General features: G+C 51.2%; 51 protein-coding genes and 3 pseudogenes (1 of these 54 running past the window's edge). 42 read left to right on the top strand and 12 right to left on the bottom strand.

The features are described 5' to 3' along the window. Both AYK82_RS07925 and AYK82_RS07920 read right to left on the bottom strand, forming a co-directional pair. A protein-coding gene (locus tag AYK82_RS07925) for a hypothetical protein (protein ID WP_068313780.1) crosses the window boundary here: on the bottom strand, positions 1 to 2,167 show its 5' end (the start). The gene continues 3,899 nt to the left of window position 1, outside the view; the window shows 2,167 of its 6,066 coding nt (coding positions 1-2,167); its start codon is at positions 2,165 to 2,167; its stop codon lies off the left edge, out of view. A gap of 396 nt (positions 2,168 to 2,563) precedes the next feature. Continuing rightward, positions 2,564 to 2,977 carry an ABC transporter permease gene (locus AYK82_RS07920; protein WP_068313777.1) on the bottom strand — a complete coding sequence of 138 codons (414 nt, stop codon included), beginning with the start codon at positions 2,975 to 2,977 and terminating at the stop codon, positions 2,564 to 2,566. Between the two features lie 91 nt (positions 2,978 to 3,068). On the opposite strand from AYK82_RS07920, the pseudogene AYK82_RS07915 reads away from it, so the two are divergent. From AYK82_RS07915 to AYK82_RS07835, 17 genes and pseudogenes are all read left to right on the top strand, one after another. Continuing rightward, a pseudogene (locus tag AYK82_RS07915) lies at positions 3,069 to 3,248 on the top strand (transposase); the annotation flags it as partial. A gap of 63 nt (positions 3,249 to 3,311) precedes the next feature. Next, a complete protein-coding gene (locus tag AYK82_RS07910) occupies positions 3,312 to 3,593 on the top strand; it encodes a TonB-dependent receptor (RefSeq protein ID WP_068313771.1) in 282 nt (93 codons plus the stop codon). 75 nt (positions 3,594 to 3,668) lie between these two features. Next, positions 3,669 to 4,223: a hypothetical protein gene (locus AYK82_RS07905; RefSeq protein WP_156453296.1), complete on the top strand. Its 555-nt coding sequence runs from the start codon at positions 3,669 to 3,671 to the stop codon at positions 4,221 to 4,223. Between the two features lie 98 nt (positions 4,224 to 4,321). Beyond that, the gene (locus AYK82_RS07900) at positions 4,322 to 5,566 is read left to right on the top strand and encodes an autotransporter domain-containing protein (protein WP_068313765.1); all 1,245 of its coding nucleotides are present in this window, start codon (positions 4,322 to 4,324) and stop codon (positions 5,564 to 5,566) included. Positions 5,567 to 5,902: 336 nt separating this feature from the next. Beyond that, positions 5,903 to 8,119 carry a TonB-dependent siderophore receptor gene (locus tag AYK82_RS07895; protein WP_068313762.1) on the top strand — a complete coding sequence of 739 codons (2,217 nt, stop codon included), beginning with the start codon at positions 5,903 to 5,905 and terminating at the stop codon, positions 8,117 to 8,119. 66 nt (positions 8,120 to 8,185) lie between these two features. Next, on the top strand, positions 8,186 to 9,247 hold the full coding sequence (locus tag AYK82_RS07890) for an ABC transporter substrate-binding protein (protein WP_208976437.1): 1,062 nt from the start codon (positions 8,186 to 8,188) through the stop codon (positions 9,245 to 9,247). Next, complete coding sequence (locus tag AYK82_RS07885) at positions 9,244 to 10,290, top strand: FecCD family ABC transporter permease (protein ID WP_068313760.1); 1,047 nt, start codon at positions 9,244 to 9,246, stop codon at positions 10,288 to 10,290. Before AYK82_RS07890 ends, AYK82_RS07885 begins: the two co-directional genes overlap by 4 nt. After that, complete coding sequence (locus tag AYK82_RS07880; RefSeq protein ID WP_068313757.1) at positions 10,287 to 11,327, top strand: FecCD family ABC transporter permease; 1,041 nt, start codon at positions 10,287 to 10,289, stop codon at positions 11,325 to 11,327. The genes AYK82_RS07885 and AYK82_RS07880 overlap by 4 nt, the downstream gene beginning before the upstream one ends. Continuing rightward, positions 11,327 to 12,121 (top strand): ABC transporter ATP-binding protein, encoded by a 795-nt coding sequence (locus tag AYK82_RS07875; protein WP_068313754.1) that lies wholly within the window; start codon positions 11,327 to 11,329, stop codon positions 12,119 to 12,121. The genes AYK82_RS07880 and AYK82_RS07875 overlap by 1 nt, the downstream gene beginning before the upstream one ends. A gap of 18 nt (positions 12,122 to 12,139) precedes the next feature. Continuing rightward, positions 12,140 to 13,210 (top strand): siderophore-interacting protein, encoded by a 1,071-nt coding sequence (locus AYK82_RS07870; RefSeq protein ID WP_068313751.1) that lies wholly within the window; start codon positions 12,140 to 12,142, stop codon positions 13,208 to 13,210. Between the two features lie 267 nt (positions 13,211 to 13,477). Beyond that, positions 13,478 to 15,088 (top strand): arylsulfatase, encoded by a 1,611-nt coding sequence (locus AYK82_RS07865; RefSeq protein ID WP_082733815.1) that lies wholly within the window; start codon positions 13,478 to 13,480, stop codon positions 15,086 to 15,088. An 88-nt stretch (positions 15,089 to 15,176) separates the two neighbouring features. Next, on the top strand, positions 15,177 to 16,175 hold the full coding sequence (locus tag AYK82_RS07860; protein ID WP_068313749.1) for an AAA family ATPase: 999 nt from the start codon (positions 15,177 to 15,179) through the stop codon (positions 16,173 to 16,175). A 10-nt stretch (positions 16,176 to 16,185) separates the two neighbouring features. After that, positions 16,186 to 17,190 carry a DUF58 domain-containing protein gene (locus AYK82_RS07855; RefSeq protein WP_068313746.1) on the top strand — a complete coding sequence of 335 codons (1,005 nt, stop codon included), beginning with the start codon at positions 16,186 to 16,188 and terminating at the stop codon, positions 17,188 to 17,190. Then, positions 17,183 to 17,665 carry a DUF4381 domain-containing protein gene (locus tag AYK82_RS07850; protein ID WP_068313743.1) on the top strand — a complete coding sequence of 161 codons (483 nt, stop codon included), beginning with the start codon at positions 17,183 to 17,185 and terminating at the stop codon, positions 17,663 to 17,665. Before AYK82_RS07855 ends, AYK82_RS07850 begins: the two co-directional genes overlap by 8 nt. Further along, positions 17,658 to 18,644: a VWA domain-containing protein gene (locus tag AYK82_RS07845; RefSeq protein WP_068313740.1), complete on the top strand. Its 987-nt coding sequence runs from the start codon at positions 17,658 to 17,660 to the stop codon at positions 18,642 to 18,644. The genes AYK82_RS07850 and AYK82_RS07845 overlap by 8 nt, the downstream gene beginning before the upstream one ends. After that, positions 18,641 to 20,173, top strand: a complete 1,533-nt coding sequence (locus AYK82_RS18330; protein ID WP_082733814.1) for a VWA domain-containing protein — start codon at positions 18,641 to 18,643, stop codon at positions 20,171 to 20,173. Before AYK82_RS07845 ends, AYK82_RS18330 begins: the two co-directional genes overlap by 4 nt. Continuing rightward, positions 20,170 to 21,456: a BatD family protein gene (locus AYK82_RS07835; RefSeq protein ID WP_068313738.1), complete on the top strand. Its 1,287-nt coding sequence runs from the start codon at positions 20,170 to 20,172 to the stop codon at positions 21,454 to 21,456. The genes AYK82_RS18330 and AYK82_RS07835 overlap by 4 nt, the downstream gene beginning before the upstream one ends. Before the next feature lie 85 nt (positions 21,457 to 21,541). On the opposite strand, the pseudogene AYK82_RS07830 reads toward AYK82_RS07835, so the two are convergent. The 3 genes and pseudogenes from AYK82_RS07830 to AYK82_RS18595 form a co-directional block, all read right to left on the bottom strand. After that, a pseudogene (locus AYK82_RS07830) lies at positions 21,542 to 22,018 on the bottom strand (IS3 family transposase); the annotation flags it as partial. 152 nt (positions 22,019 to 22,170) lie between these two features. Next, a complete protein-coding gene (locus AYK82_RS18600; protein ID WP_244265732.1) occupies positions 22,171 to 22,722 on the bottom strand; it encodes a group II intron maturase-specific domain-containing protein in 552 nt (183 codons plus the stop codon). Then, positions 22,668 to 23,108: a reverse transcriptase/maturase family protein gene (locus AYK82_RS18595; RefSeq protein WP_244265731.1), complete on the bottom strand. Its 441-nt coding sequence runs from the start codon at positions 23,106 to 23,108 to the stop codon at positions 22,668 to 22,670. Before AYK82_RS18595 ends, AYK82_RS18600 begins: the two co-directional genes overlap by 55 nt. Before the next feature lie 226 nt (positions 23,109 to 23,334). Between AYK82_RS18595 and AYK82_RS18590 the strand changes: the two genes are divergently transcribed. Then, positions 23,335 to 23,460, top strand: coding sequence for a hypothetical protein (locus tag AYK82_RS18590; RefSeq protein WP_279626422.1), 126 nt, complete (start codon positions 23,335 to 23,337; stop codon positions 23,458 to 23,460). A gap of 99 nt (positions 23,461 to 23,559) precedes the next feature. Here the strand turns inward: AYK82_RS18590 and AYK82_RS17960 are convergent, their stop codons facing one another. After that, on the bottom strand, positions 23,560 to 23,730 hold the full coding sequence (locus AYK82_RS17960; RefSeq protein ID WP_156453295.1) for a hypothetical protein: 171 nt from the start codon (positions 23,728 to 23,730) through the stop codon (positions 23,560 to 23,562). 472 nt (positions 23,731 to 24,202) lie between these two features. Further along, positions 24,203 to 24,439, bottom strand: a pseudogene (locus AYK82_RS07815) (IS6 family transposase); the annotation flags it as partial. 394 nt (positions 24,440 to 24,833) lie between these two features. On the opposite strand from AYK82_RS07815, the gene AYK82_RS07810 reads away from it, so the two are divergent. Then, a complete protein-coding gene (locus tag AYK82_RS07810; RefSeq protein WP_068313732.1) occupies positions 24,834 to 25,664 on the top strand; it encodes an aminoglycoside phosphotransferase family protein in 831 nt (276 codons plus the stop codon). Positions 25,665 to 25,801: 137 nt separating this feature from the next. Here the strand turns inward: AYK82_RS07810 and AYK82_RS07805 are convergent, their stop codons facing one another. After that, the gene (locus tag AYK82_RS07805; RefSeq protein ID WP_068313729.1) at positions 25,802 to 26,491 is read right to left on the bottom strand and encodes an IS6 family transposase; all 690 of its coding nucleotides are present in this window, start codon (positions 26,489 to 26,491) and stop codon (positions 25,802 to 25,804) included. 74 nt (positions 26,492 to 26,565) lie between these two features. Further along, a complete protein-coding gene (locus AYK82_RS07800) occupies positions 26,566 to 27,495 on the bottom strand; it encodes a LysR family transcriptional regulator (protein ID WP_068313726.1) in 930 nt (309 codons plus the stop codon). Positions 27,496 to 27,625: 130 nt separating this feature from the next. Between AYK82_RS07800 and AYK82_RS07795 the strand changes: the two genes are divergently transcribed. Then, entirely contained in the window at positions 27,626 to 28,522 is an 897-nt protein-coding gene (locus AYK82_RS07795) for an NAD-dependent epimerase/dehydratase family protein (RefSeq protein ID WP_068313723.1), read from the top strand. A 416-nt stretch (positions 28,523 to 28,938) separates the two neighbouring features. Here AYK82_RS07795 and AYK82_RS07790 read toward each other — a convergent pair whose 3' ends face one another. After that, positions 28,939 to 29,646, bottom strand: a complete 708-nt coding sequence (locus AYK82_RS07790) for a GntR family transcriptional regulator (RefSeq protein ID WP_068313720.1) — start codon at positions 29,644 to 29,646, stop codon at positions 28,939 to 28,941. A gap of 272 nt (positions 29,647 to 29,918) precedes the next feature. Here AYK82_RS07790 and AYK82_RS07785 point away from each other — a divergent pair, with 272 nt between their 5' ends. The 9 genes from AYK82_RS07785 (at position 29,919) to AYK82_RS07745 (ending at position 38,805) form a co-directional block, all read left to right on the top strand. Next, positions 29,919 to 30,884, top strand: coding sequence for a Bug family tripartite tricarboxylate transporter substrate binding protein (locus AYK82_RS07785; protein ID WP_068313718.1), 966 nt, complete (start codon positions 29,919 to 29,921; stop codon positions 30,882 to 30,884). Positions 30,885 to 30,968: 84 nt separating this feature from the next. Next, positions 30,969 to 31,466 carry a tripartite tricarboxylate transporter TctB family protein gene (locus AYK82_RS07780; RefSeq protein WP_068313715.1) on the top strand — a complete coding sequence of 166 codons (498 nt, stop codon included), beginning with the start codon at positions 30,969 to 30,971 and terminating at the stop codon, positions 31,464 to 31,466. 2 nt (positions 31,467 to 31,468) lie between these two features. Beyond that, positions 31,469 to 32,950: a tripartite tricarboxylate transporter permease gene (locus AYK82_RS07775; protein ID WP_068313713.1), complete on the top strand. Its 1,482-nt coding sequence runs from the start codon at positions 31,469 to 31,471 to the stop codon at positions 32,948 to 32,950. A 14-nt stretch (positions 32,951 to 32,964) separates the two neighbouring features. After that, positions 32,965 to 34,065 carry an enolase C-terminal domain-like protein gene (locus AYK82_RS07770; RefSeq protein ID WP_068313710.1) on the top strand — a complete coding sequence of 367 codons (1,101 nt, stop codon included), beginning with the start codon at positions 32,965 to 32,967 and terminating at the stop codon, positions 34,063 to 34,065. A 52-nt stretch (positions 34,066 to 34,117) separates the two neighbouring features. Further along, positions 34,118 to 35,068, top strand: a complete 951-nt coding sequence (locus AYK82_RS07765) for an amidohydrolase family protein (protein ID WP_068313707.1) — start codon at positions 34,118 to 34,120, stop codon at positions 35,066 to 35,068. Between the two features lie 18 nt (positions 35,069 to 35,086). Then, positions 35,087 to 36,253 (top strand): UxaA family hydrolase, encoded by a 1,167-nt coding sequence (locus tag AYK82_RS07760; RefSeq protein ID WP_068313704.1) that lies wholly within the window; start codon positions 35,087 to 35,089, stop codon positions 36,251 to 36,253. Next, positions 36,250 to 36,534, top strand: a complete 285-nt coding sequence (locus AYK82_RS07755; RefSeq protein ID WP_068313701.1) for an SAF domain-containing protein — start codon at positions 36,250 to 36,252, stop codon at positions 36,532 to 36,534. The genes AYK82_RS07760 and AYK82_RS07755 overlap by 4 nt, the downstream gene beginning before the upstream one ends. 10 nt (positions 36,535 to 36,544) lie before the next feature. Continuing rightward, on the top strand, positions 36,545 to 37,327 hold the full coding sequence (locus AYK82_RS07750) for an HpcH/HpaI aldolase family protein (RefSeq protein WP_068313699.1): 783 nt from the start codon (positions 36,545 to 36,547) through the stop codon (positions 37,325 to 37,327). Positions 37,328 to 37,347: 20 nt separating this feature from the next. After that, complete coding sequence (locus AYK82_RS07745; protein ID WP_082733812.1) at positions 37,348 to 38,805, top strand: aldehyde dehydrogenase family protein; 1,458 nt, start codon at positions 37,348 to 37,350, stop codon at positions 38,803 to 38,805. Here the strand turns inward: AYK82_RS07745 and AYK82_RS07740 are convergent. Continuing rightward, the gene (locus AYK82_RS07740; protein ID WP_068313693.1) at positions 38,802 to 39,512 is read right to left on the bottom strand and encodes an FCD domain-containing protein; all 711 of its coding nucleotides are present in this window, start codon (positions 39,510 to 39,512) and stop codon (positions 38,802 to 38,804) included. The genes AYK82_RS07745 and AYK82_RS07740 overlap by 4 nt on opposite strands. Positions 39,513 to 39,788: 276 nt before the next feature. Here AYK82_RS07740 and AYK82_RS07735 point away from each other — a divergent pair, with 276 nt between their 5' ends. The 12 genes from AYK82_RS07735 to AYK82_RS07680 all read left to right on the top strand — a co-directional run bounded on the left by AYK82_RS07735 (position 39,789) and on the right by AYK82_RS07680 (position 56,274). Beyond that, on the top strand, positions 39,789 to 40,688 hold the full coding sequence (locus AYK82_RS07735) for a dihydrodipicolinate synthase family protein (RefSeq protein ID WP_068313690.1): 900 nt from the start codon (positions 39,789 to 39,791) through the stop codon (positions 40,686 to 40,688). Positions 40,689 to 40,939: 251 nt separating this feature from the next. Then, positions 40,940 to 41,914 (top strand): TRAP transporter substrate-binding protein, encoded by a 975-nt coding sequence (locus tag AYK82_RS07730; protein WP_068313688.1) that lies wholly within the window; start codon positions 40,940 to 40,942, stop codon positions 41,912 to 41,914. A gap of 134 nt (positions 41,915 to 42,048) precedes the next feature. Continuing rightward, on the top strand, positions 42,049 to 42,507 hold the full coding sequence (locus AYK82_RS07725; protein ID WP_082733811.1) for a TRAP transporter small permease: 459 nt from the start codon (positions 42,049 to 42,051) through the stop codon (positions 42,505 to 42,507). Positions 42,508 to 42,519: 12 nt separating this feature from the next. Continuing rightward, the gene (locus tag AYK82_RS07720; RefSeq protein WP_068313683.1) at positions 42,520 to 43,809 is read left to right on the top strand and encodes a TRAP transporter large permease; all 1,290 of its coding nucleotides are present in this window, start codon (positions 42,520 to 42,522) and stop codon (positions 43,807 to 43,809) included. Positions 43,810 to 43,896: 87 nt separating this feature from the next. After that, positions 43,897 to 45,018 (top strand): glycoside hydrolase family 88 protein, encoded by a 1,122-nt coding sequence (locus AYK82_RS07715; protein ID WP_068313680.1) that lies wholly within the window; start codon positions 43,897 to 43,899, stop codon positions 45,016 to 45,018. A 452-nt stretch (positions 45,019 to 45,470) separates the two neighbouring features. Further along, on the top strand, positions 45,471 to 46,877 hold the full coding sequence (locus tag AYK82_RS07710; RefSeq protein WP_068313677.1) for a CmpA/NrtA family ABC transporter substrate-binding protein: 1,407 nt from the start codon (positions 45,471 to 45,473) through the stop codon (positions 46,875 to 46,877). 58 nt (positions 46,878 to 46,935) lie between these two features. Next, entirely contained in the window at positions 46,936 to 48,018 is a 1,083-nt protein-coding gene (locus AYK82_RS07705; RefSeq protein ID WP_068313674.1) for an ABC transporter permease, read from the top strand. Between the two features lie 9 nt (positions 48,019 to 48,027). Beyond that, positions 48,028 to 49,794 carry an ABC transporter ATP-binding protein gene (locus tag AYK82_RS07700; RefSeq protein ID WP_068313672.1) on the top strand — a complete coding sequence of 589 codons (1,767 nt, stop codon included), beginning with the start codon at positions 48,028 to 48,030 and terminating at the stop codon, positions 49,792 to 49,794. Then, entirely contained in the window at positions 49,791 to 52,253 is a 2,463-nt protein-coding gene (nirB, locus tag AYK82_RS07695) for a nitrite reductase large subunit NirB (protein ID WP_068313669.1), read from the top strand. The genes AYK82_RS07700 and nirB overlap by 4 nt, the downstream gene beginning before the upstream one ends. After that, positions 52,250 to 52,606 carry a nitrite reductase small subunit NirD gene (gene nirD / locus AYK82_RS07690; RefSeq protein ID WP_068313666.1) on the top strand — a complete coding sequence of 119 codons (357 nt, stop codon included), beginning with the start codon at positions 52,250 to 52,252 and terminating at the stop codon, positions 52,604 to 52,606. Before nirB ends, nirD begins: the two co-directional genes overlap by 4 nt. 13 nt (positions 52,607 to 52,619) lie before the next feature. Then, the gene (locus tag AYK82_RS07685) at positions 52,620 to 55,298 is read left to right on the top strand and encodes a nitrate reductase (protein WP_156453297.1); all 2,679 of its coding nucleotides are present in this window, start codon (positions 52,620 to 52,622) and stop codon (positions 55,296 to 55,298) included. Then, complete coding sequence (locus AYK82_RS07680; protein ID WP_068313659.1) at positions 55,276 to 56,274, top strand: precorrin-2 dehydrogenase/sirohydrochlorin ferrochelatase family protein; 999 nt, start codon at positions 55,276 to 55,278, stop codon at positions 56,272 to 56,274. The genes AYK82_RS07685 and AYK82_RS07680 overlap by 23 nt, the downstream gene beginning before the upstream one ends. Positions 56,275 to 56,387: 113 nt before the next feature. On the opposite strand, the gene AYK82_RS07675 is transcribed toward AYK82_RS07680, so the two are convergent. Continuing rightward, positions 56,388 to 57,092 (bottom strand): GntR family transcriptional regulator, encoded by a 705-nt coding sequence (locus tag AYK82_RS07675; RefSeq protein WP_068313656.1) that lies wholly within the window; start codon positions 57,090 to 57,092, stop codon positions 56,388 to 56,390. A 148-nt stretch (positions 57,093 to 57,240) separates the two neighbouring features. Between AYK82_RS07675 and AYK82_RS07670 the strand changes: the two genes are divergently transcribed. After that, complete coding sequence (locus tag AYK82_RS07670) at positions 57,241 to 57,555, top strand: thiamine pyrophosphate-binding protein (protein WP_068313652.1); 315 nt, start codon at positions 57,241 to 57,243, stop codon at positions 57,553 to 57,555. The last annotated feature ends 116 nt before the right edge of the window (positions 57,556 to 57,671 follow it).

Raw genomic sequence — 57,671 nt, 5'->3', positions numbered from 1 at the left:
CCGTTTTACCCAGTTCCCCATGGGTGTGGGACATCTGCGCCAGAGTTATATCTGTGGAGCTCAGGCGTTGGCTGCCAAGAGTGACGGCGTTTTCAAAGCCACCATCCTGTAGCATGTCCTTGAGAAACTCTTCGTAGGCTTCGCGAGAGCGCTGTTGCTGTTGTTCAAAGCTGCCTTCAAAGAAGTCTTCAATTGATTGCTCGCTGCCATCTGCAGCTGTGCGCATTTTCTCGGCGTATTTGTAAGCAACATTATCGATATGAACTTGTTGGAAAGCTTGGACAATGCCGGAAATGGCACTGCCGATTACGCCTACAAGCACACCAATACCAGCACCAATACCAGAGGCAACAAGAGCGGCACTGGTAACACCTACGATCGCATCAAACGCAGTAGTGGCGCCATAGAAGCCTTTTTCGGTGACGAGGTTTTCGTCCAGCAAGTCTGCCAACATGCTTGCGGAGTAGTCGTCAGATTCGCGCAATTGGTCAATCTGCGCTTGTTTTGCGTCAAATTCCGCCCATTTGGCAGGGTTGATGCAGGTTACAAGCGCAGCAAGACCACCAACCAGCGGAACAGCTTTGCCCAAAACGCTGGCCGCTTTACTACCGGTTGCAACAATTGTTTGTGCAATGCTGAGGCCGGCTTCCAACACGCCTAGTGCCATAGCGGCGCCCTGTAGGCCGATTTCTGCCTGAAGCAATTGCTTCTGCTGTGGGCTAAGGTTCGGGTCGTCAAGCTGTTTTGCCAGTGTTGCGAGGCTAACACCACCTGCGGCAACACCTGCGGCAGCACCAAGTACACCAAAGGCCGCGCCGACTTTTGGCGCCGCTTTACCACTAAGTAACTCCGTAAAGCTTGAGACACTGTCAAACACAGTGCTGCCCAGAGCAGTCGCGGAGCCAGCCACATCGTAGGTGGACCCACCGCCTTGAATGTCCTTGGCAAGTGTCGCTGCACCTCGTCCAATACCTATCAGGCTGCCAGCAAAGCCAACTTTCTTGGATACGTCGGAGAGAAATGCGTTTTTGCGCGCACTCATTTCTTCGTAGCTATCCATCACCTGCGCGATCTCGCTGTCGAGATTTGCACTTTCCTGACGTATTTGGTCTGAGGCGCTGTCTATCTTACCGATTTCAACTTCCAGCTCGCCGACCGTTGTTTTATGCTTCAGGATGTCTTGAAAGATTTCATCAGCGGCTTCTTTGCGTTCAATGCGTGACTTGCCACCAGCGTACTTTGTGTAAGTATCCAAGGCGTCGTCTAGCATCATCACCTTGTCGACTGAACGAGCGTGTTGGTTGCCAATCTCTTCCAGTTCGGCAGTGAGCTTGTCGACTTCGGTCTTTTTCACGAGGTCCGGTTGATCGGACTCTTCAATATCTTTGATACGCTGAGCAATTTGAGTTTCTTGGTTCAGCTGATCTTGAGCGCGCGCGCGCGTTTCCGTCAATTGCTTCTTAAGCAGTAGGTGCGTGTCGGCGTTCAGTGCGGCATCCAGAAGTTGTTGAACCTCAATGTAATCTTTGTTGTGGTTCAATTCCTGCTGTAAAGTTTCGGCACGACTGTCATTCTGCTGCAGTTTGGTGGCTAGAGCGTGATACTCTTCGCTAAGGGTCTCGTTTTTGCGTGCTAAAACTTTTTGGTGTGCTTCTAACAGCTTCTTAAAATCAGTCTGATTTTGCAGCGCTGTGAGTTCGCCATCTTCATAGCTGTACTTGCTGTTGCCGGAGGTGCCTGCATGAAATTTTTGGATTTCTGCCACCATAGATTCTGTCTGGTAATCTATGTAGGCTTTTACAAGTGTCGGAACGAGCCCGACACTACTTAGAACGGTGGCGCTCGTTAGCGCGTCTAAACTTTCTTCGTTCTTAGGCGTGAGGCCATTGGCAGCGAGTTTGATATTGGACTTGACGGCATCAGCGAGGAAGTGTGCCGCCCTGATATCGGCGCGAATTCGCCCTGCTGTTCCGCCTGAGCCTCCAGCTTCAAAATCTTCCTTGTACTTCTTATAGACAGAGAACGCATTCCAAACGAGGGCCTCTGGCTTATACGCAGTAATAAAGCCCGAGGCGTCGAGACCATTAAGTTCAGCTTCCGCTTTCTCTTCGCTGGTTATGAATAATTCTTTGATATTAGGTTCATTTGCTGTTTGTGCAGGCTTCATATTCCCTCCCCAAGATATATTTATATGCTGCACATATATGGATATACAATTATAAGACGTATGTAATTTAAAATTTTAATATTAATCGAATTGTATAGCGTTCATTTATACGTAAATATACGCTAAGGCATTGAACGGTATGCCATTTTTACTTTGTTGCGCAGAAAATATTTTTTTTATTGTCCACAAGATTAATTGATGTGATTTATTTGATGATTTCTCGCATGCACCAATAATGAATCGATCTTTACAAGTGCCTATGCTTATTGAATATAAGCAAGCAGCGATATATATGCATTCAAAGTTTAGAGAATACTCATTATTGGGCGAATGTAAGAATTAGAGAACTTGAATATGGCTGTTTTGAGTTCTTTTTTCTTCCTTTTGCAAGAAATTCTAAAATTTCTCGTGTGCGCTGATACCGTTGCGCAGGTGGTCGCCAAGTAGATTGAGCAGTAGAACAGAAAACAGCACTGCCATGCCCGGAAAAATCATGGTATGCGGCGCGGTTTCCATGTAGGGTTTGCCATCCATCAGCATAGCGCCCCATTCTGCGAGTGGCGGTTGGACGCCAAATCCAAGAAAGCTTAGGCCAGAGATTGACAGAATGGTTCGAGACCATATGCTCGTCCAAACTACCAAAAGATCTGGTCCAAGGTTTGGCAAGTAGTGCCGCCAAATAATGAGTAAAAATGGTAATCGAAATAGTTTGGCTTGGGTAATAAAATCTTTCTTGTATAGTTCAATAGTTAAAGATCGCGTTATCCTTGCAAAGCGCATCCAACTTACCAGAACCAACGCGAAAACCATGTTAGATGTGCTAGGTCCGAGGGTAATCCCCCCTTAGATTGATTGAGTTTAAAAGTAGAGATATTACTGCCTCATATTGAGGACTAGTTTTATGAAGAAATCTCGTTTCAGCGACGCGCAGATCATTTCAATATTGAAGCAAGGCGAAAACGGCATACCGGTGGCCCAACTTTGCCGTGAACATGGCATGAGCGCGGCAAGCTACTACAAATGGCGCGCCAAGTATGGTGGCTTGGATGCGCCGATGATCCAGTCGATGAAGTCTACGGAGGTGTCCGTCATCAAGGATATTTGGACATATTTTTCTTTCGAATAGTGAAGTGTTTGGCCCTTTTTGTTTGTTGATGACAAGCTGACGCTTGGGGGCCGCGTAAGCCATACAGCCGAGCGCGCAATTGGTCATGGCAAAACTACAGCTAATCCCTTTATTTCTCTTGTAAATTGGGATCGGCACACGCTGGTAGATTTGTTCTCGGAGTACAAACTTAATGAGAATGTCAGCCTCACTATGGGTGTCGATAACGTGACGGATCAGTACTATATCGACCCACTTGGCATGGTGAATATGCCCGGCCCCGGCCACCGCTTCCACGCATCCATGAAAGCCCAATTCTAACTCTCATCTGAGAGTGCCACGAAGCACCTCCAAATACCAACGCAAAGATCGCCTTATCGGTCACGGCGACAGCTTTTGTCGCGCACCCAGCAACATGTAGCGATCAATCAATTAATGGCTGAGATATATCGGCGAAGGCAGAAAATGCGAATATTAAAAACCTTATCCCTCCCTATGGTCGTAAGCTTGGTAGCGCTCGCGGCAAGTCCTCTTAATGCTAGGGCCGCAGTTGATGATGAAGCCAGTGCAATTGCTTGCGCAGGTAAAGACTTAAATACAAGAAACATCTACGTAATGGCGGATGGCTCTTGTCATGCTTCTAGGCCGGCGCGTGATAAAAAGCCTATGTTGATCATTGGCGGTTACTCAGAAACAGACTTGGCATCTCGTAAGCCGGACTATTGGCACTTTACTGTGCAGGTTGACTATGACAATGGCGGTAGCTCATGGGCAACCGAGGTGCAAAACCTCGTAAGTAACCCCGGTTCAACTTTATTGGAAAACAAGTACTTTAAGCTTGAAGTCGAAGTGCAGAAGGTGGCTGCCTCTAATCCAGAAAAACAAATCTTATTAAGATCAACTCTGGAACATTCACAATTAAGAAAACGGCTCTTCCAAAAGCGGAAGTAGCTTCAAAAGGTGTAATCGAGCAAACGAACCGCAAGGCAAAAACCCCCTTAAAGATCATAGTTCGCGATCTTGAGGGTAATCCAGCCGTTGGAGAAACAGTGCGCTTTGAAGCGCCTGCGCAATCTGGTCCTTCAGTCGTTTTTAAAAAGACAAGCGTCACCACAGATGCAGAGGGAAATGCGCTGGCCTACTACACCACTAATGGAAAAGCGGGTGAAGTGACAATCAAAGTATATGTCGCGCAACAAGATCCTCTGGAAGTGAAAATCAACACGCAAGGTGGTGTTCCAGACCGTGTTGCAACGCCGATGTATAATGCTGTTACGAAATTGCTCACCACGCGCGCAAACCGCTTGATTAGTGATCAGCCAGAGCTTGTGAACCGTCTCAAAGGTGGCCCGCAAGGCGGCATTGGTAATCCACTTGGCTTTGCCGCGACTGGGATCTCGCAGAGTTTAACTGCGCAGTTCGAAACCAGCTTGCGATCACTAATGAGTTTTAAAGCGAAAGACAAGAAGACACAGGCAGAAGGGGCGCTGGCGAATTTCACAGCTGGCGAGGTGCTGCCCGATGATTTCCAAGGCCTTGATGTTTGGGCGTCCGGCAGCTTCTCTCGTGCGAAGGGGTACAACTCCAAGAGCACAGTCGGGATGTTGAATGTAGGCATCGACTATCGTTTAGACGACAGTGCCGTCCTCGGTGTTCTAGGGCAGATCGACATCACAAAACAAAGTGGAGACAGCTCAACTTACGATGCAGATGGGTTGGGCTGGCTTGTTGGCCCATATGGCGTCTTCAAACTTGCCGATAACTTGTTCCTTGATGGACGTGTTGCCTATGGTCAGTCATCGAATGATATAAACCCGCTGAACACTGGGGCCAAAACCAGCTTTACCACCCGCCGTTTCCTTGCAAGTGGTCAGCTTACGGGCGAGTTTATGTTGGAAGGTTTCACTGTGAACCCTTTCCTAAATGTTAGCTACCTTAGCATCAAACGAAAGGAACTTACCGGACCTGAAGAATATAAGTTTGAGCAGGAAGACTATAGTCTCGGTAAGGCAGCGTTTGGGCCTAAAGTTAGTCGCAGCATCAAGCTGGATGATGGCGCGGTTCTAACTCCTTATGTCAAGGTCTCAGGCATATGGGCGTTTAAGGAACTTGATAGCAAGATTGGAACCACGCTCTTTGGTGGTGAAGAAGACATTCACGCACGCGTTGATGGTGGTTTCTCTTATGCGACCGGCAATGGCATATCTGTCTCTGGTCGCGGTTACTACGATGGGATAGGCAAGAACCAAACCAATGCTTGGGGCGGTAGCGCACGTGTGTCGCTTGGCTTTTAGCAACTCGATGGACAAGCGGGGGCGAACGCGCCTCCGCACAAATTGGAGTATCGGGAACCAACAGCAACAACAACACCTCAGGAAGCAATTAGTTAATACCAACAGGCACTAGCTGCAGAACTCTGCCGCATTAGCTAATATAACAATGCTAAACTTGACTACGTAAATCAGCATTTGTAGAAAGGTTGTCACGAATTGAAAAAACAACCGATAACGCACAAGTACTTTGCTGCAATGGTCTTAGCCAATTGATTTCTCAATAGCCCGATCAGCAACAGTTTGAAACCCACCGGCATCTAAAAAGTACGGCGTTAACCTTTTTTGGGAGCGTCCCCAATGAGAAGTGTGTCCCTTCTCCTTAGCTCAGCTGTTTCGGCTGTGGTATTTAGTGCTGTGCCTAGCCTTGCGCAGCAAGTTGAAGTTAAGTTGGATCCTGTTATCCTGAAGGCTCCTACAGCTGAAGAAATCGCCAATTCTCCGACCGAGGGGTATGTCGCAGGCGTTTCAGCAACCGCGGGACGAACTGCGTTGCATGTGGCGGAAACACCAAGATCGGTATCGGTTATTACGTCCGAACAAATAGCTGATCAAGGTGCGGGTTCACTGGAAGAAGCGATATCTTATACCGCAGGTGTAACAACTGCGACCTACGGCTATGATGGACGCTACGATGAATTCGCCATCCGCGGGTTTGTAACCGAAATTGGCGGTAACTACCGAGATGGCTTGCCTCTGCGTACATTTGGATGGAGTGGTTGGCGTAGCGAGCCCTTTGCCATGGAACGTGCTGAGGTCTTGCGCGGACCTACCTCCGATGTCTATGGAGCGAACCAACCTGGCGGTCTTGTTAATTCTGTAAGCAAACGTCCACGCGACGAGTTTGCAGCAGAAGCATTTGTTGCCTATGGCGAACATAATCAGAAACGTCTCGGCGTAGATGTTACAGGGCCACTAGGCGCAGGATCCCCGTTTACCTATCGATTGGTTGGGGTGCTTCAAGATGCAGACACCAGATACAAAGGTACCGAGGACGACAGTCTTTACTTCGCTCCTTCCGTATCTGCAAAGCTGGGTGAGCACACCAAGCTGACTGTCTTGGGCCAGCTTAAGCGTGATGAAATTGGCGAAACCTATCAGGTGTTGCCAATGTCCGGAACGCTCAAGAGCAACGCACTTGGGCAAATTAGTAGGGATACGCTGGCAAGCCACCCCGATCACAACAACATTGTGATGAACCAGAATAGCGTCGGTTACGAGTTTGAACACGAATTCGATATCGGGTTGCGCCTACTACAGCGCGCGCGCTATGCCCACCATCGTTTGGACTACAATGGGTCATATAACGCAGGTGGATTTGCTTCGGCTTCTTTGCTTCGACGTGCCGGTCCAATCGATCGGATGTTGCTGCAGAAATTCAACGTCAACCAAATCTCGCAACAGGCATCTGTCGACACGGCGGCTGAGTACACATTCCAGTTTGACGCAGGTGAGACACGCGCGCTCCTTGGAACCGATTTCTTCTGGGGTAACTCCAAGGCCGGCTATGCAATGGGATATCTAGGGGAAATGAACCCCTTTACCGGCGAGATTACAAACCTTTTGGCCGCTGATCCGCGTATGAGAACGCACTTGCCTGCCTATCTAAACCAGCGGATGTCGCAGATCGGTGTTTATGCGGTCGCAGATACTGTTCTATACGACAAGTGGAATATTGCTGCCAATTTGCGCTATGATAAGACGACAGTGAAAAGTCATTCGCAAGCGCCGGTTCCAGCGGTTGTGCAACAAAGCGAAAGCCGTAACTCTGCGGTTACCGCCCGTCTTGGGCTCTCCTATCAGTTCGATTTCGGCTTAACCCCTTATGCGAGCTTCGGCACATCCTTTAATGCTCCGCCCGCGGGTGCCTATGTAGATGGATCGATGCTAAAGCCTGAAACGTCTCGCCAGTTTGAGGTCGGGCTTAAGTATTCGCCTGATACCTTTGACGGGCTGTTCACGCTTGCGGGTTACGAGATTACCAAATCAAATGTTACTGAAAGTGATCCGGCAAACCGTGGTTTCTTTGTGCAAACCGGTGAGGTTCGTGTTCGAGGTCTCGAGTTCGAGGCGGTTGCCGAGCTTGGCTACGGCTTCTCGACTATTGCAAGCTACAGCTATCAGCAGGCGAAAATAACCAAGGATGCACAGTATACTGGCAATCGCATGGTGCGCATTCCAGAACATACAGCGTCTGTCTGGTTGAAGCATGATTTTCAGCAGGAAGCGCTAGAAGGCCTAAGCTTTGCAGCGGGTTATCGCTTTACCGGCGAGCGTTTCTCGGACAAAGCAAACAAGATTAAGCTTCCATCTGTTGGTCTTTTTGATGCTTCCTTGAACTACGAAGTAAACAATCTAAAGTTTTCGCTAACTGGCCGTAATCTGGCGAACAAGACCTATGTTGCCTCTTGTGCTGATGCGGGTGCGGCGCGGATTGATCCGAGGTTGTTCGAGAGCACGAACTGTACCTATGGCAAGGGCCGCGAGCTGCGCTTGCAGATGAGTGCGAAATTCTAATCCCGTCAACGCCTGTCTCGCTTGTTAGTGAGGCGGGCTCTTCATTTTTTCTTTGAGGACAAATCATTGTCTGCCTACTGTTTTCCCAATGGAAATGCGCGCTGGATATTGCCAATACTGGCCTTTTTGTTTGCACTGTTTGGTGTAAGCAAGATTGCGTATTGCGCTGATTACCCAGTCCGCATCCAACATATCTACGGCGAGACTGAAATAAAGCGTAAGCCGCAGCGCGTCGTTTCAATTAGCTTCATTGGCCATGACTATTTGCTTAGCCTTGGGGTGAAACCTTACGCTTTGCGCCGGTGGTATGGGGATTACAAGTACGGTGTGTGGCCGTGGGCGCAAGAAGCGCTGGGGGATCATGCCCCTATTGTCTTGTGGGGTGAACTCAATCTGGAGAAAATCATCGCGCTAAAGCCAGACTTAATCGAAGCGCAATGGTCCGGCATTACCAAGGAACAATATAATGTTCTTGCCAAGGTGGCGCCAACTTTGCCTCCAGCGAAAGGCTTTGGCAACTTTACCAGTCCTTGGCAAGTTATGACACGCACAATTGCCAAGGCAATGGATAAAGAGGCGCAAGCTGGGGCTGTCATTGGTTCATTGGAGAACAGGTTCGCCACAATTCGCGCAGCGCATCCGCAATGGTCCGGCAAAACTGCTGCGATTGCGTGGCCATATAAAATCATAAGCTATCCATCAAAGGATCTTCGCGGGCGCTTCCTAACCGATCTTGGATTTATTGTATCGCCGCAGATTGACCGAATGGCCGACAATCGGAATTTCTATATTAGCGTATCGCCAGAGGACCTAAGCCCAATAGACGTGGATTTAATGGTCTGGCTAGACAACGCACGCACCGCCTCGCTGTTAAAACAGCATAAGCTGTTGCCTCTGCTGGATGTGCACCGGCAAGGCCGCGAGGTCGTCGCTGATTTATTGGTCGCCTCGGCAATTTCACACTCTTCCCCTTTGTCACTCAACTACGCCCTTGATCACATTATTCCTGAGATTGAGGCAGCAATGGATGGAGATCCCAATACGAAGGTGCCAAGTGCTGTGGCGGCGGGCATCGCGCCAGCCAACGGATCTTACAACGCCACTCATACCGGAGTCCAACGTCAATGAGCGTATCCGTTGCAGATAGTCGCAAAGCAACAAACTCAAGGTTAAATCCGTGGGCGATCCTGCTGTCGCTAGGCCTAGCCGTCATTCTAGCGTCTCTTGCGTCTTTGGCTTTTGGGGTGCGCGAAGTTTCGTTTCACAACCTTTGGGATGTGCTGGTTGGCGTGTCCTCAGTGCCGGCGGAACAAATTGTAATTCTGGAGATGCGTTTACCGCGAACAATAGCTGCTTTGCTTGTGGGTAGCGCCTTAGCCATTTCAGGCGCAGTAATGCAGGAAATAACACGCAACCCTCTCGCTGATCCAGGTTTGTTCGGAGTGAATGCCGGCGCCTCCTTTGCCATTGTTTTGGTAATCGTGGGTAGCCGCTTTGCCATAGGAGGCACTTTGATATGGCCCGCACTGACCGGCGCGCTACTGGCAACCTTGCTTGTCTACACATTAGCGCAAGGCCGCAAACGGGGTTTCGAGGGTCTCTCTCCAGTACGCATGGTACTTGCCGGGGCTGCGGTTAGCGCGTTTTTGCTTGCCGCAGTGCGGGGCATTTTAATCGCAAGTCAGCAAGCCCTTGAGGTGTATCGCCATTGGGTGCTGGGATCTTTTAGTCAGGTTACATTAGAGGGGCTTACGGTGTCTTGGCCCTTATTCCTCGTGGGCTTTGTGCTTTGCGCTTTGCTCGCCAAGTCGCTTGATGCCATGGCCTTGGGAGAAGACTTGGCAAGATCCTTAGGCGCACGCGTTGCTTTGGTGAAACTTGGCAGTTTAGCGGTGGTTGTCGTGCTTTGTGGCGCGTCAGTTGCACTTGCCGGACCGATTGCATTTATCGGGCTTCTGACACCACATATAGCGCGTCTATTTAGCGGGGCAAATACCCGGTGGTTGATTGTTTTCTCTGCGCTTTTTGGGGCACTGCTGCTGCTCTTGGCAGACATAGTGGGCCGCATAGCCTTGGAAGGGCAAGAGCTTCAGGCGGGAGTAACATGCGCCCTAATCGGTGCGCCAGTGTTTATCTACTTGTTTAAGCAACAAAAAGGGAGAGGTGCATGAGTGCTTCTGTTTGGGTGCTGCGCTCTGCTGGTAACATGTTCAGCTTTCGCGTGAGGCAACGCAGCCTTTTTGTAATTGCAACCTTGGGTGCGATTGTTGCTTGCTTTGCGCTGCTTTTCCTAACTGTTGGTAGCTACCAGCTTGGTTTGCATGGTCTTTGGAAAGCGTTGACGCTTAAGGCTGACATATATGCGCAAGTTGTTGTTTTTGATGTGCGCTTACCACGCCTTTTAAGTGCCATCTGTGTTGGCGCTTTGCTTGCTATGTCTGGGGCAGTATTTCAATCCTTGTTTCGCAACCCCCTCGCCTCTCCCGATATCCTGGGTTTCAATGCAGGCGCAGCATCCGGCGCATTGGCAAGCATTCTTTTTGGCGGTGGAACAACCTATCTCGTTGGCTCGGCTATTGCTGGCGGGTTAGCTGCCGCCGCTTTGGTGCTTTGGCTGTCATGGCAAAACGGTTTGATTTTAAACCGGATGATTTTGATGGGTTTGTGTGTTGGCTTTGCTCTGGTTGCACTTTCAGATTTGTTGATGTCAAAGCTCGATATCGAGTTGGCGTCGGAGGCGGCAAAGTGGTTGATTGGGTCCTTGGCGTCGGTCTCACCTGCTCAAATGTGGTTGGCGATCGGGGCAACGGTTGTGTTCTTTCCTGCCGCTTGGTTTTTACAAATGTGGCTTGACGCCTTGCAACTGGACGATGATGTCGCGACAAGCCTTGGACTTCAGCTAAAAGCACTTCGATTGGCTAATGTGATCCTTGGTGTTTCGATGGCAGCAATTGGTGTTGCCGTCGCTGGCCCTTTGCCATTCGTGGCCTTCATTGGAGGGCCGCTTGCACAACGTTTGTTGCGAACAGCCTCTTACTCTATGGGTGCTTCAGCATTGCTGGGCGCCTTCATCGTGTTGGTTTCCGATTTTCTGTCGCGCAATGACTATCTTTTCCTGCATTTGCCAACAGGAGTGTTTACCGCATTTATTGGTGCCCCCTATTTGATTTGGCACTTAAAAAAACAGTCTAGAGGGCCTCTCTCCTAATGCTTGACGCTATTGCTTCCAAAACATCACTAGAAGCCCACGATATAACACTGAGCTACGGTGAAAACGCGGTGCTTGACCAATTTTCACTGAGTATTCCTAGAGGTGAGCTTACCGTAATACTGGGGCCAAATGCCTGCGGTAAATCCAGCTTACTGCGAGCTTTTGCACGTTTATTGCCGCTGAAAAGCGGAAGTGTGAGCCTTAACGGCAAGAATATTCGCAAGCAACGTAGCAAGGATGTCGCGCAACAAATGGCGGTGCTACCTCAAATGCCGCAGGCGCCAGAGGGTATTCTTGTGCGTGAGCTGGTGGGGCGCGGTCGCCTGCCCTATCAGAGCATTCTAAGGCAGTGGAGTTTAGAAGATGCAAGGGCCGTTGATGATGCCTTAGAGCTTACCGGCATTCAGGATTTGGCAGAGCGTGAGTTTGCCGCCTTATCAGGTGGGCAGCGTCAACGTGTTTGGATAGCGATGGCGCTTGCGCAAGATACAAAACTGATGTTGTTGGATGAACCCACAACATTCCTAGACCTGACCCACCAAATTGAATTGTTAGAATTGCTGCGCCGCTGCAAGCAAGAGCGCGGAGCAACGATTGTCGCTGTATTGCATGACATCAATTTGGCTGCACGCTACGCCGATCATCTGATCCTAATGCGTTCAGGTGCGCTTTTAAAAACGGGCACACCTGAACAGGTGATTACAGAAGCAAATATGAAGGCGGCGTTTTCTTTGAATGCACATATCATCAAGGATCCCGTTGGCGGTGGGCCGCTGGTTGTTCCGTGCTAGGTATCGAAAGAATTTGAGATGAAGATAGATGATCAAACAAGCTTCAGCCTTGAGGCTGAACTGTCCCAAATCGCTTTTTCTGATGCCAGCGCTGCTTTGATTCACGAAGCAAAAGAGCATGGTCTACCGTTTTCAAGAGAAAGCAGCCAAGTGGTGCAAGTGATGTTGCCATACGGTGTGATCAGTCTGAGGCAACGCGATGACATGGTGTTGTTACAACTTAAAGCAATGGACAAAACTGTACTCCACCAGCTCAAGGAAGGTGTTTTAGAGCACATGGGTATCGGCGACGCGACGTATGCGCGTGCGCTGCGATGGCAGGGGGATTTGATAAAGAACGCGCCACTACCGGATTTCGCAGAGCTTACAGTGGTCTCAACACAGATAGTTTCAAACTGCTTTCAACGCATTACTCTTGCTGGGCAGGGCGTTGAGCGGTTTTTAGGCTCTCCAATCCACTTCCGCCTTCTTTTACCTGCGGATTTGTCCCGCGATCCTGTTTATCCGCATTTGGATGAAAATGGCCGCAGTGTGTGGCCAAGTGGAGCGGACAATTTGCGTCGACCAGTTTATACGGTCAGAAGGGTAAACACCGATGAACTCACGTTCGACTTCGATGTCTTCTTGCACGAGGGAGGGCCAACTGGCACGTGGGCTCAGAAGGTGCAGTCGGGAGAAAAGCTTGGTATTCTCGGCCCTGTTGGTGGTGGATTAATGCAGGCGCAGCAGGTGCTGCTTGCTGGAGATGAAACGGCTCTACCTGCTATCGCACGCATATGTGAAGCTCTTCCGCATACAGCAAAAGGCGCAGTGCTGATTAGCTTAGCCAAGGGCAATCGCTATGAAAATTTGCAACTGCCAGATGGTGTTTCCTTTAAGCAAATTGAACGCTCAAACGCAAGCGAGCTGGAGCAGTTGTTGGAAGAAGCAAAAGCTAGCTACCATAAGTTGGGGCTTCCGAGGACGAGCGAAAGTAGCCTTCTCTTTTTCGCAACTAAAAAACCGGTTGCCCGAAAAGCGCGTACGTATTTCTTTGAGGAATTGAATTTCGCCAAAGAAAACGCCTATATCGCCGGTTTTTGGGACTAGTAAAGAAAACAGTTTGTATTTTGGTAGTAACTCGTTGGTAAGCTGTAGTTGCCAATATAATTATGATAAATATTTAGTTTTTTTCGGATCAAGCCTTTTACTGTTAAGTTTTGTTTTGCGGTAAGTTTCTTTTCTTAGTAATTACTTAAGTTTCTTTGGTCGATAATCCCGAGTGGATAGGCGGAATATACTTGATATCGCCGTTCCTATCTCTCCTACGAGACAACAAAAACAGCATTCTAATGCGCAAATACTCGGGAGATTTCCATGAAGGAACTCAAAGCGTGCAAAGCGTTTGGGGTGGCGACCCTTATAGCGGCTGGAATTTTCCTCATATTCACTGAAATGCAGGTGCTAGCTCAAGAGAGTGAGAAGAAAAAACCGAATATTTTGGTCATTTGGGGTGATGATGTTGGGATCACCAATGTGTCGGCCTATAGCCGTGGCCTCATGGGCTATCACACGCCAAATATTGATCGCGTGGCAAATGAAGGAGTGCTGTTTACAGATTACTATGGCGAGCAATCCTGCACTGCGGGCCGCTCCTCATTTATTACTGGGCAAAGCGTTTACCGAACAGGCTTGTCAAAAGTCGGAATGCCGGGTGCAAACTTTGGCATGCGCATTGAGGATCCAACTATTGCAGGCCTTTTGAAGGCTCAAGGGTATGTAACCGGTCAATTTGGAAAAAATCACCTTGGGGACCGGGATGATATGCTGCCAACCAATCATGGGTTTGACGAGTTTTTCGGTAATCTCTACCATTTGAACGCAGAAGAAGAGCCAGAAAATGAGGACTACCCCGGTGATCTAAAGCTTAAGGATGGTAGAACATTCCAAGAGGCCTTCGGACCGCGTGGTGTGATCAAATCGTCCGCTGATGGCAAAGTGGAAGACACTGGGCCATTGACACGTAAGCGCATGGAAACGGTTGATGATGAAACAGTCGCCGCGGCAATTGACTTCATCGAACGCGCCGTTGAGCAGGACAAACCGTTCTTCGTTTGGTGGAATGGCACGCGAATGCACTTTCGCGTACATGTGAGCGACGAAATGCGCAAAAAAGCCGATGAGCTCGCTGGCCGCCATGTGGATGAGTACACGGCGGGTATGATTGAGCATGATTTGGATGTTGGTGAGTTACTGGACGCGCTTGATCGCCTTGGCATTGCAGAAAACACCATCGTACAATACTCGACGGACAATGGACCACACTACAATACTTGGCCTGATGGCGCCTCGACCCCGTTCTTTGGCGAAAAGAACACCAACTGGGAGGGCGGCTGGCGTGTGCCCTCTATGGTGCGTTGGCCCGGTGTGATTGAGCCAGGCTCAGTGTCAAATGCTATTATGCATCATATGGACTGGTTACCAACTTACCTCGCCGTTGCTGGTGTGCCTGATATCAAGGACCAGCTGAAACAAGGCGGTGTTGAAGCCATTGGCCGAACCTATAAGGTCCATTTGGATGGCTACAATTTCCTGCCATATTTTAGAGGCGAGACAGACAAAGACCCACGGGAAGAGATCTTCTACTTTACCGATGATGGCAATCTCTCTGCTCTGCGATGGAATGATTGGAAGCTGATCTTTTTAGAGCAGAAAAAGTACACGACATTACGCGCGTGGATTGAGCCGTTTACGCCGCTGAGGGTCCCGCTGTTGTTCAATCTTCGTCGTGATCCATGGGAGCGTTCCTATCGAACCTCAAACACCTATTATGACTGGGTAATTGATCGGGTGTTCTTGCTTGTGCCAGCGCAGTTTTATGTCGCTAATTTCTTGGAGACCTTTAAAGAGTTTCCGCCAAGGCAGAAAGCGCCAAGCTTTAGTATCGATCAGGTGCTTGAAAAGTTACAGGTCCCGCCGCCTCGCTAGGGTTGACACTTTGAAACGTGTTGGCGGCTTTGCTTGGCCGCCAGCATCTTTTCTGTTTCGGCCAGTGCATTTGTCAGGAGCATCGTTTATGGAGCATGCGCGGACGTCAATCGCTTGTATTCGAAGGCAAATGCAGCAAGGTATTGTTGGTCAAGAAGCCGTCGTGGAGAGCTTGATCATCGGTTTGCTCGCAAATGGAAACTTGTTGATTGAAGGCTTGCCTGGTCTTGCGAAAACACGGGCGGTTAAGGCGCTAGCAGACACGGTTCAAGCGACATTCAAGCGCATTCAGTTTACACCGGATCTTTTGCCTTCGGATGTAACCGGAACCGAAGTCTATCACCAGATCGAGGGGATGGGGCAGTTTAGATTTGAGCCCGGCCCGATCTTTGCAAACATCGTGCTCGCCGATGAGATCAATCGCTCCCCTGCGAAAGTACAGTCAGCCTTGCTAGAGGCAATGGAGGAAAGGCAAGTCACCGTTGCAGGGAAAGCGCACAGATTGGAGCGCTTGTTCATGGTCATGGCGACACAAAACCCTATTGAGCAAGAGGGCACATATGCCCTCCCAGAAGCGCAACTGGACCGCTTCCTAATGCATGTGCTTATAGATTACCCAACTATTGAGGAGGAAAAGCAAGTCATTCAGCTTGTCCGCGCGGAAGAAATAGAACGCGCCGACCCTGCGACGGGCCCGCTGCCCAGCAACGATGAAAACAGTCAGCCAATTCCGCAAGCAGTCATTTTCAAAGCACGTGAAGAAATCAGCGCGTTACATGTCGCGGAAGCGATCGATGAATACGTAACTGAGCTGGTCTACGCGACACGCACACCGGCAAGCTATTGCAAAGAACTGGCTAAGCAAATCGAAATTGGCGCCAGTCCGCGCGCTTCGCTTTCCTTAGATCGGTGCGCGAGAACGCATGCATGGCTTGCAGGTCGTGATTATGTTGATCCGGCAGACATCGTCGCAGTTGCTCCAAATGTATTGCGGCACCGAATATCTCTCAGCTTTGAAGCGCAGGGTGAAGGCACGACTGCAGATCAGATAATCCAGCGCATTCTACAGCTCGTCGCTGTTGCGTGAGAGGTTGCAAATGGGAGCAGGTGCGACGCGCAATACAAACTGGTCTGACAAAGCGGTATACAAAGAGACTGATGTGGATCCGCGGGTGTATTGCACGCGCGACCACCTACAGGCGCTTTCTCGTTGCATACACGGGCTTAACATAACAAGTAAGCAGCCGGTTCTCAGCATCTTGGCGGGGCGGCATGCCTCCGCAATCCGTGGACGGGGTTTGCTCTTTGATGACTTGCGAAGGTATCAACCGGGTGATGCTCCTAACACCATAGACTGGAAAGTTACTGCTCGCACGGGCCAACCGCACACCCGGGTTTATAAGGAAGAAAAAGAACGTCCGACGATTATTCTAGTTGATCAACGTATGTCGATGTTTTTCGGTACGCAGCTGAATATGAAGTCAGTCAGTGCAGCAGAAACAGCGGCGTTGATCGCATACACCGTTTACAAAGCCGGAGACAGAGTTGGCGGTCTTGTTTTTAACGACACCCAAATCAAGCTTCTCAAACCACGGGGCGGGCGTTCATCATTAGAGCGGTTCATCAGTATCTTAGCAGCTGCCAACAACCGGTTGCAGGCGGAGCTGCCTGATGCTGCAGGCCCGCAAATCCTTGATCATTCACTTTCGAAATTATTGCCCGCAGCAAGGCGTGGATATCTCCTTGTTATTATAAGCGATTTCGATGGTATTACTGAACGGACAAAACAGCTCGTTGGTGCACTTGCAGTCAGGAACAGTCTCATTCTGATACCCGTTCGTGACCCATCGGCGCATGAAGTTCCAAAGAACAGCTGTTTTGTTATTTCCAACGGGTTTATGCAAGTTGAGTTAGACACGGCACGAGGCCCGATCCTGCGCAGCTTGCAAAGCTATTCGGAAGGGCGCATCTCTCAGCTGGTGGGATGGCAACGCCAATATGGCGTCCCGATCCTGCCAATCAGCGCAGGCCGCGGAACATTAGAGCAACTGCGACAACTGCTTGGTGTGAGGCGCAGAGCAGTTAGGAGCGGCGATGGATGAGCAATTTAAAGGCCTGTCACTCCCCCGGCTGATGGAAAAAATCGAACAACCGCCTCCCCCCCCCGCGATTTCAATGTGGCCGCAGACCAGCGGATGGCTTGTTGTGTTGGCACTTGTGCTGCTTGTTGCAGTCTATTTTGCCAAAAGACTGCTGGAAAGGCAGAAGCGCAACGCCTATCGGCGATCAGCACTGAGAGCGTTGCAGCGTATGCAGGCGGAACCCGCCGCACTTAATCGCTTGCTTAAAAAAACTGCATTACATGCGTTTCCGCGGGAAGAAGTTGCGAGGCTAAGCGGAGATGCGTGGCTGCAGTTTTTGGAGGCCTCAGCGCCCGATCTCGAGTTTTCAATTGGTCCTGGCAGGGTATTCGCACACGATATTTACAGAACAGCGGTAAGCGATGAACAGCTCCGGCTCTTAGTTTCGAAGTGGATCAAGACACACAAGCCCCTGCAAAGGAGGATGCATGTTTGAGTTGTCCGTCCCGCTAGCCTTGATCTTGTTGCCCCTGCCAATTGCAGTATGGGTCTTACTCCCTCCATTTAAGCAGCCTGTTCCGGCCTTGCGATTTCCATTCTTTGCCGAGGTTGCCAGCGCCGCTGGATTGCAGCCGGGGCCTGCCTCGACGTTGCTAGAGCAAAGCAAGGTGCAACTGATTGTTACCGCTGTTGTTTGGGTGTTTCTGGTGCTCGCGTTAAGTCAACCGCAGCGCTTGGGCGAGCCGATCGTTCAAACCAAGTCAAAACGCGACATCATTTTAGGCGTCGATTTATCTGGATCGATGGATCAGGTCGATTTTGAAGACCAAAGCGGCAAAAACATTCAGCGCTTGGCCGGTGTCAAGCAAGTGTTGGATCGTTTTATAGAAATGCGTGGGGACGATCGGCTGTCGATGATTGTATTCGGTTCCCGTGCTTATATCTATGTCCCGTTCACCCATGATACTGTCAGTGTTCGCGAGCTGCTCGAGCAAACCACGGTGGGCATTGCTGGTCCTCATACCGTGCTTGGCGATGCCATCGGACTGGCGATTTTTTCCTTTGAGACCAGCGATGTGCAGGATCGCTTGCTTATTTTGCTGAGTGATGGCGCAGATACCGGCAGCCGCATGTCGCCCATCAATGCTGCCGAAATCGCCGCGAAAAAAAACATCAAAATCATCAGTATTGGTATCGGAGACCCTCTAGGAAAGGGTGAGCAAAAACTGGATGAGGTGACTTTAAAGAAGATCGCAAAGCTAAGCGACGGCGCGTATTACCATGCGCAAGGCGAAAACTCCTTGTACCAAATATACGCAAGCATTGATGCGTTGCTACCACAAAAGGTTGAAACCAGTTCATATCGTCCGCGCATACCACTGGCTCCGTACTTTGTTATCGGCGCGGCGACTTTGGCCGTAGCGTTTTTTGCCGCCCTTGTCTGCATTTCATTGACTAGGAGTAGGCGGACATGAGCCTGTCGGATCACCTTACTTATATATTCAGTTCTTTTCACTTTCTGCGCCCTTTGTGGTTGCTGGCATTGCCGTTTATTGCGCTGCTTTGGTACTTGGTGTGCCGCAGAAACGTGCGCGAGTTTCGCGCGCCCGATCAGATGGCACCACATCTTGTGGAGGCCTTGACCGTAGGCACGCGGGGCAAGGCCAAATGGCGACCTATTGATTTTGCCGGGCTTGGACTTTGTTTCTTATGCTTGGCGGCAGCCGGTCCCACATGGTCTCTCATGCAAAACCCATTGCTGCGGGACAAAGCGCCATTGGTGATGGTTGTACGTATGGCAAACAGCCTCAATCGAACGGATCTGGCACCTAGTCGTCTACAGCGTCTCTTGCAAAAGACAGAGGATTTATCGGCTAACCGCTTGGGTGCCAAAACAGCGCTCGTCGTTTACGCAGGTACCGCCCATCAGGTTGCCCCCCTTACTGAAGACCCACGCATTTTAAAGAGCTTTTTGCAAAGTTTGTCTCCTGAAATCATGCCGCGAGAGGGAAGCGATATCGAGGCCGCGCTTGATATGGCGCAGGCTGTTTTGGCTAAGGAAAAAACGGCGGGCTCCATCATACTCTTTGTTGATGAGCTTTCGCTCACGGAGCAAGCTGTTGTGGCACAGTCTGCTGCTGAACAATCAATTGTTGTTTGGCAGTTTGCGACACTTTCGCAAGTAGATGTGATTGATTTACCGCGTTCGGTCCCCGTCGTTCAGGTTACAGCTACCGATCATGATTTGAACGCTGTAACAAGCGCGGTTAAGATTGCTTTCAATCAAGCGCTTGCAAGCAGCGGTCAGGAAAACTGGAAAGACCAAGGCCCGCTACTAGCAATCCCGGCGATGATATTGCTGTTGCTTACGTTTCGAAGAGGCTGGACAACACGCTTCTTTGTTGTGCCGGTGCTTTTAGTAATGTTGATGGCACCAGATGCAGCGCATGCGGAGGGGTGGAAAGACTGGTTCTTGACACCAGATCAACAGGGCGCCATTGCTTTCAAGAATAAAGAATATGATCAAGCGGCCAAGACTTTTAATGATCCAATGTGGCGGGCTCTTTCCCTCTCGCGTTTGGGGAAATACACGCAAGCTGCCGAAGTTTACAGCGGATTACCTAGTACAAATGCGGCTGTTGGCGAAGGGATAGCGTTGCTAAAGTCGCGGCAGTACAGACCCGCCATTACTGCATTTGCTAAGGCCCTGGAGCGAGAGCCAGATAACGCGGTTGCCATGCATAACCTTGCTTTAGCCAAAGCAATTCTTGAGTTTGTGGAGAATGCTAGGGTTGCAGCGGATACAGGCGAGCATACCGGCGTTGGAGCGGACGCAACCGTTTTTGATAATAAGAAGGCTTTAGGTTCCGACACTCAAATTCAAAATGAGCAGGATGGGCTACACGTCAACTCAGTTGATCAATGGATGAGAACCATCCAAACTAACACCGCTGATTTTTTGCGAAATCGTTTTGCACAAGAGGCGACGGAGCAAAGGCAATGAAACAAGCCAGTTTGGCAAAATTGTTGTGCTTACTGCTCTTTATTCTTAGCGCCTTCGGGCCGATGTCTCGCCAAGCGCAGGGTGCGGAGAAACAGGTGGTGTTTGACATATCTCTCTCCAGCCAGCAAACCATGCCGGGCGTGCCAGTGCTGTTGACAATCGACATCTTTGTGCCAACTTGGTTCCCCAAGCCGCCTGAGATGCCGCGCTATGATATACCAAATGTGGCGATACGTGCGGGAGATGGCTCTGTTCGTTCGCTGCGCAAGCGTGTAAATGGCGCGCTGTGGGCGGGGCTTAGAAAAACCTACGCTCTATATCCACTAGTCGCAGGGGACTACAACCTACCCGCTAAAAGCATTGAGATTACTTACACTGATCCAAATGGCAAGGCAGCTATAAGCAAACGCTTGCAGGTGCCGACGCGCAGCTTTACTGCTGTAGTACCGCAAACAGCGGAAAATCTGCGTCCATTTATTGCCGCGAAGAGTGTCGCGCTAGAGGTGAAAAACAGTGGCAATATAGATAAGCCGGTTGTTGGTGGTGCGGTTGAGCGGACGATTACTGCGACAATCACTGGTGGATTGCCCATGGTGTTGCCTCGGATGAACCGGGCGCAGGCTCCTGATGGCTTAAGGGCATACTCGTCTGAGCCTGTTCTCAGGGAAACAGACAACAGCGGCGTTGCCGCCGGTTCGCGAACCGAAAACACCACGTATATTATGGAGGACGCTGGTGAAACCCAAATCTCAGGCGTTGAACTTACATGGTACAATGTCGAGGATCAGCGCGTCGAAACGATAAGCATTCCTCCCCTTGTCTTGGATATAGCTGCGGCGCCGGGCAGTTCTAGGGTAAGCTTCAAAGTCGCTGTGCTAAGCTTAGTCGTTTTGTCGTCACTGGCCATAGCTGCGATTGTTTGTGCTAAAAAAGCGTTGTTGTTGAAGCGATGGTTTTTAGCCAGTAGAGCCAGATATGTAGCCGCCGAACCCTATAAGTATGCGCAGTTCCGAAAGGCGGTAAATGCCGATGCAATTGGGCCGATGTGGAGTGCGATGTTGCAATGGCAAGCGGTAAGTCATAGTGGTGCCGACAAAGGCAATTGGGCAGTTCTCACGAGTGCGATTATTGAGCTTGGGGCTGAGACATATTCTGGTGAGCAGAACAGATGCGCGAAAGGTCTGCGCCGCAAAGTGTTGTTAGCGGCACGTCTTACCCGCAGAAAAAATAGGCAGCGTGCACACCCAAATGCTACCAAAAGCACAGGATTAAACCCACGGTAAGAGACATAAACTAAGGCCTAAGCCTATAATGCTTGTCAGCGTATCGTGTATCTCGCGTTCAGCACTTTGAATTGCCCTGCGTTTTCTAGACACCCTCGGTTTTCGTTTTCTGCTGCTGTTCGAATTCGACGGGCGACAGCATCCCGTTTCTGACATGTTTACGCTTTGGATTGTAGAACATCTCGATGTGATCGAACACATCCCGCCAGGCGTGGTTGCGCGTTTTGTAGGTTCGTCGACGTACCCTTTCCCGCTTGAGTAGGTTGAAGAAGCTTTCGGCGACAGCGTTGTCGTGAAAATTCCCACGCCGGCTCATTGAATGTTCGAGGTTGTGAGCTTTGAGGAACGAAGCCCAATCCATTCTGGTGAACTGGGAGCTCAGGTCCGAGTGGATTAAAACCTTGTTCTTCGGCTTCCGACGCCATACGGCCATGAGCAGGGCCTGCAACACGACATCCGTGGTCTGGCGGCTCTGCATCGAACAACCGACAACGCGGCGAGAAAAGAGGTCGATCACGACGGCAAGATAGGCTAAGCCTTCCTTTGACCCGAAGTGAAGTAAGAAGCTCAAATGAGATTCTCCTCCCCGAATCGGACGTGCACCTTTCAGCGCCTCCGGCTCTCCGTTTAAGTCTGGCTTAGAGCCACTGCGACAACATGATAGCATGAGGTAACGGTAGAGCGTTGCTCCTCTCTAAAGAGATAAGGATTGCGCTAAGGGTTACGCCATTTGAATTGCGCCTTGGGACTGGTGATCAGCCGTCTGAGCGCTCTATCTACACGATGACCTTGTTCACTGACCCCATAGGTCAGCCATGTCTTTGCTTTGCCTTCTTCTGGCGCTTTGAGCCACTTACGCATCAAAGGCTTAATACGAGAGCGGTACTTGCGTGCCAGCCAATGGGCAAACTTCCAAAACACAACATTATCAATCTTCTGGATTACATAGGCTGTAAAGCCCGTGAACTTGTAAAACGTCGCCCAACCCGCCAGTTGGCGGTGAAGGCGGTCAATCATGTCGGCAGTTCTAACTTCATGATTGCCGGAAAGATCCTTGACGAGTTTATGGATGAACCCTTTGACCTTTTCCTTGGGTATCGTGGTGGAAACACGCATGGTACCCCATTTCTCCCGTTTGCGAATGATGCGGTGTCCTAGAAAGACAAAGCCGTCATTGACCTGGGTGACATGGGTTTTATCCATATTCAGCGTCAGTTTGAGCTTGCCTTCCAGAAAGGCGCGGCATTCTTCACGAATTGCTTCCACTGACGGTTCTTCCGCACCGCTATGGGGATGGCTTTTTGAATGCCGAAGTTCCACGCCCACCGATCCTTACGGGCTTTCTTACTCAGGTATTTCGCTTCCAACCACTTTACAAACTCATGGAGCATGATGTTGGACAGGAGTGGAGAGAGAACCCCGCCTTGCGGAACACCTTGGCTTGCAGCCCTGAACAGGCCGTGATCAACATGGCCTGCCTTCAGGATACGCCAGAGCAAACTGATAAACCTCTTGTCCTGGACACGGCGAGGCACACAGCGGATCAACAGCCGGTGATGCACTGTGTCAAAGTAGCTGGCCAGATTACCTTCGATGATCCACCGACCTCTGACACAGTTTGAATCCTGCAGTTGGGGTCTCACTGTCCGCACAGCGTGATGCACGCTCAGCGCTGGCCGAAACCCATAGGAATTGCGGTGAAAGTCGCTTTCCCAGTTGGGCTAAAGCCATCAACATGGCGCGCTGGACAATGCGGTCTATCAGATTTGGAGTACCCAAGGGCCTTTGCTTGCCATTGGCTTTGGGAATGTAGATCCGTTTGACTGGCTGGGGGCAGTAGGTACCCACCAAAAGCTGCTTCTGTAGACACTCCAGATAGTGATCCAGATTATTTTGCAGGTGCTGCTTATCCATTCCATCAATGCCCGCCGTTCGGGCGCCACTGGACGCCAGAACAATGCGGGCGGCCTCGGCAAGCCAGACCCGATTGGCTATGAGCCGTAACAGACGATCGAACCGGCGGGTTCGATCATTTGAGGCCCACATAGCGAGTTTGTGTTGCATTTCGCTGATTATCAAAGGTCTTCACCTTGCTTAAGTCAGTTAATCTGAAACGCCAAACAACTTGAACTGCTCCCCTTCGCCACAAGACCGACCCATTCCGGCCTCGTGTAACAGGCTTTCCCTGTCGCAGACTACTACGGGAGCTCCGCCAGCATGGTCGTCATCGGAGTTTGCTTCCTTAGCATTCCAGCCATGCCTTCCCTCGTTCATATGTTGGACTTAAAGCGGACTGGGGAAGCCGCCGGTCGCTGTCTTTGCCCTTGCTTGCCGCAAGTCGCCATCCATACCGTGTTCTGGCTACGTTTTCCTCACAGCCCATGCGGGAAGTGCTACATGTACTTCTGCATTTGGAGCGACTCCACTTACATATCGCAGCCTCTCAAGGATGGTACGCCTGTTAACCCGCGTAGGCGCAGGTGACGATTTCAACCCTCAGATACGAGTGAACCGGTTCGTGTTCCTCGACTTTCCAATACTCAGCCTGGAGGACCATCTCGGCATAACGGATTTTGCCTCAATCCTCTTTTCCCACGGGCTACGTCACTCTGTCAGCAGACAACAGGTCACCGCCGCTTCGGCTCTTATCTCCCCGCAGCGGGAGATATGGCTTTTGTAACTTCCTCCTTTCTCAAATTGCATTCTAATCATATGCCTCCTCGGACAATCCGAGACGAGGCGCACCGTACGTTTCGTCTACCCGCCAGGAAAATGAGAGGCGGTTCTGGTACCACAATGCTCGTTTTTCCAGCTCTGAGGCGTATTACTGAACCCAGCGATATAATGTTGTGTGGTCCACATCTACGCCGCGCTCCTTCAGCATTTCTTCAAGGTCGCGGTAGCTGATGCCGTATTTGCAGTACCATCTAACGGCCCAAAGAATGATCTCGCCACGGAACTGACGATATTTGAACTCTGACATCAAAAGCTCTCCCAACACATGAAGGAGCTTGCTTGAAGCTGTTAAATTTTGCAACAGAGCCTTTCCGAGAGTATGCGCAGTCATCAACAAGCATTGTGAGGCAGTACATGAAATCAGAACAAGATCTGCTTAAAATCCTGCGCTAAGCTCGAACGGAATGTAAACATCAAGCGGCCCGGCGGATATTTCCGGGTAACCGCACTCGCCCCCGGCCATTGCGATTGCTAACTTTGCCTCGGTGAGAGACGTACAAAGGTAAGGAATCTCCAGACAACTATCCAAGGTTGCTCACTCGCGAAAGGTGCCGCATAGGTTTCAGCTGCAGCCGCACTCGAACAGGTGCGACGTTCCCGAATATTTCGTTCATTTTTGTGCTTTATAGTTGAGAAGAACTATGTCTCTTTCACAAGATCTACTAAACGAGTTTTCTGCCCATTCTCCATCACATGTTACAGATACCAATATTGCTTCGGTATGGCGCGTGAAACTAGCAGATGGAAATTCGGCAGCTGTGAAGCTTTACAAAGATGACAACTTTCAAGACGAAGCGCCGGGTTTTGATTTGCTGGTTGCACAAGACGGCCTTGGCGCAGCACGTGTTTATGCACGAACAAATTCCGCTGTCTTGATGGAATGGCTTGACGGTTCGTCCCCCGGTGATTTGACTAGGGGCGGTGACGATAGGGCAGCAACAGAAGCCTTAATCGAAACCGCAAACCAATTGCACCAGATGCCAAGCCGGGAAATTCCCAGTCTTGACCCTTTGGAAAATCGTTTTCGCGCACTCCTTGAAGCAAGGTTCACCGCTGATTGCCCGCAGAAGACTGAAGCCACCGTCCGCGCTGCCGCAGTACTCGCTAAAAAGCTTCTCGCAACACAAACGAACATTCGCCCACTTCACGGTGATTTTCATCACGACAACATTAAAGGCAGTGAGCGCGGCTATCTTGCTTTTGACGCCAAAGGTGTCTTGGGCGAGCATACTTTCGAGTTAGCCAATGCCTTTCGCAACCCCGTAGGTGCGGAAGAGTTTTACCGCCGACCTGAGACGATCCTTAAGCGGGCCGCCGTTTGGTCTGCTGGACTCCAAGTGACTCAGAATCACTTATTGTCTTGGGCGGCCGCCTACAGCGCCTTGTCGTTGTCCTGGACGCATTCGAGCTCTTTTGGCCCTGACAGTTCGAAGGATGTTGAGCTCATCGAGACCTTCTTGTACTTGCTGTAATAGAGCCGTGAGTTCAATTGGAAAGTGTGTCCGGACCTACGCTGGTGTTGACACGACTGAATGAAACCTTCGCAGCACTGGCGAATACGCCTGCTTTTTAACTTGAAAGAGTCGGAAGAAGCTTTTCACCTTATGCCTCAGGCATCAATCATGGTAGCGTTTTTCCATTGGGCGAAGGCGCTTAGACGCTGTAGGTGAATGTCGATTGCGGAACGTTGATGGTGAGGGGGAACGAAAAGATTGCGAAGGCCGGAGAAGACTGCCAGAAACCTTTGAAGTTGGCTCGGCGACTTGAACTTCTGCATCGTTCGCTCGCGTTTTCGCAAGGGCAAATGCGAGTTCTCGGCACGGTTGTTCAGCCCTTTGTGGGAGCGGTGCTCTACCTGTGGCATGACTTTCCGTTTAGCAGCGCTGTACGATCCAAGTTTATCGGTAATCATTCGCTTTGGCGCTACGCCCTGTTGCTTCAAAAGGCGGGTTAGCAATCGCATTGCAGCCTTGGTATTGCGCCGATTTTGCAAAATCTCGTCAAGCACATACCCGTCCTGATCAACGGCACGCCACAGATAACGCTTTTTACCCTGAATGCTAACAGTAACCTCATCCAGATACCAAATATCATTAGTACTCCGGGCTTTACGGCGTAGGCCGCGAACGTAGTTCGGGCCGAACTTGTGGCCCCATCGGCGGATGGTCTCACACGAAACCGCAATGCCTCGCTCCAACAGCATCTCTTCAACCTCGCGCAGGCTCAAAGAGAAGCGATGATAGAGCCAAACCACGTGAGCAATGATCTGCGGCGGGAAACACTGGCGCTCGTAACTGATCGAAGCTGAAGTCCTACGCTTGTGCTATCCTAGCAATCTGGCACGGGAGTTAACGTAACAACGCCAAATCATAATCATAGGCATGTGGTTGGGTGCCTGTTCGCCGCGCTTTGAAGCTTAGCTGTAAGAGCGCCGACTAGAGCGTCAAAGGCTCTGCGAAATCTTGGTACGTTGCGTAGCGCCTCTGGCATAGTTAGCCAGATAGGCAGAGCTGGAATTTCGACCTCTGTCATGACACGACGGACTTGAGGAAAGTTAACTGACGCCAACAAAGGGCCAGCGCCAATGCCGGCCCCGGCGGCAATCAAGTGCCAATACACAGTCTGATCATCACAGCGCAGCGCAAATTGTTCCTTTCCCACGTCAACACCCGAGCGTCGGAAACCCTCTAGCATCAGCTGCGATTTATCGTAGCCCACCCAACTATAGGCGAGCGACTCCTGAAGCGATTTAGGAGTGCCATGTTCTGTAAGATACACTTCTGAGGCAAACAGCCCCAATTGCATGTCACCAAGCCGCTTTGCAATCATATCCAGTTGCGTTGGCCTGTACATTCGCACAGCGATATCTGCCTCGCGAAACAATAAGTTGTCACTCTCGTCGCTGCTGTGGAGTTCAAGCTGCAATTGGGGTGTATTTCGGCGCAGCGCAACCAGTATATCAGGCAATAGAAACTCAGAGACGACACGAGACGCACTGATCCGTACCGTCCCAACTACCTCGTGATCTTCGCGCACCGCTGCGAGCGCAAACTTTGCAGCATTTTCTGCCATTTGCTCAGCTAGGGGTAGTAGCGCGCGTCCGCTACCACTCAGCTCTAGCCCTTTCGGCACGCGCGTGAACAATTCCAGCTTTATCAGTGCTTCCAGTTCTTTAATGTGGCGACCTACAGTTGGCTGCGACAAGTCGAGCAGGCTCGCTGCCGCTGTAAGAGAACCACTCTTTGCAACAGCAACAAAGCTACGCACCAACGTCCAATCAAGGGTACTAAAAGGGTCTGCCATGCAAAAATGAATAACACAGTTCCAACTATAGGCAATTCCATTTCCTGCAATTAACGCCATTATTGGTTGTAGTAGGAACAAACAGTCTTGGAGTGAACCGGTACCTCTCTGGCTAACAAGGAGCATAGCAATGACAAATAAAGTGCTTGTATTGGGCGCCTCAGGTAAAATTGGTCGACACAGCGCAGATGTATTTGAACAAGCTGGCTGGAATGTGCACCGCTATAATCGCAAGACTGAAAATATGAGCGAGGCAGCCAATGGCGCTAGCTTGATCATAAACGGCCTCAACCCTCCTGCCTACAAAAATTGGGAGACCGAAATACCCCGCATTACAGAGCAGGTTATAGCGGCCGCCCAATCCAGTGGGGCAACAGTAATCATTCCCGGAAATGTCTATGTTTACGCGCGCAGTGGCGGCGTATGGAGTGAAGACACCCCACACGCGCCAGAAACGCGAAAAGGGAAAATTCGCACAGAAATGGAGGCAGCGTACAAGCAGAGTGGAGTGGCGACACTCATCCTGCGGGCAGGAGATTTTATCGATCCAAATCAGCAAGGTACGCTGTTTGATATGCTCTATTACAACGATCTGCACAAAGGCAAGATTACAGCGCTTGGAGCGCCACATATTCAGCGCCAGTACACCTATGTTCCTGATTGGGCCCGGGCCGCTCTCGCGCTCACCCGGATCCGCAACACGCTAGAACCGTTTGAAGAAGTCGCCATGCCGGGCCCTGTTCTGTCCATCAACGAAATCCGTCAGTTTATAGAGGTAAGTGCGGGCAGTACGCTAAAAACCATTCAGTTTCCTTGGTGGTTTTTGCATTTGGCTGCGCCTTTCTGGACATTGGGTCGCGAGATGCTGGAGATGCGCTATCTCTTCGACAGGCCGCACTATTTAGATACCAGCAAGTTTTACCGCTTATTGCCAGATTTTCAGCTAACCCCAGAGCGCGCTGTGTTACAAGCCACCCTCCCGCGCCAAACAGCACAAGCACAGCCAGAACCAGCGTTTGCCAATTAATAACTGCCGCGTCAGGGCTCAGTACCTCCCCTTAGCGGCTGTGACGCGGCAATCCTTTTTGTGCAATTCGCTGGTATTTGGTTGCCGGCTCAAGCACCATGCCCCCATCAAGCTGGATAACCATGGCCCGCTGAGTTTCCTGCCATGGTGTCGGATGCTCAGGATAAGCGCAGCCTCCTTGCTACTACAAAGCTTTTTGCCGCGACTGCATCTCCTCATCACCAACGTTCTGCAATCGACATTCACCTTCATCGCAGCAACGTTTTTGCTAGGTGGACACACGCAGCTAAGCTTGAGGCCTAAAATCCGTTTGCAGAAACCGAGTGCGACCAATGTCAGATAAAGCAGACAGCATCTTTAATTTGCGCAAAATGCCCAAGCTCTCCGCACAGTAAAAGGCTATCCAGTGCTCTTGCTCAAAACTCTGCTGCACTAATTGCCCTGCTTTCCGCTGTTTGCAGGTGATCATCAAGTGCCTTTGCCGCTTTTTCAGGATTACCAGCAGCAATCGCCGTTAGTATCTCCATATGCTCTTCAAAAGCATTGCCGTGATCTGAGTAGAGGGCTGGTAGTTGCAATTGTACGAGGAGCAAGCGTGTCTCCAATTTATGAAATAACTCAGTCAGTAATTCGTTTTCGAGCGCAGCGATGAAGGTGCGATGCAGTTGATTGTCAAGTTTGCGTCGATCTACAGCGAGCTGAATGCGTGCTTCTCGCGACTGCGGTGATGAGGCGAGCACCTTTTCGGTTTTGTCCCGAAACCCTTGCAGCTCCTCGGATGTGGCGTTGGCAACATAGCAGCGAATAGCAGGCAATTCTATCAGTCTTCGCGCCTGATAAATGTCTTTGATTTCATCAACACCGATCTCTCGCAGCACCACCCCTTTTTGCGGGATTAATGTCACTACGCGTTCGCTCTCAAGTCGTTTTAGTGCTTCGCGTACAGCAGTGATTGCAAATCCCGTTGCTGAGCAGATCTCGCGCTGGCTGATCAGATGACCGGGCCGAAAGGTGCGTTGCCACATGCAGTCGATAAAGGCTGAGTACGCATCTTCGCGAAGCATTGTGCGGGTGGATTTTTCGTTCGCATCTTGTTCATCTACCGTACTTTGTTCCTTAGCCATGCTGCTACCTTGATTCTACTGGTTTTGAGCGCGCGACATCGTAATTGGTTGTATTCTGCTCAAATCTCTCCGCAAAATTGCGTAAATAATTGTGTTCTCTAGGATCATAATTATTATTACTATTTGAGTAACTTACGAAATTATACCAGTCGTTTCGTGCTTCGCCCTGCGTTTTCTCCTAGCAAATGAGCTTGACAGAAGCTAGCTATTAATTCAACTCTTTGCTGAGATCTCAGATGAGATTGTAAATTTGAGTTTGGGAGGAGGACCAAATGAACCCTGTAAAAACGACCATAAAAAGCATGCTATCAGTGCTTATGTTGTGTGGCGCGGCTGTTTCTGCCTCGGCAGACAGCTACCCAGAAAAGCCGGTGAAGCTGATCGTGCCATTTGGTGCTGGGGGCGGCAGCGACACTGTTGCTCGGGCATTGCAGCTTGCGATTGACAAAAATGATCTACTAGGCGCGCCTGTAGTCGTGGTGAATATGCCGGGCGCTGGTGGCTCTGTTGGGGGCGGTGCTGTAGCAAAAGCTGAACCGGACGGATATACGCTCGGCCTTTGGCACTTCGGTCTGCTGACTTCCAACGCCCTCGGTATTTCTAAGGTTACACCGGATGACGTGGAGACCGTTGCCATGTTTGGGCGCTGGAACTCTATCCTCATCGCCCGTGCAGACAGTGGCTTTAAAACTCTTTCAGACGTAGTCGTGAAGGCAAAAGAAGAACCGGGTTCGGTTGTTGAGGCGACTGCACTTGGAAGCGCCCCTCATTTGCAACATGTCATGCTGACGAGCAAAGTTGAAGGCTTGAAGCTAAAACTGATGCAAGCAGGTGGCGGCGCCAAACGTTTGGCAGCGGTGCTCGGCAAGCATGCTGATATTACAATCCACTCAATGGGCGAATATGTCGGCAATCGCAACCCAGATATCACCGCACTGGTTCAATACGCGCCAGAGCGCCACCCAGCTCTGCCAGAGGTACCAACAGCCCGTGAGTTAGGTATTGATCAGGTTTGGAACAACTATAACTGGATCATAGCCCCTAAGGGAACACCGAAAGCACGGTTGGAAAAGGTAGAGGCCGCATTGCGGGCTGCTATGCAAACCGAGAGCTTCCAAGGCATGCTTAAGGCGCGCACCTTAACGAGTGAAGTGCTTGTTGGGGATGAAGCGACTGCGGCTTATTCCGCCGCTTACGGCGAGATTAAAGCCGCCGCGGCCGTCGTTAAAGCACAATAAAGATTGCCGGAATTAAAGGCACCACAGGCGAGGGCTTTGCCCTGTTATCGGGAGAGCCCTCGTCTAACTGCCAAGGAGTTAATCATGTCCAATAGCCGGGACGAGGCTATAGGGTCGCTGTGTTTCGCAGCGCTCGGTGGGGGAATTGCGGCCGCATTTTATGCGGCGTCCCTGTCATTACCACCACCAATGTTTGAACCAGTGGGGTCCGCATTCGTACCTCAAGTCTTCGCTGTTGTTATATGGGCTTGCGCTGTAACCGAGGCTGTTCGCACAACGCGCATTATACGCATGACAGCAGGTCAAAAAGAACCAGGCCAGCAAACGTCATTCATTGCAAGCATGCTGGCAAAGGCGGGGTATATCCTATTCTTCGCGGCCATATTACTGGTGTTTGACAGTGCTTGGGTACCGTTTTCACTTCTCGCGGCACTTTTGTTCATCGGCACCACGTTTGCTTGCGGCCTCTCAATCACGCGTAGGAGTTTGCTCAATGCAAGCATTCTCGGCTTGGCCTTCGGGCTGATGCTTGAATTGGTGTTCACCAAAGTCTTTTTCGTCAACATACCGAGCATAGGGTAGCTATGGACCAGATTCTCTTGGCCATCACAGGGCTTATGCAGCCTATGGCGCTAAGCATGCTGTTTCTTGGGGTGTTTCTCGGGATTGTGGTGGGTGCAATTCCCGGACTTAGCACCACGATGCTCATCGCACTTACTTTACCAGTTACCTACATGATGCGTGATACAGACGCGATGACACTGCTCGTCGCCATGTATGTTGGCGGTATCTCTGGCGGGCTAATCTCCGCCATTCTCATCAATATGCCGGGTACCCCGTCCTCCTTCTTTACTACGCTCGACGGATATCCGATGGCACAAAAGGGGCGCGCTGCGCGAGCCTTGGCGCTTGGTGTATTTGCCTCGCTCGTTGGCGGCTGTGTGTCTTTTGTTTTGCTGCTCACCTTGGCCCCCCCACTTGCGTCTATCGCGCTAAAGTTTGGCCCATGGGAGTTCTTCGCCATGGTGATGATGGCGCTGGTGTTAATTTCTGCGTTGAGCGGCGACAGCTTCTTCAAGGGCATATTGGCCGGTTTCTTGGGTATGTTGTTCTCGTTGCCGGGCATTGATGGCACAACCGGCACCCTGCGCTTTACCTTTGGCATCGAGGCACTGTCCGCAGGGCTAAACCTGTTACCAGTGCTCGTTGGTGTGTTTGCCTTGTCGCAAGTTATCAATGAAGTGGGCTCTTCCACGGTGCAGGGCTTCTCTCAGCGTGTCTCGCTTAAAGAGCTGTTTGTCTCTCAGCGTGGCTACTGGGTCCATCGCTGGAATCTGCTGCGCTCCTCTTTGCTGGGCACCTGGATCGGTTTGCTGCCGGGGATTGGCGGAAACATTGCCGCTATGGTCGCCTACTCCGCCAGTCGCACGCTCTCTGAAGAACCGGAGAAATTCGGCAAAGGCGCCGAAGAAGGCTTGGTTTCTACTGAGGCTGCCAACAACGCCTCAATTGGCGGTACGTTCATTCCGCTTATCAGCCTTGGCATACCCGGAAGTACTGTGGATGCCATCCTTATGGGCGCTCTGGTAATTCATAATGTCCAGCTTGGTCCGATGCTGATCATAGAAAATCCCAAGATCGTCTACTCGATCATCATGACCTACGGTCTCGCCAATATGGTGATGTTCGCCATGATGATGTTGTTCATCCCGATTTTGGCGCGCCTTTTGGAAATACCGAAAGCGTTTGTGCTGGCTGCGATCTCTGTGTTCTGCGTTATCGGCATTTTCGCCGCAAACAACCGCCTGTCAGATGTCTGGATTCTGCTGTTCTTCGGAGTTCTTGGTGCGATTTTCCTGCGTTTACGCGTTCCGCTCGGTCCCTTTGTCATTGGGTTTGTGCTTGCACCAATCGCTGAGCGGGAGCTGCGCGCAGGCATGATGCTCTCGGATGGCAATTTTGGGGCCGTGCTCTCGCAACCAATCGCCACCAGCATGTTGGCAGTATCTCTGATTATTGCCGCAATGCCGCTCGTCAAACCCTTGTTTCAAAAAAGTAAAGCCTAAGGATCCCCCTTGCGATGAAAATAACTGGAATTGATATTCGCTCCTGTCGCCACGAACCGGACACGGACCATAAACTCAAAGATGGTCGTCCATTAGCCTTCGAGTTTTTGGTGTTAAAACTTAAAACCGATGAAGGCATCGAAATTGACACGTTTGGTTTTGGTGGTCGTGCTGCAAATGCCATGGGGCAAGTAAGCGAGGATGTGGTCAAGCCGTTCTTCTTGGGTCGTGACACAGCTTACCGCGAGCAGAACTGGCATGAATTTCGCAAGTACAACCGGGCTTGGAATTTTGCGCAAAGCTATGTTCTGGCACCATTTGATATTGCTTGCTGGCTAGCCGAAGCAACTGCAGCCGATCTGCCTCTCTATAAGTATCTAGGAGCCTACCGTGATGCTGTGCCGATCTACGGCAGCTCTCTAACTCTGGACAGCGCTGAAGCATATGCCGCAGAAGCGCTGCGCCTGAAAAACCGTGGTTGGGCTGCTTATAAATTGCATCCGCCTGCGGATAACAAAGTGAGTGTTGCTGCCCATATTGCCTGCCGTGAAGCGGTGGGGCCGGATTTCAAACTTATGAGTGATCCGGTGGGGAATATGAACTTCCAGCAGAACCTCGCATTCGGCAAGCTATTGCAAGATCTCGACTACTACTGGCTGGAAGAAGCGCACTATGACGAGGCGAGCAGTGCAACCCGTGAGTTGGCGCGCTCCTTACATATTCCGATTGTCGGCGGTGAGTGCTCCGAGCATCACCCCGGCGGTGTGGCTGAATTGATTGCCAGCCGCGCAATCGACATCGTGCGGGCTGACGCGAGCTGGAGCGGCGGCGTGACGCCAATGATGAAAACCGCACACTTAGCTGAGGCGTTCGCTATGAACTGCGAAATTCACACAGCGATCTACCATCCACTGGAGTTGGTCAATCTGCACTGCGCGGCGGCTATGAAGAACTGCGAGTTCTTCGAGGTTCTGGTGCCAGAGCACCTGTTCAATATCGGTTTGAAGGAAGACATCCATATCGAAAACGGCATGGCCCACTTGCCGCAAAAGCCGGGTCTGGGCATCGATTTGGATTGGGACTTTATCGATAACTGCACGCAGAAAGTTTTCTAGCGTTTTTTGAGGTGGCGGCGTGCCGTCACCTTCGTTTGAAGAGGAGGGGAAAATGAAGAAGAAACAATTACATACATCTGGTTTGGATCGGCGCCAATTTCTAGCTGGTACAACCGCTGCGCTAGCGCTTGCCAGCGCGCCGGGACTAGCTTGGGCCAAAGGGGAGGCAGGCAGCTGGGTTGACGCGCATTGTCATGCATGGAGCTCCGATCTGAGCCGCTATCCGATGAACAAGGGCCGCACGCGGGAGGACCTCAAGCCAACAGATGTAAGCGCCAGCGGGCTGTTGCAACTGGAAAAGCCGCTCCGGGTGAACAAGATCGTGCTTGTACAGCACATTTGGTATCACGGCCTTGACAGTTCCTATCTGACAGACGCTGCCAAAGAGCATCCAGGCCAGTTTGCAGTTGTTGGCGCAGTTGGAGAAACCAATGAGCAGGGCCCGGCTCTCATGCTTGAGAAAAAGGCTGAGGGAGTTAAGGGCTTCCGCGTGCGTGGGTTTGGCACTGCTGATTGGGTGGCCTCGCCTATCATGAACGAGATGTTCAAAGTTGCCGCGAATGAAAATCTTAATATCTGCCCGCTAATCCGCAACAATGCCAAGATGGATGATGACGCTCTGCTGCATATTGCGGCGCTTTGCGACAAGCACCCACAAACCCGCGTTGTTATTGACCACATGGGTACTGTGATGCCCGGGGATGACAAGCAACTTGGTCGCCTGTTGGCACTTGCCAAAAGAGAGAATGTATTTGTCAAAGTCTCCGGCTTTAACAAGTTTGATCTGCCACCCTACGATAAACTGAAGTCGCAGATTGCGAAGCTGATTGAAGCCTATGGCGTGGAGCGTTTGATGTGGGGCTCTGACCTTCCGGTTCTTGAGTATGAAAAGCCGCATAACCTGCAGGCCTCATTTGATCTGATCAATTCTGGACTTGGCCTGAGTGCCGATGAAAAACAGTGGTTGCTGGCGGGCGCCGCTGAAAAGGCCTTTTTCTCATAACAAGAATGGAGGGCAGGAATGCAACCGAATGGGTTTAGCGGGTACGAACGTGTGTCCGGCCTGCCGGGTGTTCGGAACCACTTGCTGGTATTGAATGCGACAGGCCTCACAGCACCAACGGCGCGGCGGGTACATTCCTCCCTTGCCGGGTCAGTGCTTGCTTCAACACCATATGGCATGGGAATGATTGGTGATGATCTTGAGAGTACCGAGCGAGCACTTCTTGGCTTTGCTCTCCACCCCAACAACGGTGCTCTTCTTATCATCAGTGCGGACCGTCCGCGTTGTGATCGCTTAAGTGAGGTTGCAGCGCGCAGTGGTCGTCCGTTTTACGCTATTTGTCTTGATGAGGTGGACCATGATTGCCTCACACTGACAGATCGGGCCATTCGAGCAGGCGCGCGCTTGCTACACGAATGCTCCGGGCATAAACGGCGCGAATTTCCCCTTTCTGCGCTTCGCGTGGGGCTGGAGTGTGGGTTGTCAGACCCCACTTCAGGCCTAGCAGCAAATCCGCTCCTAGGCGCTGTTAGCGATCATCTGGTTACCAATGGAGCGCAAGTTATCCTTGGAGAGACGCTGGAGTGGCTGGGTACCGAACGTCAGTTAGCTGCGCGCGCCAAAGATGACGCCACAGGCAAAGCGATCATTGACGCTGTAAAGGGATTAGAATTCAGCGCGCTGGATGCTGGCATTGACCTGCTTGGCATCAATCCAAATGCTGCAAACATCCGCGGTGGCCTTTCAACAATCGAAGAGAAAGCAAGCGGTTCCGCCGCCAAAGCGGGATCTAGCCAGATACAATCCTTACTGAAGTACGGCGAGGCCCCGCAATCACCGGGCCTACACCTAATGAATGCTGCAAGTTATACGCCAGAATCGCTCAGCGGCTTTTGCAGCGCTGGAGCGCAGCTCAATCTTTTCACCACTGGTCTTGGCAACAGCTATGTGAGTGCATTGGCACCAACTATCAAGATCAGCGCTAATGATGGCACCTGTCGCCGCTTGCTAGAGCAGATTGATTTTGATGCAAGTGCGCTGCTTCTTGACAGCTCGCAATCTCTGGAAGCGGTTACCCAAGATCTTGTTGGATACATGTGTGCCGTTGCCAGCGGCGCCAGCACTTATGGCGAAATACTCAAAGAAGGTGATGAAACCATCAGCCGGTTTGGAGCTGCACTATGAGCCGAAAAATAGCCAGAGTACTACGGCAGGAGGATCCTATCGCCAATGTGATGCACGAGGTTGCGGCAGGTGACGAGATACACGTTCAAGGCCTTGCCTCTCCAAGGGTTTTTCAGGCCAAGGAGGCCATTCCCCGTTATCATAAAATTGCAGTGCAAAGCATCGAGGAAGGTGCGGTCATTCATCGCGGTGGCTTTGATATTGGTTTTGCCTACCAGCCGATAGAGATTGGCCAATGGGTACACATACATAATTTGCGCAGCCTGCGCAGCTCTACTTGAGGACAACGTGATGACTACGGCTGTATTGCCTCGTTCACTTGAAAAAGCTTTGAAATTCCGCCGAAAGCTAGCTGCGCGACAGCCTGTCTATGGTGCTTGGTCCACTCTGGGCAGCGCAGATGTAGCCTATCTCATGGCGCGTGCCGGTCTTGATTACTTAATAGTAGATTTGGAGCATGGCGCTGGCAGCATAGATGGCTTGCGCGCACAGGTTTTGGCGCTGGAACACTTTGATACGGCGATTATTGTCCGTTTGCCGGATCACTCTGCCGGTGCGATCAAGCGCATTCTGGATACCGGCGCAAGCGGACTGCTCGCGCCTTGTGTTGATGATGCTGAACAGGCGCGTTCCATTATGAGTTCTGCGCTTTTCGCCCCAGAGGGGCAGCGCGGGGTTGCCGTTGGGGCTATAACCGCCGCCGATTATGGCTATGAAGCGGAGAGCTATTTCGCCAATGCGAATGAGGCGATCACAGTGTTTTTGCAGGTGGAGAGCCCACAGGCTATCGATAACCTGCCGGAGATGCTTAAGGAAGAGCGCGTCGACGGCTTCTTTGTAGGCCCCAATGATTTGTCAGCTGCACTCGGTGTTTTTCGTGATTATGAGTGCGACATCTTCCAAAGCGCGCTGCATTCTATCCTATCGCAAGTCAAAGCTTCGGGAAAACTTGCTGGGTGCCTCCCATTTCCGGGCAAAAGCTCTGAGCAACTGCAAATGGAAGGTATTGCACTGGCGCCGGGAGGTTCCGATCAGGCCTTCTTGCGCAACGGCGCGATGTCGCTACTTAGATAACACGGGAAACTCCGATTATTATGTCAAAAAGAACCTTAGACGCTCCCGTAGCTCCGGCAATTTGGCCTTCGCTTATGGCCGGAGAAACGCCCCTTCAAGCAGTGACCTGCTATAGTCCAGCAGATCAAACCGAGAAAACCGGTTGTTATGAATGGGCAAACTCTGTGCATGTCGATGCCGCTGTCACGAAGGCGACAGCGAGCTTTACAAGCTGGAAAAACATGCCTTTGCCGCAGCGCAGCCGCCTTGTCTCCCAGTGGCTTGAGACTATTGAGGGAAGTGCTGAGCAGCTTGCGGCGCAAATCACACAGCAACAAGGCAAGCCGCTTCGAGAAGCAAATGCAGAGATTGGGAAATCTTTACGTGAAGCGCGTATGATGATTGCCTTTGCTGCAAACCATGGCGGGTATGAGCTGCCTTCAAGCCACGCAGAACAGCGCAATCTGTGTCTACGGCGCCCCTTAGGTGCGATCGCGGCGATATGTCCTTGGAATTTCCCTGTAATGACTCCGCTGCGAAAGGTGGTTCCTGCTTTACTCGTGGGCAACACGGCCTTGCTCAAGCCCTCTGAGTATACGCCAGCCGCCGCTCTTACATTGGTGAAGCTGGCAGATGGAATTCTGCCGGACGGTGTGCTGCAATATGTGTGTGGTGGTGCAGATGTGGCGGCGCAGTTGGTCGCCCATCATAACATCAAAGCTGTTGCATTTACCGGTTCGGTGACAACGGGCCAAAAGATCGCGGCTGTTGCGGGTGCAAACCTCACTCCTGTTTCCTTGGAGTTGGGCGGTAAAAATGCAGCGATCCTTGATCGGGATTGTGATCTTCCGGCAGTACTTGAGCAGGTGTTTGCAGCAGCGCTACAATGCGCAGGGCAACGCTGCACGGCCATATCGCGTCTTATTGTTCATGAGAGCCATCGAGACCGTGTTATCGAGCTCGCCAAAACTTATTTTGCCAAACTCATCGCTGGTGATGGACGCATAGAGAGGACCTCTTTGGGGCCGATTACCACAGCAGGCCAGCTAAAAGCGATTGAGGGCATTGTTGAGCGCGCTGTTTCTGCTGGGGCGGAACTTCTTCTTGGTGGGAAACGGTTTGCGCCGGATGCCAGCTCGAACGGTCTGTTTTTTCAACCAACACTGCTTGGTTGCAGCAACCTACAAAATCCGGCAGTTCAGGAAGAGGTATTTGGCCCGGTCCTGACGCTTGAGACCTTTAACAGTCCTGAAGAGGCCATTGAAAAGCTCAATGCCACCAAGTTCGGCCTGACCGCCGCTTTATTTAGCAATGACAGACACGTGCAGGATCTTGTACAGTCGCAGGCAGAGGTCGGCATGTTGCACATCAATCATGGCACAACACCTGATGACAACATGCCATTCATCGGTACGAAAAACTCGGGCTTGGGAACAGGCTCAGTCGGGCGCAGTTCGCTGGATTTCTTTACACGCGAGCAGTCAATTTACCAACGCTAATCGATGGCAAGTGGCTCAACTGAAAGCAGTCTGGAGCGATAGGATCGCTCCAGATGCCGCCGCATGAGGGCCGCGGCTTTGTCCGCGTCCCCTCCCAAGATGCATTCATAGATAGCTAAATGCTCTTTGTAGACCAAGCGATCATGCGCTTCTGGATCTTGCCACGTCGGGCGCTGCGCCAGCATTGTGTCTAGATAATCTCCATAAAGTGCGAGGATCATCTCATTGCCGGAAACGATAGCAATGCTTTTGTGAAACGCGTTGTCGGTTGCGAGGAACTGGGGGGTGCCGATAGCGTGATAGTTGTGCTCCAGCGCGTCGCGCATTAGCGCAATCTGCTGATTTGATGCCTTGTGAACTGCTTCGCGAACAGACCCGCATTCAAGATGCTGTCTGATTTGCTCCATTTGCGAAATGCTCTCGGTTTTCCCAAGAACTCGTTGGATTTGTTGCGCGGCTGTTTCTATAATCTGTGCCACTTTGGGAGTGGTAACCTGTGCCCTACGGCCAGGCTGTATTTCCAAGTATCCCGCAAGTTGAATACGCAGGATTGCCTCACGAATAATGGTACGCGATACATTGAACCGTTCACAGAGTTCGCGTTCCGATGGCAAGTTTGTGGTCTGCGAAAACACGCCTGACACGATTTCCGCAATCAGCGTTTCTGCTATCGTGAATGATGAGTGCTTTTCTATCGTATGCGCCATTGTTTCTTCCCCTATCGGTGCCGCCTTTTCGCAATAGCGCGTCCTAACAAATTACCTGAAACCATTCTATGCGACGAACTGCAATTTTAGTTTGTATTCAAAGTATGCCTGTGAGGTCCTTGGTGATTGAGAGAATGGTATGCCAAAAATGATAGATTGGCGACAAAGAATTTGTAAGTGTTATACATCACTTGTGTATTTGTCGTGAATTGGTATTAATTTGTCTACGCGCTCTCAGGGAGGCTGCTGAGCGCCAAGAAAATGTTGGGATCAACAATGACAAAGATTCTATCCGGTTTGCACGTGGCATTGCTTACGGGTTTCACAGATGCGGGTGAGTACTGCGCCAAACGCCAGGAAAACATTCTTGGCTATGTTTTGCGGCAAAACGTAACTGGCTTGTTTGTAGGCGGTAGCAGCGCAGAAGGCGCGCTGATGAGCTTTGCAGAACTGAAGCAGCAGCAAGTTCAATGTCGTGACAGTGCAAAAGCAACAGGCAAGCAGCTGATTGCCCATGTTGGGCAGCCATCTTTGAAAGAATCTATCGCGCTAGCGGAAAATGCGGCTGCGCTTGGATATGATGGGCTATCCGCCCTCCCCCCTCACTCTTATCCTTTCAATCAGCAGGAAATTTTCGAGTATTATCGTGCACTGTCTCAGGCAACCGATCTGCCGTTGATCGTGTATGAAGCGCCATTCCGGACAGGTCGCCCAACGCCGATTGATGAGATGGTCAAGGTGCTTGATCTGCCAAACGTAACTGGGTTGAAGTTCACCAGCTCTGATTTGTTTGGCCTATCTTGCCTGCAGAAAGCTCGCCCAGACGTTGCTTATTTCTACGGCTTTGATGAATTGCTCTCCAGCGCTTATGCACTCGGCGTAGATGGGGGTATTGGCACCACCTACAATGTCCTTGGTAACCTTTACATGGCTATCCATGAGGCGGCTCAGGCAAATGATCTTATGCGCATGCGTGAGTTGCAAATGATTTCGCAGGATTATGTTCGCGCGATCATACAAACCGGCGTTATGCCTGGCACCAAGCTCACTCTAGAAATCCTTGGCGTTGATTGCGGTCCTTCACGGGCGCCATTTACGCTTCGTGGAGATAATCCTCGCAAGATCATCGAGGATGCGGTGAACGCACCAGGCTTTAGAGACTGGATCGCCAAGTAAGATAACGGGGTGGCCTTTCGGTCACCTCTTGTCCGCTCGTAGATGCGAGCGGCCTGAATTTGTGGCTTCATCGGGAGGCAAGCCATAAACTATGATGACGACAAGTCACAGCAAGTTATTGCAGGTTGACGTTTCGTTATTGCTCCAGACCTCCTTAAAAAGGCTTGGCTTGAACCGCTAGGGGTTAGGCAAAGCCATAATAGTGTCACGCCATGCTCTGCTGTGTGACCTGATCGCTATGAGGTAACGAGATGAAATTCTCCAAAATCGCTGTTGCACTTCTTGGAATGACTTTGGCAACCAGTTCTTTCGCAACCACTTTGCGTTTGGCTGATACCATGCCTGAAGGTGTCCCAAACGCTGAAGGTGTTAAGTTCTTCGCTGAACGCGTTAACGAACTTACCGATGGTGAGGTCACTGTCCAAGTGTTCTCAAATGGTATTCTTGGCAGTGAGCGTGAGAACGTTGAGCAGGTGAAGAAGGGCGTGCTGGATATGGCGCGCGTCGCATCTTCCACTCTGGACAGCTTCACAAACTCTGTAAAACCAGTAACTCTTCCCTACGTATTCTCCAGCAGCCAGCACCTGATTGATGCCATGAATGGTGAAGCAGGCAAGCTTATTTTTGAAGGCATGGAAAAAGACGGTATCACCGCTGTTAACTTCTTCGTTATTGGCCCGCGTAGCTTCTACACCAAAGACAAGCCAATCAACACTCCAGACGACCTGAAAGGCATGAAGATCCGTGTGATGAACAGCCAAATGGCGATCAAAACCATGAATCTTCTTGGCGCTTCTCCAACGCCGCTGCCAATGGGTGATGTTTACACCGCGCTTAGCCAAGGTGTCGTTGATGGTGCAGAAAACGCAGTTCAGGCACTGATTGAACACCGCCATGGTGAAGTTGTGAACTACTACTCTTGGGATGAACACTTCAACTACCCAGAATTCATCATCATGGGTGAAGCAACCAAAGCCAAGCTGACCGCTGAGCAGCTCAAAGCTATCAAGCAAGCAGGTAAAGAAGCAACTGACTATGAAATTGGCCTTGCCATGAATGTTGTAGAAAAATCCGTTAAGGAAGCAACAGAACGACAGGGCATCAAATTCAACGAAGCAGATAAAGCTGCCTTCCAAGCGAAGGTTAAGCCTATCTACGACGAGTTGATTGCAGAACAACCAGACGCACAAAAAGTTCTCGACGCGATTGCTGCCGCGAAAAAATAAGTAAAACAGCGCCCTTTTCTGATGCAGATAAGGGCGCTGCCCATACGCTTTGGTCTGTGCCAACGTCCATAAAAAGCAAAACTCTTGGCTTTGCCTTGCATCACAAACTGCGGCAAGCTGTGTAGGATGGCCCCATGAAGAAACGCTTCAACCTAGCTATGGAGATCCTGCTAGGCTCCGTATTTCTGCTGATGTTGTGTCTCACAACTTGGCAAGTCGTCTCCCGCTTTATTCTCAATGATCCAAGTACCTTCACTGAAGAGGCGCTGCGCTTCTCTACAATTTGGTTGGTTATTCTTGGTTCCGCTTACGCCACCTATAATGACTTGCACTTCGGCATGACTTTGCTAACCGGCAATTTAAAGGGTGTAAAGGCTAAGATCTCCCGTCTGTTTACGCAGATCGTCATGCTCGCCTTTACAGTCGGTGTGTTTCTTTACGGCGGCTATGAAGTATACACCTCCAATATTTCTCAGGTCTCCCCTGTTTTGGGTGTATCGATTGGGGCGGTCTACAGCGTGTTCATGATTTCCGGCGTGATCAGCGTAATCGCGATCCTCGCCAAACTCTATGAAATCATTCGAGAAGCCTAAGGAGACCACATCATGGATATCACACAACAATCCATCCTAATCATGGTGGGAGTGTTTGCCTTCCTTCTCGTCACTGGCATTCCCATCGGGGTGGTGATGGTGATTTCGGCATTGCTTTCCATTGCAGCTTTCATTCCCATTGACAGCTCCCTGTTTATCGCCAGTCAGAAGATTTTTTCCGGGCTTGATAGTTTTGCGTTGATCGCGCTGCCCTTCTTTATATTTGCGGGCAATATGATGAACCGCTCAGGCACCGCACAGCGCTTGATCGACTTTTCAAAGCTAATTGCTGGCTCTATTCCCGGCGCTTTGGCAATCACCAATATCATTGGCAATATGATTTTCGGGGCTATTAGCGGCTCGGCTATTGCCTCTGCCACTGCTATGGGCACAACGCTTACTCAAGCGCAGAAGGATGAAGGCTATGACCCGGCCTTTGCCGCAGCCACAAATATTGCTTCTGCTCCAACGGGGATGCTGATCCCCCCAAGTGGTTTGTTTATCATCCTGTCGCTTGTGAGCGGAACGTCGATTGCCTCGCTGTTTATGGCTGGATACATTCCAGGGCTGCTCATGGGCCTTGGCTGTATAATTGTCGCAGTTATCGTCGCCAAGAAAAAGGGCTATCCGGTTACCCAGTTCCCGGGCATTAAGCAGGCATTTTTAATCACAATTCGGGCAATCCCGGTGCTCTCGCTCATTGTAATTGTAATGGGTGGTATTGTTTCTGGTGCGTTCACCGCAACAGAGGCCTCAGCTGTTGCTTGTGTTTATTCCATATTGCTGGCGCTGTTTTACCGCGAAATGGATATCAAGGATTATTGGAATGTTGTGATTGCAACGGTTCGCGGCTCAGTGCCTGTGCTGTTTATGATTGCCGCTTCGGGCATTATGTCTTGGGCATTTGCTCTAACCGGCATTCCCGGCATGGTGAAAGATCTTGTGCTATCAATCCCAAACCCGATCCTTATTCTTTTGGTGGTTAATCTCTTGCTGCTGATTATCGGCACATTTATGGATGCGGCCCCAGCGCTATTGATCTTTACGCCAATTTTTATGCCAATTGCCTTGGCGGTCGGCATGGATCCTATCCAGTTTGGCGTGATGATCGTGTTTAACCTGAGCATTGGCATCATCACACCGCCGGTTGGAACATTGCTGTTTGCAGGCTCAGCTGTAGCGGGAGTGCCGGTTGAAAAGGTAATCAAAGAGCTGATCCCTTACTTCGCGGTGCTGTTTGTGACTTTGATGATCGTCACGTTTGTACCAGCGGTTAGCACGTTTTTGCCGAGCCTGCTCTGACCAACAAAACACCCAGGGGGAGAGCGTTACTCCCCCTCTTTCTTCCCTTCTCCTCCTCTCTTCTCCTTCTTGCTGTGGTAGGTTTCTATGAGCAATTACAGAAGTTTACAAAACGACGTCGTTTCTCACATTCGCCGTAACTTTGATGCGATCGGCAATGGCAACCCCAAAATTGGTGGTGTAGATTTTAAATGGAAAATGTGCGAGCCGGGCTACTGGGTTGCTGGGTTTTATGTGGGTGAATTGTGGCTGGCCTATCAAATTACGGGTGATGAGCGCTTCAAGAACCAAGCGCGCCAGCGTAATCCATTTTTTCAGCACCTTTTGCATGTGCCGGAGCTGCTAAATCATGATCTAGGCTTTCTGTTTTCTCTGACGCAGGTGGCGGATTACAAGCTGACAGGCAACCGCGAGGCGCGGGAGCTAGCATTACGCGCTGCCGAGGCATTGCGCGGCCAATACCAGCAAATGGGTGAGTTTATTCAGGCGTGGCCACTTACCAAGATTAATACAGAGAACCGGAATGAGCTGGCCGCTGGCCGGATGCTGATTGATAGCTTTGAAAATCTAGCCCTGCTTTTTTGGGCGCATCAAGAAACCGGAATTCAGAGCTTTTATGATGTGGCTTATGCTCACGCGAGAACCGCAGTAAAGCACTTGATCCGTGAAGACGGTACCACGTTCCATACTTTTAAGTTTGATCCGGCGACGCAGGAGCCTATGTACGGGCAAACCTTGCAGGGCTATGCAGATAATTCTTGCTGGTCGCGGGGGCAGTCTTGGGCTGTTCACGGCCTGACCCAGATTTATGCCTACACCAAGGACAAAGCCTTCCTTGACGCTGCCAAGAAAGTGACCGATTTTGCGCTGGCTAATCTAACAGCGGAAAACATCTGCCCTTGGGATTACAAGTTGCCTAAGGGGAGTGAAGTTATTTGGGATTCATCTGCAACCGCTATTACTTGCGCCGGTGTGGCTGCACTTTCTCAAATCGAGGGCTACGAACAGTACCGCACAAAAGCACAGGCAATGCTGGATGGCTTGCAAGAACACTGTGATCTCACCGGCAATGCCGACGCAGAAGGCCTGCTCGACCATGGTGCGTATTTTGTGACCCGCGGCGACAAGCGCGCGATGTTGCCCTATGGCGATTATTACTATTTTGAGGCTATTCGCCGCCTAAATGGCGAGACCAATTTCTTCTGGTAACCAAGCCTAGGTTTGGATTGTAATGCGCTATTCTTGAGGCCTCGGCATAGTTCATGCTGAGGCCTTTTTCGTTGTAGATTTGCCTGCAATAATTCAAATTGGATGGGGAGTTAAGATAAAATGTACTCATCTAAGTATGAAATTTGGTGGGAGGAGTAAATGTCGAATTTTTCTGAGTACAAGGTAGATGATATTCACTGTGGGTCTCTATGCTGCCTACAAAATGAACTTATCTAGCGTATTTATTGATCACATAAAAACAGATAATTCTATTTAGATCTCCAAATTACTGCAAACTAAGGCGAATCCCGTATGGCACGGGTTTTGCTCGGTAACTCTTGCTGCGCCACGGTCCACGCCAGCGCGCTTCGACAAACGGTTTCATGCTCGCCCCCCGCATGCGGCTACAACGATGACCTACGCATTTGCGTATCGAGCCAAGAGATATCGAGATGAAGAAGATTGCGACGAGATTATTTAGCAGAAATGCCTTAGCGGGTACGCTCAGTGCGCTATTGGTTTGCAGCGGCGCTGCACAAGCCGCTCTTTTAGATGTCGAGAAAGATGAGCTGAAGCTCGGCTTCATTAAGCTGACGGACATGGCACCATTGGCGATAGCCTATGAGAAAGGCTACTTCGAGGATGAAGGCCTGTTTGTAACCCTAGAGCCTCAAGCCAACTGGAAGGTATTGCTGGATCGTGTCATCACTGGCGAGCTCGACGGCGCCCATATGCTGGCTGGTCAACCGCTGGCGGCTACCATTGGTTATGGCACTAAGGCACACATTGTAACGCCGTTTTCTATGGACTTAAACGGCAACGGCATCACGGTTTCCAATGAAATATGGCAGGATATGCTGCCACACATTGAGAAGATGGCCGATGGCAAGCCTAAGCATCCGATCTCGGCCCGTGCGCTTAAACCTGTCATCGAAAAGCTGCGAGATGAGGGCAAAAGTTTTGAAATGGGGATGGTATTCCCCGTCTCAACGCACAACTACGAACTGCGCTATTGGCTCGCTGCCGGCGGTGTGCACCCGGGCTTTTATTCGGAAACTGATGTAAGCGGGCAATTGCAGGCTGATGCGCTGTTGTCGGTTACTCCGCCTCCGCAAATGCCATCCACCATGGAGGCTGGCACTATTCATGGCTATTGCGTCGGCGAGCCATGGAACCAGCAGGCGGTGTTTAAAGGCATCGGCGTGCCGGTGATCACCGACTATGAAATCTGGAAGAACAATCCAGAGAAAGTTTTTGGTCTCACTAAGGAGTTTACCGAGCAAAATCCAAACACCACACTGGCACTCACCAAAGCCTTGATCCGCGCTGCAAAATGGCTTGATGAGAACGAGAATGCCAATCGTATGGAGGCGGTGGAAATTCTCTCGCGTTCAGAATATGTGGGCGCCGATGCAGAAGTAATCGCCAACTCGATGACAGGTACATTCGAGTATGAAAAAGGTGATATTCGCGCAGTCCCAGACTTCAACGTCTTCTATCGCTACTTTGCCACCTACCCTTACTACTCCGATGCGGTTTGGTACCTAACCCAAATGCGACGTTGGGGGCAAATCAGCACCCATAAAGATGATAGCTGGTATGACGAGACTGCCAAAAGTGTCTACCGTCCAGATATTTATCTGAAAGCTGCGAAAGAGTTGCTCGGCGAAGGTTACGTGAGCGAAGACGAGTTCCCATGGCAGAGCGATGGCTACAAAGCGCCAACACCTGCGGCAGATTTCCTTGACAACATTGGTTTTGATGGTCGCCAGCCAACCGCTTATCTGGAGAGTTTGGAAATCGGTTTGAAAGCCGGACAAACCATTAAGGATGCGCGCGTTGTAACCGAAGGCCAATAACCATGGCAGGCGGGCCTGTGCCCGCCCCCCAACCCAAATCAATCGGAAGGACTTCGTGATGAGTGTTTCATCTCAAACCCCGGGTGCAAAAGAGGCCGAAAACAAATTCGTGCCGCAACTGCAAACCGCATTGCGTAAATCTGCCACGGGTTGCGAGCGCCTTGGCCTAAGTATTCTTGTCCCCTTATTGCGCATAAGCGCTGGTGAAAACCCGCGCCAACAAAGTATCGAGCTGTCCCGCGTTTTACTGCTCCCACTCATCGGCATTCTCGCCTTTTTGCTTTTGTGGGGCACCATGGCACCACGCATTCAAACATCTCTGGGTGCGATACCCGGGCCTGCGGCAGTATGGGCGCAGGCTGAGAATCTATGGCAGGATCACCAGCGAGAGCGCGATAAGGCGACAGCGTTCTATGAACGCCAAGAAGCGCGCAACGTAAAGTTAATCGCTGCAGGCAAGCCAGAGAAGGTCAAGCAGCGCAAATACACCGGTAAACCCACCTATCTGGACCAGATTGTCACCTCGTTGTTTACCGTTTCCTTAGGATTTGTCATCGCAACGGTTGTTGCAGTCCCTCTGGGAATTGCCTGTGGGCTGTCACGGTTGGTGAACGGAGCCATGAGCTCGCTTATCCAGATTTTCAAACCGGTTTCGCCGCTCGCGTGGCTGCCAATTGTGACCATGGTGGTAAGCGCGACTTATGCGCAGCCTTGGGAATTTATGCCAAAGTCCCTGTTGGTTTCTGCGGTAACTGTAACCTTGTGCTCACTCTGGCCCACGCTGATTAATACGGCGCTTGGCGTGGCTTCGCTTGATAAAGACCTGATGAATGTGGGTCGCGTTTTACAGCTCTCCACCTTTACCACCATTCGCAAGCTGGTGCTTCCCTCTTCACTGCCGCTTATATTTACCGGCCTGCGGTTGTCCTTGGGGGTAGGCTGGATGGTGTTGATCGCAGCGGAAATGCTGGCGCAAAACCCCGGCCTCGGCAAGTTTGTGTGGGACGAATTCCAAAATGGATCCAGCCAGTCTTTAGCAAGGATTATTCTTGCGGTGCTCACCATCGGGTTGATTGGCTTCCTACTCGATCGGCTCATGTACGCGCTGCAAAACCTCGTCAGTCACTCAGAACCGAATTAGGAGCCAGCCATGACCCTATTGGAAATATCTGGCCTCTCGAAGAGCTTTCGGGCAGGCGATGTGGTGCGCCCAGTGCTGAGTAACATCAACCTCAAGGTTGATGCCGGAGACTTCGTCGCCATTCTCGGTTTTTCAGGCAGCGGCAAAACCACACTCATATCGGCACTGGCTGGCTTGATATCAGTCGACGAAGGCGGTGTGATTTACAAAGGCAAGGAGATTGACGGACCGGGGCCAGAGCGCGGCGTTGTCTTTCAATCTTACTCCCTGTTGCCTTGGCTCAGTGTTCGGCAAAACATAGCGCTTGCAGCCGATGCTGTTCATACCAAGCTGAGCAAGGCAGAGCGGCAAGCATTGGTTGCTCGTTATATCGAAACGGTTGGCCTTAGCCATGCGGCAGAACGTAACCCGGCGGAACTCTCTGGTGGTATGCGGCAACGGGTGGCCGTAGCGCGTGCCTTGGCCATGCAGCCGGAAGTGTTGCTGCTAGATGAGCCGCTCTCAGCACTTGATGCCCTCACCCGCGCAAAATTGCAGGATGAATTTGCCCAGATCTCGCAGGCAGAAAAGCGCGCCATGATCCTCATCACCAATGATGTTGATGAGGCATTGTTACTGGCAGACCGAGTTATTCCGCTCACCAAAGGGCCGGGGGCAACGCTGGGGCCGGAGTTTAAGGTCACGCTACCGCGTCCACGTGAGCGCAGCACGCTTAACTCCAACGCAGACTATATCAAACTGCGTGCTGATATCATCGAGTTCCTGTTGGCGCAGGATGATGGCTGCAAATGTGATGACGCTGCAGGCGCGCAAAAAGTTGTGCCGCTTGCGCAGGCTGAAGAGGCAGAGCCGTCCTTTAATCTCACCGGCTTTTCCGCGCCGGATAACCCACAAGGTGACACAGTTAAGGTAGCTTTTTTAAGCCTGAGCGGTATCAGCAAGGTCTATCCGACACCAAAAGGCCCGCTGACAGTGGTGGATGATCTTTCGCTTGATATCAAAGCTGGGGAATTCATCTCGCTAATAGGCCACTCGGGCTGTGGTAAATCTACCGTGCTATCCATGGTGTCGGGTCTAAACCCAATTACCAAGGGCAGCATCTCGCTGGATGCTTCGCCAATTACCAAGGCCGGACCTGACAAGGCTGTGGTCTTCCAAGCGCCCTCGCTGATGCCTTGGCTAAGTGCCTATGAAAATATTGCTCTTGGGGTGGATAAGGTTTTTGCAGATAAAACCAAGGCTGAGCGAGACGAGATCTGCAGTTACTACCTCGCCAAAGTGGGGCTTGCAGGGGCGAAAGATACGCTGGCGCGTGACCTTTCTAACGGCATGAAACAGCGGGTTGGCATTGCTCGCGCCTTTGCCCTCGCACCTAAGGTGCTGCTGCTGGATGAACCGTTCGGCATGCTTGATAGCCTCACCCGTTGGGAACTGCAAGACTTGCTTATGGATGTGTGGAGCAAGACCAAGGTAACGGCTATTTGCGTCACCCACGATGTAGACGAAGCCATCTTGCTCGCAGATCGCGTTGTTATGATGTCGAACGGCCCCAACGCCACTATCGGTAACATTATGGAAGTGGACCTGCCGCGCCCTCGTACGCGCAAAGCGTTGCTTGATCACCCAGACTACTATGCTTACCGCGAGGAATTGCTGGAATTCCTAGAGGCCTACGAAGGCGGCGCCAACCCCGCGCCAGAGCAATTGGAAGCCATTGCTGCCAAGCGGGCCGCACGCATTGCCAGACAAAACTTAAATTTGGGAGCTGCCCAATGACACAAGCAATCAATCGCCAAAAACTGGTAATCATTGGCAACGGCATGGCGCCGGGCCGTATGCTCGAGCACTTGCTGGATATGGATGCGAACGCCTTTGACATTACTATTTTTAATAGTGAGCCGCGGGTAAACTACAACCGCCTGATGCTTTCTCCCGTATTGTCGGGAGAAAAGAGCTACGAAGAAATCATCACCCACGATGACGTCTGGTACGCCCAGCACGGTATTTGCCTGCACAAAGGGGAGAAGATCACCCAAATCGACAGTGTAACCAAACAGGTTACCAGCGAGAGCGGACGCATTGCCGCCTATGATAAACTGGTCATTGCCACAGGTTCCTCTCCGTTCATTTTGCCGATTGAAGGGGCTGACTTGAACGGGGTCGTCACCTACCGCGATCTGGATGATGTGGAAACCATGCTGGTAGCCGCCAAAAGCGGCGGTCATGCGGTTGTTATTGGTGGCGGTTTGTTGGGGCTGGAAGCGGCGGCGGGTTTAAAGCAACAGGGTATGGAGGTCACCGTTCTTCACCTCATGCCAACTTTGATGGAACGCCAGCTAGATGAAGCCGCAGGCTACCTGCTTGCCCAAGCTTTTGAGCGCTTAGGGATTACTGTGCTCACCAAGGCCAGTACCAAACGCATTATAACCGAGGACGGCTGCGTAAGCGCCATAGAGCTGGAGGATGGCCGCATACTTGACGCGTCAATGGTAGTTATGGCGGTGGGTATTCGCCCCTCAGCTGCTCTGGCTAAAGATGCAGGCTGTGATGTGAACCGCGGTATTATTGTAAATGATGCCATGCAAACCAGCGTGGCCGATATTTACGCTCTTGGAGAGTGCGTCGAGCATAACGGCATGTGTTACGGCCTTGTGGCCCCGCTCTATGACATGGCCAAGGAGCTGGCCAAAACCTTACTTGGCGAAGCGGGAAATTACCAAGGATCGGTAACAGCTACCAAGCTTAAAGTAACCGGCATTGACCTTTATTCGGCGGGTGATTTTGCCCAGGGCAATGACCGCGAGGAGATCGTACTGCGCGACGCCAGCGCTGGTGTTTACAAGCGTCTGGTGTTGAAAGACAACCGGATCATCGGCGCGGTGCTTTATGGCGAGACATCAGACGGGCCTTGGTTCTTCGATATGCTCAAAAAGCAAACCGATATTAGCGAAATGCGCGAAACGGTGATATTTGGGCAAGCCTATCAGGGGGGCGCTCAAGTGGACCCCATGTCAGCCGTTGCAGCCTTGGCGGATGACGCCGAAATTTGCGGTTGCAACGGCATTTCCAAACAAACCATTTGCGCGGCGATCAAAGAAAAAGGCTTAACAAGTCTTGATGATGTGCGCGCTCACACCAAAGCCAGTGCCTCTTGTGGCAGCTGTACCGGTTTGGTGGAACAGCTTCTCGCCTATCAGTTGGGGGATAGTTACAACCCGCAGGCGGTGACACCGATTTGCCCCTGCACTGATTTGGGCCATGATGAAGTGCGGCGGCTAATTATCGCTAAGGGGCTGCGTACCATTCCGCAAGTCATGCAGGAGTTGGAATGGAAAAGTTCATGCGGCTGTGCCAAATGCCGCCCGGCACTAAACTATTATCTCGTGTGTGCTTGGCCGGGTGATTATGCCGACGATTATCAATCCCGTTTCATTAACGAGCGTGTCCACGCCAATATCCAGAAGGACGGCACCTATTCTGTGGTACCGCGGATGTGGGGCGGGATGACCTCCTCTAATCAATTGCGCGCCATTGCCGATGTGGTGGACAAGTTCAACATTCCTTCAGTCAAAGTCACCGGCGGGCAGCGGATCGATATGCTCGGGATCACCAAGGATGACCTGCCCGCCGTCTGGGAAGACCTTGGCAAAGCGGGATTTGTTTCCGGCCATGCTTATGCCAAGGGATTGCGAACGGTAAAAACCTGCGTAGGCACCGATTGGTGTCGCTTCGGCACACAAGATTCCACCGGCTTTGGCATCCGATTGGAGAAATTCATGTGGGGCTCATGGACGCCGGCAAAGCTAAAGCTTGCCGTGTCTGGTTGCCCGCGCAATTGCGCAGAGGCGACTTGCAAAGACATCGGCGTGATTTGCGTTGATAGCGGATACGAGATCCACTTTGGTGGTGCCGCTGGCCTTGAAATTCGCGGAACTGAAGTGCTGTGCACTGTCCCAACCGAAGATGAGGCGCTGGAATACATAGTGGCTCTTACGCAGATGTATCGCGAGCAGGCCCGTTATCTGGAGCGAATTTATAAATGGGCGCAGCGGATCGGCTTTGATGAAATCCGCGACCGGCTGATGAATGATACCGCAGCGCGCAAGGCCTATTTTGAGCGATTTGTCGAATCCCAAAAAGTGGCTCAAGTGGACCCATGGGAGGAGCGGGTGAGCGGCCACGATGCGCATGAGTTTGTCCCGCTGGCCACCATTAGTTCGGAGGCAGCAGAATGAATGTGCAGAGCAAAAACTGGTTGGAAATTGGCCGACTAGAAGACATCCCGCCGCGCGGTGCCCGCAAAGTAAAACTGGGATCCGTGACAATTGCGGTGTTTCGCAGCGCCAATGACGAGGTCTTCGCACTGGAGGATAACTGCCCGCATAATGCAGGGCCGTTAAGTGAAGGTATCGTTCACGATGATTGCGTGACCTGTCCGCTGCATAACTGGGTTATCTCACTTAAAAGCGGCGAGCCACAAGGAGCGGATGAAGGGGCTGTCAGACGCTATTCGGTCGAGTTGGCAGATGGTGTTATCCGCCTATGTACCAGTCCTATTGAACCATTCAACGGAGACGCCCATGAATAGTCATGCGGCTGCTTTGGAAAAAACGGTCCATACAACCTGCCCTTATTGCGGTGTCGGCTGCGGTGTGCTGGCAAATGTGAGGTCAGATGGGACGGTTGAGATTACAGGTGATCCAGAGCATCCGGCAAATTATGGCAGGCTGTGCTCCAAGGGAAGCGCTCTAGCCCAAACACTTGGCACCGAAGAGCGCTTGCTTACACCGCATATTTACGGGCGCAAAGCGGATTGGAATGACGCGTTGGATTTGGTGGCCCGCAACTTCAGCGAGGCGATTGACACTCATGGGCCCGACTCTGTGGCGTTCTACGTTTCTGGGCAGTTGCTCACCGAAGACTACTACGTCGCCAATAAGTTGATGAAGGGGTTTTTCGGCTCGGCGAATATCGACACCAACTCGCGGCTTTGTATGGCCTCCGCCGTAGCGGCGCATAAACGGGCCTTTGGTGCCGACCATGTTCCCTGCACCTATGAGGATTTGGAGGAGGCGGATCTTATTGTGCTGGCTGGCTCAAACCTTGCGTGGTGCCATCCGGTGTTGATGCGGCGCATTGAGGCAGCCCGCCAAAGAAAGCCGCAAAAGCTGGTGGTGATAGACCCGCGCCGTACCGCCAGTGCTGAACTGGCCGATTTGCATTTGCCAATTCTACCAGATGGTGATCGCGCGCTGTTTTGTGGTCTGCTGAATTATTTGGCGACGAGTGGCCACTTGGACAGCAAGTTTATAGAAGCGCACACTTCCGGTTTTGAGATTGCGTTGGCAGCTGCCGCACAATGGGACGATGAAAAGGTCTGCCAAGCTACAGGCTTGACGGTTCATCAGCTTGAGGCGTTCTACGCCCTTTTTGCGACCCATGAAAAAACGGTCAGCGTGTTTAGCATGGGCATCAACCAATCTAGTATCGGCACCGAAAAAGCTGGCACCATTATTAATTGTCATTTGGCAACGGGGCGTATTGGCAAAGCAGGCGCAGGCCCGTTTTCCATGACAGGGCAGCCCAACGCCATGGGCGGGCGCGAAGTTGGCGGCTTGGCGAATATGCTGGCAGCTCATATGGATTTGCAGAACAGTGCGCACCGCAAGCTTGTAAAGTCGTTTTGGGACGCGCCAAAGATTGCCAAAAAACAGGGCCTCAAGGCGGTGGAATTGTTTGAAATCGTTCGCAAAGGTAAAATCAAAGCGCTCTGGATTATGCACACCAATCCAGTGGTGAGTATGCCCGCAGCTGCTAAGGTTGAAGAAGCTTTACAGACCTGTCCGTTTGTGGTGGTGTCAGATATAACCAGCAATACAGACAGTGCTCGCCATGCCCATGTCTTACTGCCTGCCAGCGCCTGGGGCGAGAAGGACGGCACTGTAACCAATTCAGAGCGTCGCATCTCGCGTCAACGCCCATTCATGCAAGCACCGGGTAAAGCAATGCCAGATTATTGGCAGCTTGCCCAAGTGGGGCAGCGCATGGGCTTTGGTGGGGCTTTTGACTATTCAAGCCCTGCACAAATTTTTCGCGAACACGCTGCTCTTTCGGGCAAGAAGAATACAGCAGAGGAAGGTATAGCCAGAGACTTTGATATCAGCTGCTTTGAAGAAATAAGTGGACGCGACTACAATGCGTTAAAGCCATTTCAATGGCCAGTACACAAGTTCGGTCATGACAAATCAAGATCGCGCTCCTTTGCAGATGGCCAGTTTTTTCATTCTGATAAAAGAGCCAAGTTTATCGAAGTTGCACCGCCCATCGGTTCAGCGCTTGCAGCTAGGGATAGGGAGCGGAAGCAATTTTACCTAAACACTGGCCGTCTACGCGACCAATGGCACACCATGACGCGCTCTGGTCTTTCTGAAAGGCTGTGCGCGCACCTGCCCGAACCATTTGCAGCAATTTCTCCTGATGATTTTAAAGAGATGAATTTGCAAGTGGGTGACGTGGTTACTCTTAGCAATGGCTTAGGTCTGGTGCAGTTGCGGGCGTTTGAGAGTGATGCGCAAAAGCCGGGTGAAGTTTTTGTGCCTCTTCATTGGAGCGACCAGTTTGCCAGCAATGCGCGGATTGATAAGCTTATAAAGCCTGATCCGGACCCAATATCCGGTCAACCGGCGTTCAAACACAGCCACGTTCAAATCAAGCGCTGCTCAGGGGCTGTTTATGGTTTCGCGGTAAGTCGGCACCGCCCGAGATTCCAAACAGTTGACTATGCAGCGGCTGTGCCATGCGCTGGCGGTTGGCGGCTGGAGTTTGCGCATCATCGTCACTTGAAGAAGCAAGAGATCCTGCATTTGCTTGGGTTGGATGAACTGGTTTCAGCGCAATTGAAATGCTTCAGCTACACCAGCGCGCAAGGTGGGGAACGGTTTGGGCTCAGTAACTCGCGGTCCCTGCAAGCATTGGTCTTCTGTGATGCCCAGCCAGTGAAGGTGCAGCGCGATTACATTGTCGAACTCTTCACACAGCCCTTGCCGTGCGGCTCTGATCGTCACTTGTTGTTGGCGGGAAAGCCGGCTGGAGATCAACCAGTAAAGGGACCGATTGTCTGCTCCTGCGAAAGCGTTGGGCGTTACCAATTGGAAGCGGCCATCAAAGGCGGAGCGGTATCCTTGGAAGAACTGGTAAGGCAAACCGGAGCGGGAAGCAATTGCGGATCGTGTCGGGTAGAACTGGGGAGAATGCTTGATGCGCAACACCAGCATGCATAGTCGAAATAAGCAGAACACCAGCCACAAAGGCTTGTGGCAAGCGCAGTCGCACCCCTCTCGTATTGAGGCGCTGTCAGTTTTGCCGGTGTTCTTTTCGCTCCACGGTAAAACGGTAATTATGGTTGGGGCGAGCGACGCTATTCTATGGAAACTGGAACTCATTCTTGCGGCAGGGGCGGATGTGGAACTGTTTATTGGCACGCAAGAGCCGTCGCATGAGCTGCTAGATTTTATTGCAGAACGGCCGAAGGTGCGAATGCGCCGCCAACAGTGGGAGCCCGCGGCGTTTATTGGCAAGGCCTTTGCGTTGGCTGATTTGACGAAAGGGGATGAAGCAGCGCGCTTTTATCAAAGCGCAAAAGCGCAAGGCTTGCCCGTTAATATCATAGATCAACCAGAATATTGTGACTTTCAGTTTGGTTCTATAGTGAACCGTGGACCTTGCGTAATCGGAATCTCTACCTCTGGTGCTGCTCCGGTACTTGGGCAAGCGATCCGGCAACGATTGGAGGCGGTTTTACCACAACAGCTCTCTCAGTTTGCCCGGTTGGCGCGGCGACTACGGCCTCTGGTTATGAGTAGACTGACCACCAGCCAAGAGCGTCGGCATTTTTGGTGGGCATTTGTCGATCGGATATGGTCGGAAGGAAGTAGAAATACTTTGCTTAAAACGGATTGTGCAGCAGTTGCATATGCACAGGTTGAGCATTCCAACAGGAACTTGGCCCAAAAAACCGCATTGACGCAATACATTAGTGCCCCACTTGCCGGCTCGGACTATTTGACCCTAAGAGATCTGCGCGTTTTGCAAACAGCAGAGGTCATCTACTACGAGAATGGAGTTCCAGAAAAGGTGCTTGAGCTGGCCCGACGCGAGGCGCTGCGTCGGCCTATTGCTGAAAGGCCGGTCGAAGATGAACACATGGCCGTTGTGGTGACATGTGAACGGCTCCCAAATGTGGTGCAAATAAAATAGAGCGAGCAGATGCGATATCTACGCTGTAAACACAGTTACTCTAAGTTTGTTGCGCAGCACAACTCTACATCAAGTGACAGTATAGACACTACAGCCTCAAGGGTCAGAAAGGTTTAGTCGGCGTTTCGGTCGGTTTCATCTGCAAAGTAAATGGCGGCAAATGCCCGTGTAACGGCCTCTTTGGCTTCTTCCCGGTTTCGCTCGATATGTTGACGTACTACAAGCACCGCCTTGTCAACATCACCCTGCCCAATTGCCTGAGCAACAGCTTTGTGGTTTGGAGCTTGGCGGGCTGAACGATCCTTTGAGTGCGAAAGCTTGTTCTGTAGGTCAATTAGTCTGAAAAAACGAATTCGACTGTTGAGATTGGTGAGTATCCGCTCAAACTCTGGATTCCCCGTTGCACGCGCAATTGCAAGATGAAAATCTTCATCCAGACCTAAAAGCTCTTCAAGATCCTTAGCATCCTGATGGCGCTCGGCTATTGCGTCCAGACCGGCGGCAAAACTCTCTAACTCAGCTGTTGTTTTGCGCAGAATTGCCATGCGCGTTGCCTCTGTTTCGATGGCAACTCTTGTTTCATACAGTGAGAGGACCTCGTCAGGGTTAAACGGACGAACAAAAAACCCCCGGCGCGCTTGAAAAGTAAGATATCCCTCAGCAACAAGGCGGTTCAATGCCTCCCTTACCGGGGTGCGGCTCGTGCCAAATTTCTTTGCAAGTGCGACTTCATTAATCTGCGACTCTGGCTTGAGGTCAAATCGCTCAACCATGGTGCGAAGTCGCGTATAGACCTGTGCTCCGCGGTCTTCCGCCATTTGATCTTCCTTTATATCGACGCGGGTTTAGCTTGCTATAGCACACTCCCGCCAAAACACTATTGATAAAAACACTTTGCTGTATTATTAATTGTCGACAGTAAGGTCGACGAGTGTGTCGGCGTAAAAAGTGGCTAAGGAAATACAAATGAAACCTGCATCCCCAAAAACAATGAATGGTGCACAGGCAATACTCCGGATGCTTGAACTTCACGGTGTCACGCATGTGTTTGGCCTGCCAGGTGAAACGACAATTCCCTGGTATAAAGAGTGGGGATCTGGTTCAGATATCGAATACGTTCTAACCCGTGATGAGCGTACCGCGTCCTATGCTGCAGAGGCCTACGCAAAAATTACAGGGCGTCCTGCCGTACTGGAGGCGCCTAGTCCCGGCGTAACCCATTGTATTGACCCAGTGAATTCCTGCTCATGCTACAGTGAGGAAAATGGTAGCGATGAGTGAGACATTGGAAGACGGTTTCAAGCGTTGGACAGCGAAGCGCAAATCGGCGCTTGTTATTGAGATCCTGCAGGGCAAGACGACGGTGGCCGAGGCTAGCCGTTCTTACGACCTGTCCC

This window comes from Polycladidibacter hongkongensis (genome assembly GCF_001561995.1).
Classification (GTDB): domain Bacteria; phylum Pseudomonadota; class Alphaproteobacteria; order Rhizobiales; family Stappiaceae; genus Pseudovibrio; species Pseudovibrio hongkongensis.
The sequence above is the reverse complement of the archived record's forward strand: the minus strand, read 5'-3'. Positions and strand labels throughout refer to the sequence as shown.

Coding starts and splice junctions, on each gene's coding strand:
- AYK82_RS07920 (WP_068313777.1), bottom strand. CDS start 2,977: ATGGTTTTCGCGTTGGTTCTGGTAAGTTGGATGCGCTTTGCAAGGATA.
- AYK82_RS07895 (WP_068313762.1), top strand. CDS start 5,903: ATGAGAAGTGTGTCCCTTCTCCTTAGCTCAGCTGTTTCGGCTGTGGTA.
- AYK82_RS07885 (WP_068313760.1), top strand. CDS start 9,244: ATGAGCGTATCCGTTGCAGATAGTCGCAAAGCAACAAACTCAAGGTTA.
- AYK82_RS07880 (WP_068313757.1), top strand. CDS start 10,287: ATGAGTGCTTCTGTTTGGGTGCTGCGCTCTGCTGGTAACATGTTCAGC.
- AYK82_RS07875 (WP_068313754.1), top strand. CDS start 11,327: ATGCTTGACGCTATTGCTTCCAAAACATCACTAGAAGCCCACGATATA.
- AYK82_RS07870 (WP_068313751.1), top strand. CDS start 12,140: ATGAAGATAGATGATCAAACAAGCTTCAGCCTTGAGGCTGAACTGTCC.
- AYK82_RS07865 (WP_082733815.1), top strand. CDS start 13,478: ATGAAGGAACTCAAAGCGTGCAAAGCGTTTGGGGTGGCGACCCTTATA.
- AYK82_RS07860 (WP_068313749.1), top strand. CDS start 15,177: ATGGAGCATGCGCGGACGTCAATCGCTTGTATTCGAAGGCAAATGCAG.
- AYK82_RS07855 (WP_068313746.1), top strand. CDS start 16,186: ATGGGAGCAGGTGCGACGCGCAATACAAACTGGTCTGACAAAGCGGTA.
- AYK82_RS07850 (WP_068313743.1), top strand. CDS start 17,183: ATGGATGAGCAATTTAAAGGCCTGTCACTCCCCCGGCTGATGGAAAAA.
- AYK82_RS07845 (WP_068313740.1), top strand. CDS start 17,658: ATGTTTGAGTTGTCCGTCCCGCTAGCCTTGATCTTGTTGCCCCTGCCA.
- AYK82_RS18330 (WP_082733814.1), top strand. CDS start 18,641: ATGAGCCTGTCGGATCACCTTACTTATATATTCAGTTCTTTTCACTTT.
- AYK82_RS07835 (WP_068313738.1), top strand. CDS start 20,170: ATGAAACAAGCCAGTTTGGCAAAATTGTTGTGCTTACTGCTCTTTATT.
- AYK82_RS17960 (WP_156453295.1), bottom strand. CDS start 23,730: ATGAACGAGGGAAGGCATGGCTGGAATGCTAAGGAAGCAAACTCCGAT.
- AYK82_RS07810 (WP_068313732.1), top strand. CDS start 24,834: ATGTCTCTTTCACAAGATCTACTAAACGAGTTTTCTGCCCATTCTCCA.
- AYK82_RS07800 (WP_068313726.1), bottom strand. CDS start 27,495: ATGGCAGACCCTTTTAGTACCCTTGATTGGACGTTGGTGCGTAGCTTT.
- AYK82_RS07795 (WP_068313723.1), top strand. CDS start 27,626: ATGACAAATAAAGTGCTTGTATTGGGCGCCTCAGGTAAAATTGGTCGA.
- AYK82_RS07790 (WP_068313720.1), bottom strand. CDS start 29,646: ATGGCTAAGGAACAAAGTACGGTAGATGAACAAGATGCGAACGAAAAA.
- AYK82_RS07785 (WP_068313718.1), top strand. CDS start 29,919: ATGAACCCTGTAAAAACGACCATAAAAAGCATGCTATCAGTGCTTATG.
- AYK82_RS07780 (WP_068313715.1), top strand. CDS start 30,969: ATGTCCAATAGCCGGGACGAGGCTATAGGGTCGCTGTGTTTCGCAGCG.
- AYK82_RS07775 (WP_068313713.1), top strand. CDS start 31,469: ATGGACCAGATTCTCTTGGCCATCACAGGGCTTATGCAGCCTATGGCG.
- AYK82_RS07770 (WP_068313710.1), top strand. CDS start 32,965: ATGAAAATAACTGGAATTGATATTCGCTCCTGTCGCCACGAACCGGAC.
- AYK82_RS07765 (WP_068313707.1), top strand. CDS start 34,118: ATGAAGAAGAAACAATTACATACATCTGGTTTGGATCGGCGCCAATTT.
- AYK82_RS07760 (WP_068313704.1), top strand. CDS start 35,087: ATGCAACCGAATGGGTTTAGCGGGTACGAACGTGTGTCCGGCCTGCCG.
- AYK82_RS07755 (WP_068313701.1), top strand. CDS start 36,250: ATGAGCCGAAAAATAGCCAGAGTACTACGGCAGGAGGATCCTATCGCC.
- AYK82_RS07750 (WP_068313699.1), top strand. CDS start 36,545: ATGACTACGGCTGTATTGCCTCGTTCACTTGAAAAAGCTTTGAAATTC.
- AYK82_RS07745 (WP_082733812.1), top strand. CDS start 37,348: ATGTCAAAAAGAACCTTAGACGCTCCCGTAGCTCCGGCAATTTGGCCT.
- AYK82_RS07740 (WP_068313693.1), bottom strand. CDS start 39,512: ATGGCGCATACGATAGAAAAGCACTCATCATTCACGATAGCAGAAACG.
- AYK82_RS07735 (WP_068313690.1), top strand. CDS start 39,789: ATGACAAAGATTCTATCCGGTTTGCACGTGGCATTGCTTACGGGTTTC.
- AYK82_RS07730 (WP_068313688.1), top strand. CDS start 40,940: ATGAAATTCTCCAAAATCGCTGTTGCACTTCTTGGAATGACTTTGGCA.
- AYK82_RS07725 (WP_082733811.1), top strand. CDS start 42,049: ATGAAGAAACGCTTCAACCTAGCTATGGAGATCCTGCTAGGCTCCGTA.
- AYK82_RS07720 (WP_068313683.1), top strand. CDS start 42,520: ATGGATATCACACAACAATCCATCCTAATCATGGTGGGAGTGTTTGCC.
- AYK82_RS07715 (WP_068313680.1), top strand. CDS start 43,897: ATGAGCAATTACAGAAGTTTACAAAACGACGTCGTTTCTCACATTCGC.
- AYK82_RS07710 (WP_068313677.1), top strand. CDS start 45,471: ATGAAGAAGATTGCGACGAGATTATTTAGCAGAAATGCCTTAGCGGGT.
- AYK82_RS07705 (WP_068313674.1), top strand. CDS start 46,936: ATGAGTGTTTCATCTCAAACCCCGGGTGCAAAAGAGGCCGAAAACAAA.
- AYK82_RS07700 (WP_068313672.1), top strand. CDS start 48,028: ATGACCCTATTGGAAATATCTGGCCTCTCGAAGAGCTTTCGGGCAGGC.
- nirB (WP_068313669.1), top strand. CDS start 49,791: ATGACACAAGCAATCAATCGCCAAAAACTGGTAATCATTGGCAACGGC.
- nirD (WP_068313666.1), top strand. CDS start 52,250: ATGAATGTGCAGAGCAAAAACTGGTTGGAAATTGGCCGACTAGAAGAC.
- AYK82_RS07680 (WP_068313659.1), top strand. CDS start 55,276: ATGCGCAACACCAGCATGCATAGTCGAAATAAGCAGAACACCAGCCAC.
- AYK82_RS07675 (WP_068313656.1), bottom strand. CDS start 57,092: ATGGCGGAAGACCGCGGAGCACAGGTCTATACGCGACTTCGCACCATG.
- AYK82_RS07670 (WP_068313652.1), top strand. CDS start 57,241: ATGAAACCTGCATCCCCAAAAACAATGAATGGTGCACAGGCAATACTC.